This window comes from Mycolicibacterium iranicum (genome assembly GCF_014190915.1).
Taxonomy (GTDB): domain Bacteria; phylum Actinomycetota; class Actinomycetes; order Mycobacteriales; family Mycobacteriaceae; genus Mycobacterium; species Mycobacterium iranicum_B.
Genome location: NZ_JACHVU010000011.1, coordinates 114,964 through 169,167, shown reverse-complemented (window position 1 = coordinate 169,167; position 54,204 = coordinate 114,964). Strand labels below are relative to the sequence as shown.

The following is a 54,204-nucleotide window of genomic DNA, read 5'->3' as shown; positions in this document are numbered from 1 at the left end:
CACAGCTCGTAGCCGACATTCCCCGTCGGGCCGGTAATCAGCAGCATCGCCGCTCCCTTAGCATGCAGACTCCCACACGCGGACGGGACCGCGAGCATCACGGAAGCTGCTGTGGCTCAACATGATCACTGCGTCGGCATCGCGAGGAGGCCTAAAGCAGCCGTTCTGCCCTCTCGCAGGAACTCGATGATGCCCGAGGCGGTGGCGCGCAAACGCTTCTGGTTGGCTCGCTCGGGGCCGAGCAACGCCGTGGTTGCGGCATCGAGCACCGTCAGGTGATGGTCTGCGGCGCTGGAATCCTGGACCAGCGACACCGTGACGCCGGTGACGAGCGCCTGCAGTGCGAACGTCTGATCGGCAATATCCCAGTCTGTGCGCGCCATCCCGTTGGCACGCCACAGCGGAAGCGCCGCATGCAGAACAGCGGCGGGGCCGAGCGCCTCGTCGAGTGCCACGGAGCGGGGGTGGTCGGCCAGGATGCCCAGGAGGTCACCATCGTGGCGCTGCATTGCGGCGATCAGAGGCTGCCCCAGCGCGGCGCGCAGCATTGCCGAGCAGAAGCGCGAAGGGCGTGCAAGGTCCGCATGGTCGGTGAATGCTTCGATGAGGTCGTCGAGGATGCTAAGGAATCCGCGGCCTATCAGGCCGATGAGCAGGTCCTCCTTGGTCGGCCAGTAGAGGTAGACGGTGCCCTTGCCCGTGTGGGCCCGGGTGGCAACGTCGGCGACGGTGAAGCCTTTCACCCCGTGGCCGATCAGAAGGTCATTAGCCGCCGCGAGGATTCGCGCCGCCGTCGCAGAACTGGCCTCCGGCAGCCCGTCGATCGCAGTGGTCACCTGCCGAGGGTATCGGTGCACGAGCCGTGTCGGTACCGACTGACCAGAATCGTCAGTTGGTCAGTATGGCGCTATAGTGGGGGTCTCGCCTCACCGGATCGAAATGGGCAGACATGGATACACAGCCGGCGACTCGCCCCGCTCCCCACACTGTCGATGTGGACCGCCTCGTCAACGAGCCCGCACGGGTCGGGGCGCTTCGCCGGGGCATCTTTGCGATGGCGGACAGACTTGCCCCCGTCGTCGACGCCGGGAAGATCTACGTCGACGGTCTCGAGAACCTGCCCCGCGACGGTCGCTTCCTTCTTGTCGGCAATCACACGGTGTCGGGTTCGGCGGAGATCGTGTTGATCCCCTACTTCGTGCACCGGGAGATCGGTGTACGGGTCCGCGGTCTGGCCAACAAGCAGATCACCGAGACGCGCGGCCTCGCCCGCGACATCCTCGAGGCAGCCGGCGCCGTGCCGGGTCATCCGGACACGTGTGCGGAGCTGATGAGACAAGGCGAGACAGTGCTGGTCTTCCCTGGCGGCGGTCGGGACATGCTCAAGTTCCTCAACGAGGAGTACACGTTGCAGTGGGAACGCCGCAGTGGTTTCGCGCGTCTGGCCGTCGCGCATGAGTACCCGATCGTCCCCGTGGGATTGGTGGGTGGCGACGACGTGTACCAGAGCTGCGTCGCGCGTGGCGGAGCGTGGGAACGGCGAACTCGCACCATAGGCGAACGCGTACACGGCGTTCCGGGAGTGGGCATTCCGCTGGTGCGCGGGATCGGCCCGACCTTGCTGCCCCGCCCCCAGCGGATGTATCTGCGGTTCGCGCCGCCCGTCGACACCGCCAGGCCGCGGCACGTCGCCGACGACCCGTGGATCGCCACGGTCAAGCAACGCGCGCACACGGCACTGTCGCGCACGCTGGACGATCTGCAGCAGGTACGGGAGACGGACCCGTTCCGGCATCTGAACCCCCTCGCCTGGGGCCGCGCCGTCGCGCCGGAATAAACGCGGACCCCGTGCGCTTGGCTCAAGAGTCGCCCGTTCCCCGACTCAGGAGCATCATGACCCGTCCCGTTCGCGTTGCCGTACAGATTCAGCCCGGCGGAACCCCGGACTACCGCACCTGGCGCGAGGCCGTCCTGGCCGCCGACGACCTCGGCGTCGACGTGATCTTCGGCTACGACCACTTCCACCGCCCGGCCATGGAGGCCATCGTCGACGGCAAGCCCGTGCTGACCGACGAGCAGCCCGACGTGTCCAACTTCGAGGGCTGGACCGCCCTGGCGTCCTGGGGTGAGATCACGTCCCACGCCGAGATCGGCCTCCTCGTCACCGGGGTCGGCTACCGCAACCCGGACCTGCTCGCCGACATGGCGCGCACCGTGGACCACATCAGCGGCGGTCGGCTCATCCTCGGTCTCGGCGCCGGGTGGTACGAGAAGGACTACACCACTTACGGTTACGAATTCGGGACCTTCGGCTCCCGCTTCGATCTGTTCGACGAGAGCCTGCTCCGCATCGAGAACCGGCTCGCTGCACTGATTCCGCCGCCCGTGCGTAAGCTGCCGATCCTCATCGGCGGCACGGGCCCCAAGCGCTCGCTGCCCGCCATCGCCCGCCACGCCGACATCTGGCACGCGTTCCAGGAACTCGACTCGTTCCGTAAGTCGAGCGACCGGGTCGACGAACTGGCGGCGTCGTTCGGTCGCAACGGCGCCGACATCGAACGCTCCACGCTGTGGCAGAACGCCGAGAGCGCCGATGCGTTCCGGGAGGCGGGCGTCACCTTGTTCCAGACCGAGCTGACCGCCGAGAACGGCTACGACCTCACATCCCTGAAGCAGGTGCTCACGTGGCGGGACAACGGATGACGACTCCGTCGTCGCCGACGTGGTTCAGCACCGAGTAGACGGGGCATTCAGGCGGCTCAGAGAAACATCTGCGACCGGAAGAGAGTGCCCCATGACGATGCCCAGCGACGGTGCGGAAGCGATCGAATCGCAAGGATCCAACGAGGGCCCGCGCGAGGACGGCGGTACCGATACCGATCGCGCCTATGTCGACGAGAACAACGTCCCCCATCCCGGTGACGGCAACGGGGCCGGCTGACTCAAGGCGCGAACGCCGCGAAGCCGAGCGGGCGGCGGAGATTCGGGCGCCCCGATCGCATGCCGGCGATCGGGGCGCACCCGTCCCAACCGTCGGGCTCCGATCCCCGTGTGACCGCAGCCGTTACAGTGCCGACATGACGCGCGTCCTGCCGCTGGCCGCACCCGGGGACACCCCGCGCCGGGTCATGACCATCGCCGGTTCCGATTCCGGCGGCAGTGCCGGCCTGCAAGCCGATATGCGTGCTTTCGCGATGCTCGGTGTGCACGGGTCCGCCGCGGTCACCGCGGTCACCGTTCAGAACTCGTTGGGCGTCAGGGCGTTCTACGAGGTCCCGATCGACATCGTCGCCGGGCAGATCAGCGCGGTCGCGTCCGACATCGGGATCGAGGCGGCGAAGACCGGAATGTTGGCCTCCAAGGACATCATCGAGGCGATCGTGACGACCTGGCGGGGCGAGAAGCTCGACGGCGTGGTCCCGCTGATCGTCGATCCGGTATGTGCATCGAACAACGGCGAACCCCTGCTGCACGTCAGCGCACTCGCCGCCCTCCGCGACGATCTGTTCCCGATGGCCACGTTGGTGACGCCGAACCTCGACGAAGTGCGACTGCTGGTCGGCATCGACGTCGTGGACGACGCGACCCAGCGCGATGCGGCCCGCGCACTGCACGCGCTCGGGCCACGGTGGGCCCTGGTCAAGGGCGGACATCTGCGAACTTCACGCGTCAGTTCTGACCTTCTCTTCGACGGCTCGGAGTTCCACCAGTTCGCCGCCCCTCGGGTGGACACCCGCAACGACCACGGCGCCGGCGACACGCTGGCAGCGGCGATCACTGCTGCACTGGCGCACCAACTCTCGGTACCCGACGCGGTCGCGTTCGGCAAGCTGTGGGTGACCGAGTGCATCCGCACTGCCTATCCGATCGGCCACGGCCTGGGGACGGTCAACGGAATCGCTGGACTGCACAATGAGCCTGATCTCTAGCGTTCGCGGCGCGATGCCGCTGCCGCCGTCCCGGTGTGGAGTCGGTTGACCGCGGTGCGGCAAAGCTCCACCGCGGAATGCAGACGATCACCTCTGCCGGGAGTCGGCGACTTCGATGCGGTCTCCCCCGGCACGTTTCGCCAGGTACATCGCGTGGTCGGCGACGTCGAGGAGACGTTCGGTGAGGCCGATGGTGTCGATCGCGACGCGAGACGGCAGAGCGACAGTGGCGACGCCGAAACTGGCGGTGAACTCCGCGTGCGCGGCGTCGAGCGCCGCACGAAGACGTTCGGCGACGTGCACCGCACCATCGGTGTCGCAGAGATCGACGATCGCGAACTCCTCCCCGCCGATCCGCGCGATCACCGACCGTTCGGAGCTCACCTCGCTCAGCATCTCGGCGAGATCGACCAGCACCTGATCGCCGGCGGCATGGCCGCGGGTGTCGTTGATCGTCTTGAAATCATCGATGTCGATCATGGTGGCGCACACACGGGTCACGTCCTCGCCGGGCGCCGCCCCGACGAGTTGACGAACCGCGCGGACCAGGCCCCGCCGATTGGCCAGTCCCGTCAACGGGTCGATGTCGGACACGACGGCAGCCTCACCCAGTAGGTCCACCAGCGTGCGGATGGTCATGGGAAGGACGGTGACCGACGCCAAACGCAGCAGGCCGTCGGCCAGACCGCCCGCGGGGTCGGCGGCCATCCCGACGGTGACCGTCCCGTACAGGATGATGGAGGAGGCCAGCGTCAGTATGGCGATCAGCTGGGGCAAGGTGTGGACGCAGGCCACGTAGCCCGCTGTCAGCGCAAATGCCAGACTGCCGGCCGCGTACTTGCCCTCGACGGTGTAGGCGGCACAGTTGAGGGCGATGCTGGTATTGAGCGTGAGGACAATGAATTTCGACTGCTGGTGGGTGGGCCAGCGGATGAGCCACCACACGCCGAAGACCAGCGCGAGCACCCCGGACCCAACGGTGATCACCCTGCTGACCGTCCCTGACACGTAGTCGGGGCTGAACACCATCAGCAGGGGCCACGCCCCGATCGCCAGGCATGCCAGTGCGACACCCAGACGTGTGATACGCCCGTAACCGTTCGCCTCGACGAGTTGCACCAGCCAGTCGTACCGACCCGGGTCGCGCCACCACCTCGCCAGAGCGGCAACCAGACCACCACGCCGCACGAGGGTCCCCCTGTCCAACCTCAACCCTGCCTATTCACCGGCAATGCCATTGGACCACGCCTCATCGGCTGCGCTCAGGAAAAAGTCGGTATCGATACTCCTGGTCCCCGCACGACCGGAGCCGGGCGGACAGGCGATTCCCTAGGTGGGTTCGCTCTCCTCGGCAAGTCGCGCGAGGGTGTCGGAGAGCTGATCCTCGGTGACCAGAGGGAACTTGACCTTCTCCAGCAACTTCTTGTCGGTGACCTTGGACCAGTCGTAAGTGTGGCGCACCAGGGTTTCGTGCGGTCCCTGCGCTTCGAGCTCCCACATCCACTCCCAGCCGGGGGGCTCGGTGCCGGCGGGCGCGGTCTTCCAGGCCACCAGCTTGTCCTTGACGTACCCGGACACGTGGTTGTCCGTCTTGTACTCGCCGCCCATGTGATCGCCCTGCATGTTCATGGTGAACACGTCGCCGACCTTCTGGATGCGATCAGCGTGGTCCACGCCGCGGACGAACCCGGACCCGTCGAGCGCGACGTGACGCTGGGGGTTGGTGAGGACGTCGAAGACCGCGTCGACGGGCGCTGCGATGGTTCGTTCGACAGTGACCTTGTTGTTGTCGCTCATACCCCTCACGGTGCCCAAACTCGCCCCACCGGAAACGTCGAGCGGGCCCACCGGAAGCGTGGGTGAAGGCGAACCGGTTCAACGCACCAGTGCCGCGCCGCCGTCGAGGCGGATCTGTTGGCCGGTCATGAACCGGGATTCATCGGCGAGCAGATACACGGCCGCATACGCCGATTCCCATACGGTCCCCCGGCCCATCTTCAGCCTGACGACGTCGGCATATGCCTGTTCCACCTCGACGGGTTCGAACCCGAACAGCTCTTGAGAGTCGTGATTGCCGATGACCGAATCGATGGGTCCGAGCATGAGGGTGTTGGCCCGCACGCCGGCCTCGGCGAACTGCACGGCCGTCAGCTCGGTGATGTAGTTCAGGCCGCACTTTCCCAGGGCGTACGGCATGATGCCGATGTTCAGGCCGACCTCGTTCTTCAGGCTCGCGATCGACGACAGGTTCACGATGCTGCCGGTCGTGTCGCCGCCGTTGCGCTCCATGCACTGCGCAGCGAACAGATTGCAGTGGTAGCAGCCGAGCATGTTCACATTGATGCCGTAGTCGAAGTCCTTCACCGTCATGGTGTTGGTCTCCCTGTCGAACGGTGGGTTCGTCGCGACGCTGTACACCATGCCGTCGACGCGTCCGCTCCTCGCGACGGTCTCATCGAAGATGCGCCGGCAATCCTCCACCTCGGTGACATCCGCTTCGATGGCGTAGCCCCGGCCGCCTTCGGCGGCGATCATCGCGACCGTCTCGTCGGCCGCCGCGATGTTGCGGTCGGCGGCGACCACCTGTGCACCGTGACGTGCCGCCATGATGCAGATGGCCCGGCCGTTGCCCATACCCGGGCCCGGCTGTTGTCCCCCGCCCACGACCACCACGACCTTGTCGGACAGGTCGAGAGCCGTGCGCCCTGGGCGATCGAAGTCGGTCGGCATGGCGATCCCTTCGTGTGCTCATCAAAAGTGTTGCGCAGCAGGAGGATTGGGGGCGACGTCGTTGCCGCCGACGCCCGGGAGCCTGAACGCGTATCCGGTGATAGTTCGCTGTGCTAACTACTGACCGATCGTACAGCACGGAACTGTACGATTGGTCAGTCGGAGTTGGTCGCCGCCACGCGGTCGACCGGAGAGGCGGGGATGTGGACGGCAGCGGGTCCGACCTGCCCACGCGCCGGCGACTCATCGACGTCGCCGTCGAACTGTTCACTCACCGCGGTGTCGCGGGAACATCGCTGCAGATAATCTCCGATGAGCTTGGCTTGACGAAATCCGCCATCTATCACCACTTTCGGACACGCGAAGAACTCTTGAGCGCAGTACTCGAACCGATCATCTCCGAGGTGGCGTCGCTCGTCGACGCCGCATCGCTCCCCCGCAGTGCGCAGGCACGCGCTGAGCGCCTGCTCGTCGGCTATGCGGCGCTCGCGGTGCGCCACCGGCAGGTGTTCCCTCTTCTGACGGGCGATCCGGTCGTCGGTGAGATGCTGCGCGCGCGCCCGCACTGGGGTGCCCTCGTCGATCGTCAGCTCGCGTTGTGCGCCGGCGTCGAGCCGGGGCTGGGCGGACAGGTGAAGGCCGCACTGGTGATGTCGGGGATCGCGGCGGCTGCCGGCGTCGACTACGACGACGCCGACGAGGAGGCACTACGCAGCGAGTTGATCGCCGCAGGGCGACGCACCCTGGGGCTCCGCGGGCCGCGTCGGGACCCGCGGCGGTGAGCGCGCCCGACCCGTCTACCTGTTCCTGACCTCAGCGGCGCACGCGGTAGCGTGGCGCCGATGAGAACCCTCCGCCGCCCGTCCTCTGTCGCATTCGCCGCCGGAGCTGCGGCCTTCGCCATCGCGGCCACGGCCTGCGGGTCGACCTCGGTCCCGTCCTCGGTCGCGCAGACGCCCGCCCCCAGCCTGGGTTGCCCGACCGCGCTGCCCGAAGCCGGTGCCACCGCAGAGTGGACGCAGCCCGGTGCCACCGGGAGTGTGGCGGTGAGCGGTTCCACCGACACCACCGCGCCGATGATCGACGTCACCGCACCGTTCAGCGTGACCGAGACGCAGGTGCACACGCTGCAGGCCGGCGAGGGCCCGGTGGTGTCCCCCACGGCCACCGTGTCCGTCTGCTACATGGGTGTGAACGGCCGTGACGGGTCCGTGTTCGACAGCAGCTACGAACGCGGCGCCCCGGTGGACTTCCCGCTCGACGGCGTGGTGCCCGGGTTCCAGAAGGCCATCGCCGGGCAGACCGTCGGATCCACCGTCGCCGTCGCCATGACCTCGGCGGACGGGTATCCGCAGGGTCAGCCGGGAGCGGGGATCCTGCCCGGGGATTCGTTGATCTTCGCGATCAAGATCCTCGGCGCATCCGGCTGAGCCTCATCCTGACCGCCGGTCGCCGGCGACTTCGCCGCAAGGGAAGACGCGGCGACCTCCGTTCATTTTGAATGCAACGGTGACAGCACACGAAGCGCGCACCGGCGTCCTGATGGCGATCGCTGCCCAGATCTCTCTTCAGCTGGGGATGGCGGTCGCCGTCGGCCTGATCGATGAGATCGGGTCGGACGGCACGGCGTGGCTTCGACTTTCTCTGGCGGGCATCATCCTTCTGGTGGTGGTGCGCCCGCGGCCGTCGGCGTTCACGTGGCGCTCCTTCGGGATGTGTCTGGTCCTCGGGGCCGTCAGCGCCGCCATCACGCTGTTCTTCATGGCCTCGCTGGACCGGCTCGCGCTGGGAACCGCGACAGCGCTGGAGTTCCTGGGGCCGCTGGCCCTGGCCATCATCCACGGGCGTGGGCGCCACCGCTTCCTGTGGCCGGCCCTCGCCGCGGTCGGTGTCGTGCTGCTCAGCCAGCCGTTCGGCGGCGGCATCGACGCCAAGGGCGTGCTGCTCGCGGTGACGGCGGGGATCTGCTGGGCCGTGTACATCCTGCTCACCCAACGCGTCGGCGACGAGGTCTCCGGGGTCAACGGGCTTGCCATCTCCATGCCGGTCGCCGGCCTGGTGGCCACGTTCTTCGTAGACAACAAGGCGTTCTCCCTCATCACGCCCGAACTGCTCCTGATCGGCGTCGGGATGGCGCTGCTGCTGCCGGTCATCCCCTACGTGCTCGAACTCCTCGCGCTGCGCAGGTTGACGACGGCGACGTTCGGCATCTTGATGAGTCTTGAGCCTGCCTTCGCGGTGCTCATCGGCTTCCTCCTCCTCGATCAGAACCCAGGTCTCGCAGGGCTTCTCGGCATCGCCGCCGTCGTCGCCGCCGGTATCGGGGCCTCCCGCGCGGGTGGCCGGGAGATGGCTGTGCCGTTGGAGGTCGGCTGACTCAGCCGCGCCGCACCGAGCCGGGCGGCATGTCCACACCGATCTCATCGCAGATCGGCGGGATGATGATCAACGATCCCCGCGGGCTGCAGAACGGCATCGGCGCCGCCGGAGGGGGCGGTGGCGGTGCGGGAGCCAGGGGTGGCGGCGCGACCGCGGGACGCGGAGTCCCCGACCACGGGAAGAGCGTGTTGGTCGTGACGTCGGTGATGCCGTAGGAATCCCAGTACCAGTCGTGGCAGACGTTCCAGTCCCACGAAAGCACCTGTCCGCCAGGCGGTGCCGGGTCGCCCGGGCACCAGTGGGTGCATGTCATCCCGGCCGGGCAGTTGCCGCCCTGGTAGCTCGGTCCCTGGGCCAGGGCCGCCGGCGCCGCCGCACCGGACAGGCCGAGGCCCGTGGCGACAGCCAGCGCTGCGGTGAAACGCATCGACTTCTTCATTGCAGATCCTCGTTTCCGCGGGCTGCGCGATCTGCGCCGCCCTGCATGTCCTAGTGCACCAGCAGGGCGTGCCTACCGATCCCAACAAGTCGGTGAGCGAGCGGGCGAGGGCCCGGCGTCCACAGGGGACGCGCGAGCCCTCGACCGTCCCTTGTTCAGTTGCCGTCCTGCCCGTCGCTCGTCGACCCTTCTCCGCCCTTGCCCCCGGCGCCGCCACCGTCACCGCCGTGGCCCCCGTTGCCGCCGTTGCCGCCGGATCCGGTGCCGGTCGTCGACGTGCCGTCGCCGCCGTCGCCGCCGTCGCCGCCCGTGCCGGTCGATCCGCCGTCGCCCCCGTCGCCGCCCTGGCCGCCGATTCCCTCACCGTCCGTGGATGTTCCGTCGCCGCCGTCGCCCCCGTCGCCGCCGAGACCGCCGGCACCGGCGTGGCCGCCGTGACCGCCGTACCCCGCTGATGCGGGTGCGATCGAGTCGGTGGTGGCGTCGCCGCCTGCGCCGCCGTGACCGCCGTTGCCCCCGAACGCGCCTCCGTGGCCGCCGTCGCCGCCGCTGTTGCCTGCGGTGGTGTTGGCGCCGACCGCATCGCCGCTGTCACCACCGTTGCCGCCATTGCCGTTGCCCAGGGAGTTCCCGCCCTTGCCGCCGGCCCCGGCGATGGTCACGCCGCCGGTGTCGTTGACACCGTCGCCGGCATTGCCGCCGTTTCCGCCGTCGCCGCCGTTGCCGGTACCCAGAGCCACGCCGCCGTCGCCCCCGCGGCCGCCCCACGTCAGGTTCTTCCCGTGGCCCAAACCGCCGTCGCCGCCTTTGCCGCCGTCGCCGACGATGCCGCCGTTTCCGCCCTTGCCGCCGTCGCCGCCGGTCGCGTCCCCGGACTTGACGCTGCTCCCGCCGTTGCCGCCGGCGCCGCCGTTCCCGTAAAGGCCCGCGTGGCCGCCTGCGCCGCCGGCTCCACCGTCGGTCCCTGCTCCGTCGCCGCCGTCACCGCCCGCGCCGCCGTTGCCGAACACCCAGGCACCGCTGCCGCCCGTGCCCCCCGCCGCTCCGGCCCCGCCGTTCCCGCCGTTGCCGCCGTTGCCGGAGAACACGCCGCCCTTGCCGCCGTTACCGCCCGCGACACCGATCGCGTTGGCATCCCAGCCGTTGCCGCCGTTTCCGAACAGCAGCCCGCCGTGCTGACCGTTGGGGTTCTCCTCGGTGCCGTCGACGCCGTTGCAGATCAGTCCGCAGATGGCCGCGACCTTGGTGGTCTGTGCCGCGGTGAGGTGATTGCCGCCGCCGTTGACGTCCGCCGCGTTGCCGACGAGCCACCACGGGTCGCTGAGCGCGGGGCCCTGCGGTAGGAGCGCGGATTCGCTTGATGTGAGCGCGATGTCGAGTTGGACGGGCGCGGGCGCCGACGTCGGAGTCAGCGCCAGCAGTACGCCCGCACCCACCATGGCCGCACCGCCGGCAGCGGCGGCGAGAAGGTGGCGAGGGGTGATCGCCTGGCGGTTCGCGGTGCGCGAGGGTCGGTTGATCTGACGGTTCTTGGACACGTGATTCCCTATCTTCTGGCCGTGGACTGACGGAGCGCGACCTGTCGAGGGCGTGCTGCACCCGGGCCGCCATGCGATGAGCAGCGCCCACCGCCGAGTGTGCGTGGACGACCTGTGCCGGCGGGTGTTTACCGCATTTTCGCCTCGCCGGCCGCCCTCGCGACGTCTGTGAGTGCACAACCCCGGCGGGGCTACCGATCCCAACTTTTCGATCGGCTGCCCGGCCGTGTCACCGGCGGGCGTGGCGCCGCCGAACCCTACGAGGACGCGCGGTCGCGCGCCCGTTCCAGCTCGGCGATGAGCGCGTCGACCTCGTGGCGTCGTTCGGCCGGGACCTTCAGCGAGAAGAACGTCCCGAGGCTGACGATGACCTGCAGCAGGTGCTCCTTCTCGCCACCGAACAGTTTCTTGCGCCGGCTGAATTCCTCGACCTTGGTGCCCGAGTACTGGTCGGCGGGGTTGCGTCCGCGCGAGGTGCCGGTGCGAAGCTTCTCCACCCAGTTGCCGTCCACCACGATGCTCTCGCCGTCGATGCCGTCGATTCGGAACACGCCGAGATCCTAACCGGCGTGGCCCGCTCGGAATGGCGGTCGGAGAAAACCGGATGGCCTACTCCCCTGCCCTGTACAACGTGCCAATACCATGGCCGCTCAGAACCAGGGCGGCTCAGAATTATGGCGGCTCAGACCACTGACGCAGAGGAGGGATCGCGATGACGGCCGGGCCGCGCCGACGCGCATTCCTCAAGAGCGGGCTTGCCGTCGTGGCGGGGCTGGCCGGCGTCGCCTGCGCCGCACCTCAGCTCGGGGCCCGTCCGCCGCAGCGCGAACCGCACATCGCCGAGCACTACCTGGTGCACACGAACCTCGAGTACGCGGCCGCCGCCGGACGGGGCCACCTGCTCGACCTCTATGTACCCCTCGCTGCGGCAGGCCCGGTTCCCCTGGTCCTCTTCATCATGGGTTCGGCGTTCAGAAACGACGACACCAAAGGCAAGGCGCTCGGCGACGGGGACGGGGTCGAGCCCGACGACCGTCCGACGGCCGGGGGCATGATCGATGCCCCCCGGCTGGCTGCCCAGTGGGTGCCGCGCGGTTATGCCGTCGCCGGCGTGAATGTCCGCAGCAGCAGCCAGGTCACTTTCCCGGGACAGGTCCACGACATCAAAGCCGCGATCAGGTTCCTGCGGGCCCACGCCGGGGAGTACGGTCTCGACCCGGGCCGCTTCGCCACCATGGGAAACAGCAGCGGCGGATGGGTCGCCACCATGGCGGCGACGACCTCCGGAATCGCCGATCTCGAAGGCGATCTGGGTAATCGGGACCAATCCAGTGCCGTGCAGGCCGCCATCGACCTGTTCGGTCCGACCGACTTCCTGGCAATGGACGCTCACCGGCTTCCGGACGGTCAAGTGCACGACGAGCCGGGATCACCGGAATCGCAGTTGATGGGGTTCCCGATTCAGACCAACCGCGCCGCCGTCGAAAAGGCCAATCCGGCAAGCTATGTCAGGGTCGACAGTCCCCCGCTGTTCATCACCCACGGCACCACCGATCCGCTCGTGCCGGCCAATCAGTCCGAGCTGCTCTTCCAGGCCTGTGTGCGGGCCGGCGCGACGGCGACGCTGGCCCTGCTGCCCGGGGTCGGCCACACCGACGCATACCTCTACGCCCCCAACTACTCCCCCGGCCGGATCGTCACACACACCCGAGGCGGGGTGGTGACCACCGGCGTCGACCCCGCCCCGACGTTCGACACGCTGCTCACTTTTCTCGATGAGCACCTGCGCGCATGAGACCGTCGCCCCGTCATGATGGTGCGATGGAGTCCACGCGAGTCGACCGGTGGCTGTGGGCGGTCCGCCTGAGCAAGACCCGCCCCGACGCCGCCGCAGCGTGCCGGGGTGGGCAGGTCAAAGTCAACGGGCGGCAGGCCAAGCCGTCGACCATGGTCGCACCCGGTGACGAGGTGCGCGCACGCGTCGGCGAGACGACCAGGGTCGTCCACGTGGCGAGGGTCATCCAGAAGCGCGTCGGCGCGGCCGACGCCGTGACGTGTTATCTCGACCGGACCCCGCCACCGCCGCCCAGCGCCTCCGTTCCCGTCGCGGTGCGCGACCGCGGGGCCGGCCGGCCGACGAAGCGGGACAGGCGAATGCTCGACAAGTGGCGCGCGGGTCAGGGCTGAACCCCGCCGATGACCCGGATAGCTCACGTGCTGGCGGTGCTCGCCGTCATCGCCGTGCCGGCATTCGGCTGGTTCGCAGCGGGCTGGTCGGGAGCCACGACACTCGTCGTGTACTGGTTCGAGACCTTGGCGGGCTCGTTGTTCATCGCCGGGCGGATCTTCTTCCACCGCCGCTGGTCGCCGCGGCGCGGGCATTTCCGCTACGAGGCATCGAACGCGAACAAGCGCAGCCCGTCGAGTTCGTCGTTCATGTCCGGGTTCTTGATGGTCAGCCTGACCTTCACAGCTGCACACGGGGTGTTCCTGGCCGTTATCGTCTTCCTCCTCGGCCGCAACGGGCAGGCAGAGCTCGCTGAGATCAGCTGGCGCAGTGTGCAGAACGGGGCCCTCGCCGTGCTGGGACTCTTGCTGGTCGATTTCCTCGTCGACCTCGCCACGCTGCGGCACTGGTCGTTCTGGCAGATCGAGCAGACCGCTCAACGTGGGTTCAGCCGTGTCATCGTGGTGCACCTGACATTGATCTTCGGCATGTTCGGTGTCGCGATCACGGGGGCCACCGAGGCGTTGTTCGGCTTTTTCGTCGTCCTGAAGAGTCTGGCGTCGCTGAGTTTCGTGCTATTGCAATGGGAGCCGGCCAGGCCGCCGCAGTGGCTCAGTCGACTCATGAACAAAGTCCCCAACGTGCACCCCGGCGAGCGGTTCGAGGATTTCTGGGTCAAGGACCGCGCCGACGAGCAGGCCCGCCGGGAACGCAATGAACAGCCGTGGGTCGCACGACGGTCGACCGCGGGGCCGGCCCCCCGGGGGTGACGCCGGTCAGCCGCCGAGCTCGGACACCGCGGTGTCCAAGGCTGCGGCCTGAGCTGACAGGTCGGTGTCGGCGAGCTGCGTTTCCCCGCCCGTCCGCTGCAGGAGTTCGTCCCGGGAGATCACCTCGAACGCGCCCCGGTAGTCGTCGCTGGATTTCTGTTCCGCGGTGATCACCTCGGCCCGGCCCTCGATGAGCACCAGGGCGGACTGATCGTCGGCGTCGAGGAGCTTGCGGACGTCGTCGGCTGAAATCGTCATGGCTCGGATATGCCCGGTCTGCCCCGCTTCACACCCGGCGCCTCCGGGCCGGAGACTCCCGTCGGTAACGACGAATCGTCACATGACGAAGTACACCATGCGGCACAACGACTGCGGGGGTGTCGGTCCGCACGCATCCAGGTATGCGCGTCGGCGGACGCGCTCGATCAAGGACGGGCTTTCGAATGAATCTGACGCGAAGAGTGGGGCGCCGGCTTTCGGTGGGGGCCGTGGTGGCGCTGTTGATCTCGGGTCTCATCGCGGTGGCGGGCGGATCGGCCACAGCGGGCGCCTACTCGCGCCCCGGGTTGCCGGTCGAGACGCTGATGGTGCCCTCGGCGGCGATGGGACGCGATATCCCGGTCAAGTTCCAAGGGGGCGGGCCCCGCGCGGTGTACCTGCTGGACGGGTTGCGTGCCCGCGACGACAACAGCGGCTGGGACATCGAGACGGCGGCGTTCGAGAACTTCTTCGAATCCGGGCTCTCGGTGGTCATGCCGGTCGGTGGCATGTCGAGCTTCTACACCAACTGGCAGGGACCCGCAGTGGGCAACGGCACCACCTACAACTACCAGTGGGAGACGTTCCTGACCTCGGAACTCCCCGCATTCCTGGCCGCCAACAAGGGCATCTCCCCTACCGGTAACGCCGTGGTCGGCCTGTCCATGTCGGGGAGCGCGGCGCTCATCATGGCCGCCTATCACCCGGGCCAGTTCAGCTATGCGGCCTCACTGTCGGGCTACCTCAACCTCTCTGAGGGAGTCTGGCCGCTGCTGGTCAGCATCGCGATGCGCGACGCCGGCGGCTTCAGCTCGACGGCGATGTGGGGCCTCGGCGGCGGCCCGGCGTGGCAGCGCAACGACCCGACCGTGAACGTCGGACGACTGGTGGCCAACGGCACCCGCATCTGGGTGTACTGCGGAACCGGCCGACCCGGTGAGCTGGGTGGCGGCGGTGATGTTCCCGGACAGCTGCTGGAGGCCATCACCCTCGACAGCAACAGGAACTTCCAGCGGCAGTACCAGGCGGCCGGTGGAGGAAACGGTGTCTTCAACTTCCCGTCGAACGGCACCCATGGCTGGGGCTACTGGGGATCCCAGCTCGCGGCCATGAAGCCCGACATCCAGCGCGTGCTGGGAGCCTGACACCGCGAAGCGGGGCCGTCACCACCCGGAGTGCCGGGTGCGAAGCGGCCCCGCCTTCGGTGTGGAAAGGCTCCGTGCGGATATGACTCCGTGCGGATATGACTTCGTGCGGATATGACTTCGTGCGGATATGACAAGGCCACCGCGGACCATGGTCCGCGGTGGCCTGTATCAACTGTGTCAGTAGGTCGGCACGAACACGCCGTTCAGCCAGACACCCCAGTGCTGCCAACCCTCATCCCACACCTGGGGCTGGCCGTTGGCCCAGATCGGGTCGACCGGCTTCGGCGGGGCCCCAGCCGGTGCCTGACCGACATTCGGGCCCGCGGGCGGAACGGGCGGCGGTGTCCAGCCCGGCTGGGCGGCCGCGGTGGACGCGACGCCCATCGCACCTGCGGCGAGGCCACCGAACACGGCGGCGCTGGCAAGGACCTGGCTCAACTTCATCGTGAGAACTCCAATCCCGGGTGACAGAACCCGCAGCTGATGAGTACGGCTAAGAATTATCCGGATCCGCACGGCGATAAACCACTGTGGCCTATTGCACACACGGGCCTATCGCACACTGGGGCCTATTGCACACTGGGGGGCGTGGCCTCGACCCCGCACACCGAATTGGTCCGCATCGCCGACGCCGAGGGCCCCGGAGCGACCGCGGCCCGCACCGCCCTCGGTGACAGCCCTCTGCGCGAGCGACTCCGTGCCGCCATCAGCGCCCTCGCCGATCATCGCGGGCCGGCAAGCAGCACCTGCCCTTCTGACGCCGCGCGCGCCATCGGCGGGGCCGAGTGGCGCGATCTGATGGACGATGCCCGCGAGGTCGCCCGCGAGCTCGCTGCCGAGGGCGACGTCGAGATCACCCAGCACGGGAAAACGGTTGACCCGCAGGGGCAATGGCGAGGACCGATCCGGATCCGCACCCGTGGTCGTCAGTGAGATGCGGCGTGCCCGGCACGCGCGCCCGAGGCGCACCTGATGGCCGACGGAGACCGGGTGCGCTGGGATCGGCGCTACGCCGAGCGTCCACCCGCGGCGGGCACCGACATTGCCTTACCCCCGCTCTTCCGGCCGTTCGCCGACCTGTTCCCCACCGTCGGACGGGCGGTCGAGATCGCCTGCGGTACCGGGGAAGCGGCTGTGTGGCTGGCGCAGCGCGGACTGCAGGTGTGGGCGTGCGACGTGTCGCCGGTGGCCATCGCGCGCGCCACCCATCTGGCCCAGGATCACGCACAGACCGAGCGCTGTCATTTCGAGGTCAGGGATCTCGACGCCGGGCTGCCGCCGGGAATGCCGGTAGATGTGTTGCTGTGCAACATGTTCCGTGATCCTCGGCTCGACAACGCACTCGTGGAGCGCCTCGCGGCCGGGGGTCTGCTCGCCGCCAGTGCGCTGAGCGAGGTGGGCGCCTCCCCCGGGCCGTTCCGGGCCGGACCGGGTGAACTTCTCCGGGCGTTCCGGGGTCTCCAGCCGATCGCGGCCGACGAGGCCGACGGGCGGGCGTGGGTGCTGGCACGAAAGGGGTGACGCCGGCTTCCCGCGCAGTCACTACAGGCTCTATGCAGATGTGCGGGGGTGCCTCGGTTTCCGGGGTCTTCTGGTCGTCCCCCACAGGCCAACGCCGATACCGACCACGGCCCCGCCCAGGCCGATGAGCCTCTGGGATCTCCGCATCTGGTCATGCACGCTCCACCCGCCCAGCAGGTCGGACGCATCAGCCCCGCCGGAGGCGAGGAACCAGCCGCGGGTGTCGCGTCCCTGCACGCCGGCGGCGAGCAGCATTCCGCCGATCAGGGCGTCCCGATAGCCCATCGACCGCAGCAGCAGTCGCGCGGTGGGTGGCGGTTCGTCCGGATCGCCCCACAGTCTGTTGGCGCGAAGAGGATCGACGAGAAACTGAACGCCCGACGCCAGTCGGATCCCGCCGACGACGACGGCTGCGCGGTCCACGGCCATGCGCGGACCCTACGCCGATACCCCCACCCGCCGTAGCGATCCGGCGCAAGATCAGACGCCGGTGGCGCCGTCGATGCGCTCTCGGAGAAGATCGGCGTGTCCGTTGTGGCGCGCATACTCACCGACCATGTGCAGATAGATCCAGCGCAGGGACACGTCGGTGCCCCTGAACGGGCGGACGTCGTCGAGCGAGTACCGCGCGCAGTGGGCCCGGGCGGCGCCGACCTCGCGGTGCCAGATGGCCAGCGCGTCGTCGAAACGCACGCCACTGTCGACGTCGAACCCGCCGTCATGGGCGTCGGAAGAGGTGTCCGTGGACGGGCCGAAGATCGGCGGCGCGGATTCGGCAGCCAGGACGCGGCGGAACCAGTTGCGCTCCACCTCCGCCGCATGCTGGACGAGCCCCTGCAATGTCAGCGGCGAGGGCGGTACCGAGGCCGTCCGCAGCTGGACCTCGTCGAGGCCTTCGCACTTCCCCGCGAGCGTCTGCCGCTGGAAGTCCAGCCAGGCCTCCAGCGTGGTGCGTTCGTCGCCGTTCATCGGCGGTATCGAACGCGCATTCATGGTCACCGGCGTCATCCTGCCATCGGAATCCGACACGACAGGCCGCCCATCCGCGAAGATCGCCGGGTGGAGAACCTTCCCCTGACCGTCCCCGCCCTGTTCTCGAGCGCCGTCGGCGCGTTCGGAGACCGCGACTATGTGGTGACGCCCACGGACCGGCTCACCTACGCCGACGCCGAACGCCGCTCGGCCGCCCAGGCTCGTTGGCTGCTCGCACGCGGTGCGGGGAAAGGAAGTCGCGTGGGCCTGTTCTTCCCCAACGGGGTGGAATGGGTGACCTGGTGGCTGGCCGTGACGCGCATCGGTGCGATCGCCGTGCCGCTGAGCACGATGTACCAGGCACCCGAGATCGCCAAGGTGGTCCGGCTGGCCGACCTCGCCCTGCTCGTCGCCCCATCGCATGTCCTGAGCATCGACGTGGCCGAGCGCTTCGAGGCTGCCCTCCCCGGGTTGGCACGTCATACCGCCCCTCGACTCGAAATCCCTGCGGCTCCTTATCTTCGGGCGATCGTCCTGACCGGTGACAGTCCGGCACCGTGGGCGACGCCGGTCGATCTCTCCGACGCGGTGTCCCAGGACGTCCTGGCGGCCGCCGAAGCGGCGGTGTCCCCCGCCGACCTCGCGATCATGGTGCACACGTCGGGATCGACCGCCGATCCGAAGGGCGTCCTGCACACGCACGGGACCCTCGTGCGGCAGACGTCCGGGTGGCCCGCGGCGATCCGGACCGTCACCGGCTCGTCGGCCGATCCGGTGATCCTGTGCGCGATGCCGTTCTTCTGGATCGGCGGAGTGCTCGCCGTGATGGGCGCCGTGCACCAGACCGTCACCCTGTTGGTGTTGCCGCGGCTCGACGCGGGCACCGCGCTCGATCTCGTCGAGAACGAGCGCGCCACAGGGGTTGTCGGCTGGCCGGCCTTCACGCAACGGATGCGCGAACACCCCAGCTTCGCCGACCGCGATCTCACGTCGGCGCCGATGCTTCGCGACGGCCCCCTCGACATCGCCATGACGAATGTGCCCGACGGATTCCCGGTGCACCGCACCATGTCCGAGACCGCGGGCGGGTTCGCCTACACCGAGATGAAGATCGTCGACGAATCCGGCGCCGCGGTCGCCGAGGGTGAGGTCGGGGAGCTCCTCGTCCGCGGGATCGGGGTGATGGCCGGGTACAACAAGCGCGAACGCAGCGAGACCTTCGACGCCGACGGGTGGTATCACACCGGCGACCGTGTCTACCGCCGGTCCGGTGACCCGCGCCTTTTCTACGTGGGCCGCACCAGCGAGCTCATCAAGACTGCCGGAGCGAATGTGTCACCGCTGGAAGTCGAGGCGGTGATCGAGGAATTCGACGACATCGCGCAGTGCGTCGTCGTCGGCGTCGATCACCCGGAGCGCGGCGAGGAGGTTTGCGCGGTGATCGTGCCGGCGCGCGGCGGCCTCGACGTCGAGGCGGTGGCCGGCCAGGCCCGGCAGGCGTTGTCGGGCTACAAGGTGCCGACGCGGTGGATGACCGCGACGAGCGCACAGATCCCGACGCTGCCCAGTGGCAAGCTCGATCGAAAGTCGTTGCGGCAGTGGTTCGTCAGTTCTCCCGAGGCAGGAGTTCGGTGATGAAGGCATCCAGGAAACGGTCGACATCGGCAGACCCTGCCGGCCGGATCACGAACTTTGTCAGCCCGGCGTCGATGTAGGCATCGAGCCGGCGGTGCAGCTGCGCCCAGTCCTGTGCCACCAATTCGGCGGGATCGAGATCGGGCCGTCGCTTGCGGATGGCGTCGACGACCGGCGCTGGAAGGACGCCGTCCCCGACCGCCAGGTTGATGCCGTAGTGGTCGTCGGGGACTTCCCGTCCGGCGGCGTCGGCGGCCGCGCGGATCGCGTGGACGGCACGACCCGCTTCGTCAGGGGTCACGAAACTCCCCAGCCAGCCGTCGCCGTACCGACCGATGCGCCGAAAGCCCGCCGCGCTCGCTCCGCCCAGCCAGATATCAAGGTGCGAAGCGGGTTTCGGCAATACATCCATGTGCCGTACCGCGAAGAACTCGCCTTCGAAGGTCGCGTCCCGTTCGTCGAGCGCCGTCCGCAGCAGACGCAGCGACTCGTCGAAGACCGCCGCGCGTTGTCCGTCGGGCACCACGAAGGCGTCCCGCTCGGCAGGCAGCGCCGAACGCAGCCCGAACACGGGGAGTACGCGTTTGGGGGCCAGCGCCGCCAGCGAGGCCAGCTGTTTGGCGACGAGCACCGGGTGACGTCCGGGCAGCACCGCGACCGACGTGCCCACCTTCAGCCGGGAGGTTCGCGCCAGCGCCCAGCTCATACCGACGAACGGTTCGACCGCCGACGAATACACCAGCTCGGACAGCCACAGGGAGTCGACACCGGACTCCTCCAGCCGATCGACGAGCGAAGGCAGCTGCTGCGGCGCCACCTCGGGGCCCAGACCCACCCCGAACCGGATCTTCATGTGCATCCTCCCCGCCGGCGACGGTCGCCTCGAGGTAGGCAACGCACACCCTCCCGCCTTTGTGCCCGAGACGGTGACAGGATGAGCGCGTGGCAGAACGCGTCACCTTCCCCAGTAGCAGCGGGCCGACTCTGGCCGGGCTGATCGACCTCCCCCAGGGCGAGACCCGTGGGTGGGGTGTGTTCGCCCATGGCTTCACCCTCGGCAAGGACAGCCCCGCGGCGAGCCGTATCTGCAAGCAGCTCGCCAGCGAAGGCATCGGAATGCTGCGGTTCGACAACCTGGGCCTCGGTGACTCCGAGGGAGACTGGGGCGACGGCTCGTTCTCCCACAAAGTGCAGGACACGATTCGCGCGGTGGAGTTCATGGGCGGACTCGGACACGAGGTCCGGCTGCTGGTCGGGCACTCGTTCGGCGGCGCGGCGGCGGTCGCGGCCGCTCACGGCTGCCCGTCGGTGGCCGCCCTGGCCAGTATCGGCGCGCCGTACCAGCCGGCGCACGTGGAGCACAACTACGACGCCCTCGTCACGCGCATCGAATCCGACGGCGAGGCGCCGTTCCTGATCGGGGGTAAGGCGCTGACGTTGCGGCGCCACTTCATCGAGGATGTGCGTTCGACGGATCTGCGCGAGCGCATCAAGACCCTTCGCCGCGCGCTGCTTGTCATGCACTCGCCCACCGACAACACCGTCGGGATCGGCAACGCCAGCGACATCTTCCGCGCGGCGCGGCATCCCCGCAGTTTCGTCTCTCTCGAGGGCGCCGATCACCTGCTCACCGGAAAGAACCAGGCTGCGCGCGCAGCCCGCATCATCAGCGCGTGGGCCGATCCGTACCTCTGACGAATTCTTCGGGACGTGCCGCACCGGAGCAGCCCGCCGAGGATGCGGGACGACTTGCAGTCGTCGGCATCCGCGGCGGGCCCGCTCGGCGGTACGGGTGGGTCTAGGAATCGCCTCCGTCGCCGGAAGCATTCTTGCCTGAGCCGGCGTCCGAATCCGTGCTCGTGGACGTCGACGCCGAGTCCTTCTTGAACCCGTTCGTGATCTTCGAAACGGTGTTGTTGAGCGAATCCCGGACGTTCTTCACCGCGTCGCCGGTCGCCGTGGGCTTGCGGTGCTTGCCGCCGGTCGACTTGGGCGCCTCGGGGAGGATGTCCTGCTCGGCGACGGGCTCGGCAGCGGGTTCGGCGGTGGGCGCCGGTGCCTCGGCAGCCGTCGTGGCGGCCGTCGTGGGAACCGCCGCGGTCGCCGCGGTGCCCGCGGTGGTGTCGGGGTCCTCGAAGACCGGGCCCGGGATCGGCAGGTTGTCCGGGTTGGGGACGAACGGCGCGCAGATCGCACACTGGGTGCCGAGCACGAACGGGTTGAAGGCCGTGTTGATGCCGTTGACGAGGCTGGAGATGTTCCCGACGGCGAACTCCGGTGTCACCGGTTTGATGTCGTCCGCGTCAGGGGTCTTGGTCAGACTGTTGTAGAAGCTGGTGAACGGTGCTGCGGGGTCCAGCTTGACCGTTTCGCCCGACCAAGGCACCTCGGGCCCTTTCTCGTCCTTGACATAGCACTGCCCGTCCTCACTGCACGTGATCGGCGCCCGGGTCTCGGGAAATGTGTATCCCTCAGGCGAAAACAGCGCAGCGATGTGACGAATATCGAACATTTTGCTGAGGATTCCGGCCACATTGTCGCATGCCCCGGGTCCGGTGCCGGAGCAGCCGACATCCATCGGTAGCTGTGATGCGGCGATGGCGGCGAACATGTTGCCCAGCGGCACCGAGAGAGCGGGGAACGGCACCAGGATGTTGGTGATCGCCTGGTACCGCGACGGATCTGCCGGATCGGTGCCCAGGATGTTGGTCTGGCTGTAGAGCCACCAGTTGCCGGTGTAGCGCAGGTTGCGCCCGAGGCCGACGACACTGCCCTCGGGCTGGGTGAGTGTGACACCTTCGAAGGTCGGCTGGAAGCTGAAGTCACCCTCGGGATCGGAGCCCAGCTGGACGTTGCCCTCCCCCATCGCCAGCAGCACGTTGTACGGCACATTCGCCAACGCAATGAACAGGTTTGCGGGAATGTTGAAGACGTTCGTGCTGTCGGCGGTCGGGGTGAACGCAGTGGTATCGGGGAGCGCGGCGGCGCTGTCGCAGAGCGCCCCACCGTCACCGGGACCGCACGCCTGGGTCGCAGCCATGAGGGCCACGTCCATGCTCGCCCGCTGCTGCAACAACTGCGGGCTGGTGATGGGTGTCGCGGAGATGACACCGGCGCCCATCAGGGCGACCCCCGCGGTCACATACGTACGTGCTGCTTTGGGCATGACGAGCCCCTCCATGTTGCTGTAGTGGCCCCGACCGCTGGAAAAATATCCGGAAAGTGACCTCCTGTCTAGCTCAATGAGACAAATTCTCATGATCGAATGATTTGCTAACGGCGGCGTCAGTTAAAGCGGCGACTCGGCTCAGCAAAGAAAATGCTGTTTCGCTGCGGAATCCGTGTGACTTCGCTGTGTGCGCTGGTGCGTTTCGAATCGGCGGCCGTTCCCCGCGGGGCGGTCCTACAGTCAGGACGTGACGAACGCCAGCCCGGCCGGGGACCGGATTCAGCTGTCCTCCGGGCATGTCGGCGACACCGTCACCCACCTGGAACGCCGCATCCACGCCCGGTTCGGTGAACGTGGCCTGACCAAGGCCGCGCGCGACCTCGGTCGCCTGGTGGATTCGGTCGCCACCGAGGCCGAGCAGTCACACGCGCGACTACGCCGGATGACGTTGATCGCCCGGACGGCCGGCATCGTGATCATCGTCGCGACGGTCGTGGCGCTCGTGGTCAGCATGCGCACCGCGGTCACCGACGGGCTCGAGCACAGCTCCGACTGGGTGCCGCTGGTCGAGAGCGTGATCAACGACCTGGTGTTCGCCGCGATCGCGGTCGTGTTCCTGTGGGCCTTCCCCGAACGTCTGGAGCGCCGTTCGCTTCTGCGGCTGTTGCACGGCATGCGCTCTTTCGCCCACGTCATCGACATGCATCAGCTGTCCAAAGATCCCGAGCAGCTCCGACCGGGCTACACGGCCACCTCCGAGAGCGTGATCCACGGGCTCGACGCCGAGCAACTGCACCACTACCTGGACTACTGCTCCGAACTTCTCAGCCTGACCGCCAAGACCGCGGCGTTGTGCGCCCAGTACAGCACCGACGCAGTGGTGCTCGAGACCATCTCCTACATCGAGACCTTGACCACGGAGCTGTCCAGCAAGATCTGGCAGAAGATCTCGCTGCTTCCCCGCCCCCTCGGCCCGAAATAGACTGACGCGCCGTGCACATCGTCGCCATTCACCTCGCGCCCGGCCGCAAGGTGCCGACCCGCTCGGTCACCTGTGTCGAGGCCGAGGCGGGCCGTGGTCTCGTCGGGGATCGCTACCACGGCACCAAGCACCGGCACGTCAGCATCCAGTCCCAGGAGATGCTCGAACACGCGGCCGCGGAGCTGGGTCTCGCCGTGGACCCGGGCGCGACGCGGCGCAACGTGACCGTCGACGGCGGCGTCATTCCCACCCGCCCGGGTTCGCGGTTGCGGATCGGCGAGGTCGAGCTGGAGGTGGTGCGTGTCGCCGCGCCGTGCCGACTCCTCGACGACTGGATCGCGCCGGGTGCGGCGCGGGCCATGAGCCGGCGCGGAGGTTCGATCTGCCGCGTGCTGACATCCGGTCCGATCAGGGTCGGCGACCACGTCGAGGTCCCGCAGGGCTGAGGTCAGCCGCCCTCGTCACCACCGACCTCGGCGGGCAGCGGTGGCGGCAGCGGCGTCGTCGGTGCGGGTTCCTCGGTCGCCGAGGGGCTTTCGGTGGAACCGCCCGTGGAGCTGCCCGAGGACCCTGGGCGGTGGAAGTCGACCATCGGTTCGTCCCGAAGAACCTTCTCCTGCTCGCTGATGACCAGCGCGTCGGCGGTCACCATGTAATCGATGCCGTCGTTGGTCGCGGTGAACGCGCCGTCGGCAGAATTCGTTGCGGGCAGGATCAACCGGGCGCCGTCGCGAACCCGCACGCCGCGGTATTCGAGGTCGCCGTCGGCGTCCTCACAGACGGCGATGCGGGAGCTCGCGGTGCTGCCGAAGACGACCGCGGTGTCCGGCGCCGCGCAGCGGGCGGTCGAATCGAGGTAGCCCCGGCCGTCGTAGGCGGGGGCCGACGACGCGCCGGGCGCGGCGATGAGGATCAGGGGCGCCGCCGCGAGCGCAGCGGACCCGGCGATCGTGATGCGGCGCGGGAGTGGGCTGGTGGAAGACATCATCTTCCACCAGACCACGTGCCGGCGGACTACGCGAATGTCAGGAACCGATGAGCGCGCATCGTTGGCCGTTCGAGACACGACCGTAATGAGTTCGGTCCCCGTGGCGATGAACGGGTTGATGACACTGAGACCTGGTCGGGGACCTGCTCTGAGATCGGCGCGGCGATCGGCGCTGCGACCCGCAGGGGTCCGCCGCGGTCTGACGTCCCGGTGCGCTGCGGTGGTGCTCGCCGCGGTCATGGCTTTCGGTTCGGTCGCCGGCGGCGCGGCGGTCGGCACCGCTCACGCCGCGCCACCCGTGGTGGCCAAGGACTTCAGCAGGCCGGCGATCGTCATCCTGGGCTACGGCCTCAAACCCGACGGCACCATGCGCCTGATCCTGCACACGCGGGTCCTCGCGGGTATGGCTGTGGGACACATGTTTCCGCAATCGCCGATCATCGTCACCGGCGGCAATCCCCGCAACGGCAACACCGAGGCCGGCCAGATGCGCAAGATGTTGCGGCTGTACGGGATTCCCGAGGAACGCATCATCGTCGAGGACCGAGCCAACAGCACTGTGCAGAACGCGGCTTTCTCGGTGCCGCTGGCACAGCAGGCCGACACGTCCGGAATCATCCTGGTGACCTCGTCGTCACACCAGGACCGCGCTGACGGCAACTTCGCCGATGCCGGTGGCAACATTCTGGCGACCGTCAGCTTTCCCGACAACAATCCGTCGGTGAACGTCGCCCAGTTCGTCCGGGACGTCATCAGTCCGTTCATCGCCGTCACCTGACGTGCGCGAGCGTTCGGTGGTGACGGCCCAGCAGAGCGCGCGCCGGCATCGATGGGGCCTCGGCGCGTTCGTCGTCGTCGAGACCGCGTACCTGGCGTCGTCGGTACTCCTCGCGCTCGCCCTGGCCGGCCCCGGGCCGGAATCCGTCTCCACGATCCTGCTGTCCGTGGGCATTCCGAGTGTGCTCGCGGCGGTGCTGGCGATCGTCGTGACGAGGCTGCGAGGCAACGGCCCACGCGTCGACCTCCGGATGCGATTCTCCTGGCACGCGGCAGGAATCGGCTTGCTCTTCGGCATCGCCGGCCTCGCGATCACGATTCCGGCGTCGTTGCTGTGGACCAGCGTGGTCGGGGACGAGGCCACCTCGGCAGCCGGTGAGGTCTTCGGAGGAGCGCGAGGCAGTTGGGCCTGGGCCGTCGCCGTTTTCGTGTTGATCGCCATCGTCGCACCGATCTGTGAAGAGATCGTCTATCGCGGCCTGCTCTGGGGCGCCGTCGATCAGCGGTGGGGGCGGTGGGTCGCGTTCGCGGTCACCACCGTCGTCTTCGCCGTCGCCCATTTCGAGTGGACTCGGATACCTCTGCTTCTGGTGGTGGCCGTTCCGATCGGACTGGCACGCCTGTACACCGACAACCTCACCGCCGGTGTGGTCGCCCACCAGGTGACCAACCTGTTGCCGGGCCTAGTGCTCATGTTCACCGTGGCCGGTGCTCTGCCGGCGGCCTGACCGCTGCGTCGAATGCCCCGGCGAGATACTCGTCCCGGCCACGATCACCACGCTCTCGGCGTCCTCGGCGCGAAGGCCACCACACAGCCACGCCGCACCGGGGGCGACGCCTGCGCGACAGACGCCTCGATGCCCGTCCAGAAAGAATCCCAGATCGCCTATGCGAAGCCATGATCCGATCAGGTCGGCTCCCACGGCGTGAGCGTAACGCCGGGTGCCGGTCCATCAGCTCAGTCCAGGTGCGCTGGACCGTTGCGTAGCAGTGCTTCTGGGTCAGGTCTGCGAATCGCCCGACGACGAGTCGGCGTCGCTGCTTGAAGCAGAGGTGTTTCCGGTGTCGGTGCCGGCGTCGTCCGTGTCGGTGTCGTCGATGTCGGCGTCGTCCGCGGCCGTGTCGTCGGTGTCCTCGGTGTCGTCCGTGGCCGCATCGTCGGTGTCGTCCGCGGCCGCGTCGTCGGTGCCGGTGTCGTCAGTGTCTGCGACGTCCGTGTCCTCAGCGGCCTCGTCCCCGTCGGAGGTCACCGGGGTGGAGTCGGACTCGCCGTCGACCGCTGATCCGGTGTCGACCGTGGCGTCCGGTGCCGAATGCCGGCCCACGCCGCTCACGCCGTCGACCTGCTGGTCGGCGACCAGCGAGAAGCGGGACGCGCGCGGACCGCCCAGCGCATGCTTGCCGGTCGTACCGGACAGCGCGTCCTGCAGGACTTCGTCGTGGTCGGCGGGATCCACCAGGCCCGGATAGTCGCGGTCGTAGGCGGAGTCGATGATCTCCTTGAGCGGGCCGTTCAGCCGGTCGGCGAGTTCGTCGAGCCCGAGCATGCGCAGCGGCTCGAGCAGCGGAAGGTTCTCGCGCCGCAGCAGGACGTAGGTGGTGTTCCCCTCGGTCCACACCAGCTTCTCCGAAGAGTCCAGGTCGATGTCCTGGTAGCCGAAGATGTGCACGTACTGGAAACCGGCGATGGCATTGGCCACCGCGAGGATGTTCAGGGGGTTGTCGGGGAAATCGGCGGCTCCGTCGTACTGGATCGCGATGTCGAGGACGTTGTACTCGCTGCCGGGAGTCGGCTGGTCGATCCCGAGACGGCTGCGGATTCCGCCGTACTTGCGGAGCGGGTTGGCGGCCAGGACGAAGGACAGCTCGTCCGGCGACGGCGCGTCGTCGTCGCCGGCGTTCTCCCTGATCCAGTGCGTCGAAATCGTGGCGCCCTGCGAAAAGCCCACCACAGTGGTCGGCGACGCAGTCGTGTTGATGGCCGCCCGCAGGGCCCGCAGACCGTCTGCCTCGCCGCCGACCGGCAGCCCGGACAGATAACGGACCGCGGAGCAGGTGTTGCCGGACGCCTCCGAGCAGTAGGCGCCCTGGAAGATCTCGGCCATGTCCCATTCGATGGTGCCCCCGAAGGTATAACCCGTCACCGTCAGGACATTTGCTGCCAGGGCGGGGGGCTGGGGGGTGGCCGCGCTCAAGGCAGCAACCGTTGCGGCGCCAGCCGCAGCGAGGATTCCGCGCACGTACGTCCTTCGGGTGGGGCGATCCAGGCGGGCTGGAAGGCGGGTGGTCCGGCGAGATGAGATTAATGGACGCCCGTCAATCTCACAATATTTAACGAGAACTCGACAACGGCGCGTCCATCGACGTCCTCGTCGGTGCGGCACAGCTGGTCAGCAGATAGCACCTCGCCCACCCGCGGGCGCACGGCAGCCGAAATGGAGCACGGGTGTTCAGTTAATCTTCGCGGCGTCCTACGACGCGCTATGGCACGCGCATGCAATCGTTTGCTGCCGAGCCGGTGGCAAGGAGGTGAACGGCAATCGACAGTGCCGTCAAATCCGTTGTTGCGGAATCGCTTTCACCGCCGCCGCGGGTCTAGTCCTGGGCGCCTGCGAGCAGGCCGGTGGAGGCGAACTTCAGCCCGCTGCGCAATTCCTCGAGACTGATCGGATCATCGGCTTCGATGTAGCGCATCGTGGTGGCGACGGCCATGTTGAAGAACAGCCACGCCAGCGCCCGCGGGCTCAGTTCGTGGCGGTAGTGATCGCGGTAATGGCCCATGTGCAGCGTGGCCATGGCGAGCAGGGTCGCGTTCAGCCCCGAGATGTTCTCGAACGTGCGGACGTGATCGGGACGTTCGGCGAGGTATCGGATCAGGCGCCGGTTGGCGATGGTGAAGTCGATCAGGATGTCGATGGACGATTCCATCGCCTTCTCGGGCTGATCGAGGGTGACCGACCGCAGCATGTCCTCGATCGCCGGCGCCTGTTGGGCCGCCAGCCGCTCGATTGCGGCGTTGATGATCTCTTCCTTGTTGGTGAAGTACTGATAGATGGAGCCCTTGCTCACACCGGCCTTGTCGGCGATCAGGTTCGTGGTGAGCTGTTCAGGGTCAGTTTTGAGCAGCAGTTCGGCGGCGGTGCCCACGATTTTTGCGACCATCTCGCGGGACCGTTCCTGCTGTGGCGCCTTTCGGCGCGCTGACGTGCGTCTATCGGCACTCACAAGCACTCCTGATGCGACTTGAATGCGACCTTTCGGTCATATTAGCGTTCGGCATTCCTACCACCGGAGGTTTGACACACCCATGACCGCCATCACGGACGTCGACGTCCTGCCCAGTGACGACGAGCCGGCTGCGCCCGAACTGGTCCCTCTGGACTCCCTCACCGCCGAGCACACCGGCCGGTGGACGTTCCTGATCGTCGACGGGGCCGCGTTCATGATGCAGGCCATGGAACCCGTGATCGCCGAGGTCACCGGCCGCTACTCCGCGGCCTTCCAGGGTGACCCGGGCGGCCGCGCCATCCGCTCCATCGACTCGGTGCTGCGGTGGACCTACGGCGGAACCGAGGCGGTGGCCGAGGGCAACCGGGTGCGCGCGATGCACCAGCCGATCACCATGAGGAGCGCCGCGTCGGGCAAGCAGATCAGCGCGCTGAATCCGCAGTCCTACCAGTGGGTCATCGCGACGGGGTACATCGTCACCGCCCAGGGTGGCAGGCTGCTCATCGGCCGGGATTTCACCGAGGCGGAGAAGGAGGAGCTGCTCCGAGACAACCGCCGGCTGGCGCGCCTGCTGCACGTCCCGATGCGCGGATATCCGGAGACCATCGCCGAGATGGACGACTACTTCGAGTCCTGGGTCGACAAGCTGGAGGGCACACCGCAGGCACTGCAGCTGATCGAAGAGATGAGGACCGGCAGGGTCGACCTGCCCGACTCACTGCCGAGGATCCTGCACCCCGTCGCCCGCGCGCTCGCGCGTCCGGGCATCCGGTTGAACTACCTGTCGGTGGTGGGTCTGCTCGATCCGCGTCTGAGGGTCAAGCTCGGCGTCACCTGGAGCCCGGAGGAACAGCGGCAGCTGATGCGCATCTACCGGATGATCCGCCTCGCCTACCGCGTCCTGCCCGACCGTCTGACCTACTTCCCGCTCGCTTACCACGCCCGCAAGCACCACAGGTGCCTGGAGAAGATGAAGGAACGTCAGAAGAAGTCGTACGCCTACAAAGTTCCCGGGGCCGTCCAGCCTTAGCGTCAGGAGATGATGCGCACGAGGTAGGGCGTCATGTCCTTGGTGCGCACGGGTGACACCGCGACACCGGTGTCCGTGGTCTCGACCATCTGGCCGTTGCCGATGAAGAGCGCCACGCTCTGCGTGCCCTCCGGTCCGTAGAACAGCAGGTCGCCGGGCAGGGCGAGCGCCGGGCTCACCTTCTGGCCGACCTTGTACATCTCACCGGAGGACCGCGGAAGCTTCACTCCCACACCGGCGTACGCGTAGACCATGAGGCCGGATGCATCGAAGCCGACCACCTCGACGCGCGGGGCGGGCGCGGGCGCGGGCAGCGTCGCCCCGGGGGTCACGGTCGGCAGGTTCAGGCCGGGTGTCAGGCCCGAGGACTGGGCGTCGATCGCCGCCTGGTCCGGGAGGCCGGGCTGCTCCGGGGCGGCGACGGTGCCCTTGCTGGGCCCGGATGCGCCGCCGCCGCCGTAGGCGAACGGGACGCCCCGCTGTGACAACGCCCGCGCGATCACGGCGTCGACCGCCTTCTGGTTGGTCGCCGACCGCGCGGGCTGAGCCGTCGCCAGACCCGGTGTCGCCAACAGGAGGGCGAGCCCGATCACCAAGACGAAGACGCGTCGCATTGCAGTTCCACCGCTTTCCCGCCGCCGGCGCCTGACGGCACCGGACATCTCAATTAACAACAGTCACTATGACCACTTCTACACCACGCACAGCGGCGTATTTACGTCGTCGCAGGACCGTGCACGAGACAGTTGCCGGACCGGAATCGAACGGTGACCTATATCGGCGCGTCGCCCTCTAGGGTGTGTCGCGCCTCACGCCTTGAGCGCGGCCAGCGCCGCGTCGTAATCGGGCTCCTGTCCGATCTCCGGGACGAGCTCGGTGTAGGTGACGTTGCCGTCGGCCCCGACCACCACGACCGCGCGGGCCAGCAGGCCGGCCATCGGACCGTCGGTGATGGTGATGCCGAAGTCCTCGCCGAAGCTGTCGCGGAACGCCGACGCGGTCGTCACGTTCTCGATGCCCTCGGCGCCGCAGAAACGCTTCTGCGCGAACGGCAGATCCTTGGAGACACACAGCACCGTCACGCCGTCTTCGGCCGCGCGCTCGTTGAACGCGCGCACGCTGGCCCCGCACACGGGCGTGTCCACCGACGGGAAGATGTTGAGCAGCAGGGGCTTGCCGCGGAACTGATCGTCGCCGACCGTGCCGAGATCCGTGCCGGTGAGCGAGAAGCCCGGTGCCGCAGATCCGACAGCGGGCAGCTCGCCAACGGTGTTGATCGGGTTTCCGCGCAAAGTTATCTGTGCCATGGGGCACAGTCTGCCAAGCGCCGGCCCTTTGGTCGCGCCGGGGTCACCCGCTCCCGTAGAGGCGTGCCACGTCCGGCGAATCGAGCCAGCCCGAGTACGTCGGACTCTTCGGCCAGCCCTGCGGTGAGTCCTGCCATTCCTCCTGCCGGCCCCAGGGCAGGACGTCGACGAGCGGGAAGGTGTGGCTGAGCTGTTCGGTGCCACGGCCATTGGTGTGCCAGGTGCGGTAGACCGTGTCGCCGTCGCGCAGGAAGACGTTCACCCCGAAGCCGGTTCCCGGGGCGGCGTCGACATCGGCGGCGAACGGACTGTCCGACGACGAGTACCACTCCATCCGGTTGCCCACCCTGTCGCGATAGGCCAAGGCTTCGTCGATGGGGCCCGCCGTGACGATCACGAACCGGGCGTCGTAGTTGGCAAGGAAGTCCAGTCTGGTGAATTGCGCTGTGTACCCGGTGCACCCACCGCACTGCCATTCGGCGCCGTCGTTCCACATGTGGTTGTAGACGATGAGTTGCGATCGCCCGTCGAAGATGTCGACGAGACGGATCGGCCCGCCGGGCCCGATGAGCGTGTAGTCCGGCATCTCGACCATCGGCAGGCGCCGACGCTGGGCGGCGATCGCGTCGAGTTCACGAGTCGCGGCCTTCTCGCGCACCCGCAACTCGTCGAGAGCCTGTCGCCACGCGCCGGCGTCGACCACAGGCGGCAGGGACTTCGGTTCGGTCATTACAGTCACCCTCCGGAAGCTCGGTTCGGTCGTGCTCGTCGATGTTGAGACCATCGCGCGCCCGGAAACTCATCGTCGAAAGGACACCGGCATGCCCAGCGACACCACCACCGCCCCGCGCATCGGCCCCAACGTCGCAGGTTCGTGGTCGTCGTCGCTGTGGAACGAGATCGCCCCGACCTTCGAGGCGATCATCGCTCATCCGTTCGTCACCGGCCTCACCGACGGGACGCTGCCCGCCGACGCCTTCGCCGGTTACGTGGCGCAGGATGTCCACTACCTGCGGACCTACGCCCGGGCGCTGGCCGTGGTGGCCGCGAAGGCGCCGACCCTGGCCGACACCGCGATGTTCGCCCGCCACGCCGCCGAGGTCTTCGACGTCGAACTGTCCCTGCACGGCGAGCTGCTGCCCGCACTCGGCCTGTCGACCGAGGCCGTCGACGCCGTGCCGGTGGCTCCGACGACGCTGGCCTACAACAGTTATCTGCTCGCCACCGCGTATGGCGGCAGCTTCGCCGACGGCCTGGCGGCCGTGCTGCCCTGCTATTGGATCTATGCCGAGGTGGGAGCCGAACTGCTGCAGCGGGGGTCCTCGGACGCGCGGTATCAGCGGTGGATCGACAGCTACGGCGGTGACGAGTTCGCCGCCACCGTCACCGAGGTGCTGGCGCTGGCCGACCGCATCGGACCGGAGCTGACTCCGGCTGACGACGCGACCGCCCGAGAGCATTTCGTGGTGACGTCGCGGTATGAGTGGATGTTCTTCGACGCCGCATACCGCCGGGAGGTGTGGCCCGTCTGATCGGACCGGCGCCGGCGCGGATCCCGGACTATGCTGGCGGCTTCCTTCTGAGCGAGGAGTGAGATGTCCGGCGGACACATCAGGTTGACGTCGCACAGCGGAGGCAGCGACGCACCGGCGCTGTGCTGGGGGGCGCCCACCGCGGCCGAGCGCGGGCCGGTCGTCGGGACCACCACCGAGCGGGGGCATCGCAACGTCGTCGGCACGCACAGCGGGGCCTACGGCGTGTACCGGGCGCTGGCCGTCGCGGCGGGCACGCTGTCGCGGGAACACCGCGCCGACCTGACCAACACCTCGCCGACCGACGTCATCGGTCCGCATCCGCAGTGGGGTGACCCGGAGGCCATCGTGAGCCTGGATCCCTGGGGAGCCATGGTCGCCGAGGTCTTCGACCGAGAGATCGCCGGCGGCATCGACATCCGCCCGACGATCGCCGTGACCAAGGCGCAGGTCATCCTCCCCGAGGTGCACGACGCGCTGGCCCGGGGCCGGCTCGTCCCCGACGGCCGGGTGCTGCTGCCCACCGGCGCGGCACTGGTCACCAAGGCCGCCGTCGAACCGGTCTGGCACCTGCCCGGCGTCGCCCGCCGGTTCGGTTGCAGCGAATCCGATTTGCGCCGTGTGCTTTTCGAAGAGACCGGCGGTATGTACCCCGAACTGGTCACGCGTTCGGACCTGGAGGTGTTCCTTCCCCCCATCGGAGGTCAGACGCTCTACATCTTCGGCGACCCGCGCGCGCTGGCGGATCCCTCGGTCGAGCTGACCGCCCGGGTGCACGACGAGTGCAACGGCTCGGACGTGTTCGGCTCCGACATCTGCACCTGCCGGCCGTACCTGACGCATGCGATCGAGGAGTGCATCCAGGGCGCCCAGCGCGGCGGCGTCGGCCTGGTCGCCTATTCCCGCAAGGAGGGCCGCGCGCTGGGCGAGGTGACCAAGTTCCTCGTCTACAACGCCCGCAAGCGTCAGACCGGCGGTGACACGGCTGACCAGTACTTCGCGCGCACCGAATGCGTGGCGGGCGTGCAGGACATGCGTTTTCAGGAGCTGATGCCCGATGTGCTCCACTGGCTGGGCATCCGCAGGATCCATCGGCTGGTGTCGATGAGCAACATGAAGTACGACGCCATCACCGGGTCGGGTATCGCAGTGGGCGAACGAGTTTCGATCCCCGACGAGCTGATACCGGCCGACGCGCAGGTGGAGATCGACGCCAAGACCGCCGCCGGGTACTACACGGCGGGCGAGGTCCCCGACACGGTCGAGCTGAAGAAGGCCAAGGGCAGGGGCCTGAACGCATGACGGTCGAGACAGGCGTCGGAGCGGGCACCGCGGCGCAGGCCGCCGCGCTGCTGCGCACGGCCGACGCGGTGCGGCATCGTTCAGGGCAGTTGCTGGAGCGGGCGCGCCGCGGCGACTCGCGGTGGTTCGGTGTCGACGACGGCGCCCTGGCCGTCGCGGCCGACGAGGTCGCGGCGCTCACGAAGGCGCGGTTCCCGGATCTGGACATCCCCTACCACAGCCGGTGGCGGCACTTCGGCGCCGGCGAAATCGACCGGCGCGCAGATCTCGACAGTCTGCTCGGTACCGCAGACGGCAGCGAACGCGCCCGCGCGATGGTCGACCTGACGGTCGTCAGCGTCCTGCTCGACGCCGGGGCCGGTCCGGACTGGGGGTACGACGAGATCCGCGACGGCCGGCAGATCCGGTACGCCCGTTCCGAGGGACTCGGCATCGCCAGCTTCCATGCGTTTCTCGCCGGCACGTTCTCGGCGGACCGCGAACGACCGCTGCAGGTCGATGCCGACGGGCTGCGCGGGCTGACCGAGGACACGCTGGCCACCGCGTTCCAGGTGTCGCAGGACAACCCGCTGGTCGGCCTCGCCGGACGGGTCACCTTGATGCGCCGCCTCGGCGAGGTGCTCGCGTCGCAGCCGGCCATGTTCGGCGAACGCGGGAGACCCGGTGGGCTGTTCGACGTCCTGGCCGGCTCCGGCACCGTCGCCGCGCACGACATCCTCACGCTGCTGCTCACCGCGCTGTCACCGATCTGGCCGTCGCGCACGATGATCGGCGACATCGCCCTCGGCGACTGCTGGCGACACGAGGCCGTTGCGGGGCCGGGCCTGACGGCGGGCTGGGTCCCGCTGCACAAGCTCTCCCAGTGGATGACGTATTCGCTGATCGAGCCGTTCGAGTGGGCCGGGGTCGACGTGGTCGGCGTGGACGCGCTGACCGGCCTGCCCGAGTACCGCAACGGCGGTTTCCTCCTGGATTCCGGAGTGCTGACCCTGCGCGACCCTCAGCTGGCGGCCCGGACGTGGAGCCCGTCGGACGAGATGGTGATCGAGTGGCGGGCGCTGACGGTCGCGCTGCTCGACGAACTGGCCCCGCTCGTCCGGGGCCGGCTCGGGGTGGACGAGCAGGCGATGCCGCTGGCCCGAATCCTGGAAGGCGGCACGTGGGCGGCGGGCCGGGCCACGGCGCAACGGCTGCGTGCCGGCCTGCCGCCGCTGTCGGTGACCAGCGACGGGACGGTGTTCTGATGACCGTACAGGGCGGCGGGGTCCATGTGGTCGACCATCCGCTGGTCGCGCACAAGATCACGCTGATGCGGCGGAAGGATGCGTCCACGAACAGCTTTCGGCGCCTGGTCCGTGAGGTGTCGGCCATGATGGCCTACGAGGTGCTGCGCGACGTCGCCGTCCAGGACATCGAGGTGCAGACGCCGATGGAGACGACCACCGGCTCGGTGATGGACGGTAAGAAGCTGGTGTTCGTGTCGATCCTGCGGGCCGGGACGGGGATCCTCGACGGGATGCTCGACGTGGTGCCCTCGGCCCGCGTCGGGCACATCGGTCTGTACCGCGACCCGAAAATCCGCGTGGCCGTGGAGTATTACTTCAAGATGCCGGGCGACCTGCGTGAGCGCGACGTCGTCGTGGTGGACCCGCTGCTGGCCACCGGCAGCTCGGCGGTGGCGGCCGTCGACCGGTTGCGCGAATGCCACCCGAAGTCGATCAAGTTCGTCTGCCTGCTCACCTGTCCCGAGGGCATCGCCGCGATGACGCGGGCCCACCCCGACGTGCCGATCTACACCGCGGCGATCGACCGGGAACTCGACGAGCGGGGCTACATCCTGCCCGGGCTCGGCGACGTCGGCGATCGCATCTTCGGCACGAAGTGACCACCGGGGACGCCGTCACCGCCGTAGGGTGAGTCATGGCCATCATCGAAGCTGAACTTCAGCCCCAGACGCCGTTCGAGCGCGATGTCGCCGAGACGCAGAGCTACTTCGACAGCCCGCGATTCGACGGGATCATCCGCCTCTACACGGCCCGGCAGGTCGCCGAACAACGCGGCACCATCCCCGCCGACTATCCGGTCGCGCGCGAGGCCGCGACCGCCTTCCATCCGCACCTGCGCGAGCTGTTCGCCAAGGGCAGGAGCATCACCACCTTCGGCCCCTACTCCCCCGGCCAGGCCGTGGTGATGAAGCGGATGGGCATCGAAGGCATCTACCTGGGCGGCTGGGCCACCTCGGCCAAGGGTTCCATCTCCGAGGATCCCGGACCCGACCTGGCCAGCTACCCACTCAGCCAGGTGCCGGAGGAGGCCGCGGGCATCGTGCGGGCCCTGCTCACCGCGGACCGCAACCAGCAGTACCTGCGCCTGCAGATGACCGACGACCAACGGGCCGCGCAACCGCCCGTGGACTACCGGCCGTTCATCATCGCCGATGCGGACACCGGCCACGGCGGAGATCCGCACGTACGCAACCTGATCCGGCGCTTCGTCGAGGCGGGTGTGCCCGGTTACCACATCGAGGACCAACGGCCCGGCACCAAGAAGTGCGGACACCAGGGTGGCAAGGTGCTGGTGCCGTCCGATGAGCAGATCAAGCGCCTCAACACCGCGCGGTTCCAGCTGGACATCATGCGCGTGCCCGGCATCATCGTCGCCCGCACCGATGCCGAGGCGGCCAGCCTGATCGACAGCCGGGCCGACGAACGCGACCAGCCGTTCCTGCTCGGTGCCACGAATCTGAAGATCCCGTCGTACAAGTCGTGCTTCCTGGCGATGGTGCGCCGCTTCTACGACAAGGGAGTGACCGAACTCAACGGGCATCTGCTCTACGCCCTCCCCGACGGGGAGTACGCCTCGGCAGAGGCGTGGCTGCAGCGGCAGGGGCTCATCGCGCTGATCGACGAGACGTCGACCGCCTGGCAGGACGGAACCGAAGCCTCGATCGACGCCGCCTTCGACAAGGTCGAATCGCGGTTCGTCGATGCCTGGCAGGACGACGCGGGCCTGAACACCTATGGCGAGGCCGTCGCCGAGCTCCTGGAGTTCCGTGAGCGCGAGGGGGAACCGCCGTCGATGAGCGCGGCCGAATGGCGGGCGTTCGCCGAGCGGGCGCCGCTCTACAACGCCCGCGAGAAAGCCAAGGAACTCGGTGCCGACGTGGCCTGGGACTGCGAGAGGGTCAAGACCCCCGAGGGTTACTACCAGGTCCGCGGCGGAATCCCGTACGCGATCGCGAAGTCGCTGGCCGCCGCGCCGTTCGCCGACATCCTGTGGATGGAGACCAAGACGGCCGATCTGGCCGACGCCAAGCAGTTCGCCGACGCGATCCACGACGTCTACCCGGACAAGATGCTCGCCTACAACCTCTCGCCGTCGTTCAACTGGGACACCACGGGGATGTCCGACGAGGAGATGCGGGCGTTCCCGGAGGAGATCGGCAAGATGGGGTTCGTCTTCAACTTCATCACCTACGGCGGGCACCAGGTCGACGGTGTGGCCTCCGAGGAGTTCGCCACCTCGCTGCGGCAGGAGGGCATGCTCGCGCTGGCGCGGCTGCAGCGCAAGATGCGCCTCGTCGAATCCCCGTACCGCACACCGCAGACCCTGGTCGGCGGGCCGCGCAGCGATGCCGCGCTGGCGGCGTCGTCGGGACGGACGGCGACGACGAAGTCGATGGGCAAGGGTTCCACCCAGCACCAGCACCTCGTCCAGACCGAGGTGCCGAAGAAGCTGCTGGAGGAATGGCTGGCGCTGTGGAGCGAGCACTATGAGCTGCCCGAGCGGTTGCGGGTGCAACTGCGTCCCCGCCGCGCCGGTTCGGACGTCCTCGACCTCCAGATACTCGGCGCCGGCGCCGAAGAGGGTGCGGCGCCGCTGGCCAACGTCGTGGTCGACCCCATCAAGGACCGGCACGGCCGCAGCATCCTGACCGTCCGCGACCAGAACACCTTTGCCGAGCACCTGCGGCAGAAGCGCCTGATGGACGTCATCCACCTGTGGCTGATCCACCGGTTCAAGGCCGAGATCGTCTACTACGTGACGCCCACCGAGGACAACATCTACCAAACCGACAAGATGAAGTCCCACGGCATCTTCAGCGACGTCTACCAGGAGGTCGGGGAGATCATCGTCGCCGACGTGAACCAGCCGCGCATCGACGAACTCCTCGCTCCCGACCGGGAGGCGTTGACCCGGTTGATCAGCAAGCAGGATTGAGCCCGCGCGGCCGCGACATCACGGTCGCGGCCGAACGCACCACCGATTGCGTTGTACTGCAATCGATCCCACGATGCGCCTGACGGGTTCACGAGCCCAGTCAACGCCACCGTGGATTCGTGGTGCAACCGATTTTCGGGCGGCTCAGAGCAGGGCGGCCGCGCGATGCAGCCACGCGCGCCACCGGGCGACGGCCTGCGGGTCCGACACCGCGAACTGTGCGAGCTTCACCGGGTCAGGTGCGGCGGGCATCGGCGCGGCGGGCAGGTAGCCCTGCGCCGGCACCAGCGTGCGCGCCGCCGACACCACATCGCCCTCGGGCAACCACTCCGGCGCCGGCCCGCACGCGAACGGCAGGTCCGGGAGCGCTGCGGCGAGTGCGACGTCGGCGGCAAGCCCGATGCTCGTCGTCCCGGTGAAGTGCACCACCGCGGGCATACCGAGCCTCTCGAACCGGCGCAGCGCGCGACGCACGCCCCCAAGGGCCCCGCACCGCAGAACCGCGACATCGGCGCAGTGCGGATCGGATTCCAGCAGCTCGACATCCACCCCCACCGGCACGTCGACGCGTCGCCGGACCGCGGCCACGTCCCCGGCGTCGGCACACACCAACTCGACCAGATCGACCGCGGTACCCAGGCCGTCGATCCGCGTCACCGCCGCGTCCACGTCCACGACCGAGACGACGGCGCGGGCGGCCGGGTCGGCGACCGCCACCCTGCCCCGCACCGCATCGGGCCAACCGACGGTGCTCGGCTCCATCGCCGCGGTCAGCCATCGCGCCGCCAGCGCGTCGTCGGCGTCGGCGGGCGGGCTGAACTCCCCCCACCCCTGCGGGCCGTCGAGCAGGACGCCCTCCCGGACGCCATGGCGGGTCGGGACGGCGAAGACGGGGGCACTGTCGAAATCGATGAGCGTTCTCACTGACCGATAAAGCTAGCCCGTCGCTAGGGTTCAACCGTGGCCGACGCCCCATTTCTGTTGTTGTCGATCCGCGGCGAGGACGAAGCCGCCGACGACGAGTACCGCGCGATGATGCGCTTCGCCGGTCTCGACGAGACGAGCATGCCGCGGATCCGGCTCACCCACCGCGAACTCGGACGCCTCGACCTCGCGGACTGGTCCGGCATCGTTCTGGGCGGCGGCCCGTACAACGTCAGCGACGACCCGGCCTCGAAATCGCCCACCCAGATCAGGGTCGAGGCCGAGCTGGCCGACCTGCTCGCCGACATCCTCGCCCGCGATTTCCCGTTCCTGGGCTGTTGCTACGGCATCGGCACCCTGGGGACCGCCGTCGGCGCGGTGATCGACCGCTCCCACAGCGAGCCGGTCGCCGGACTCACCGTCGAACTGACCGAGGAAGGGCGCAGTGATCCGCTCTTCGCCGGGCTGCCGGACACCTTCGACGCATTCGGCGGCCACAAGGAGTCGGCGGCGTCGCTGCCCTCGGGTGCTGCCCGGCTGGCCACCTCGGCGCACTGCCCGGTGCAGGCGTTCCGCGTGGGAGCCAATGTCTATGCGACGCAGTTCCATCCCGAGCTCGACCTCGACGGCATCTGCACCAGGATCGATGTGTACAAGGGCCACGGGTACTTCGCGCCGGAGACCGCCGAGCAGCTCAAGGATGCCGCACGCCGATACCGGGTGAGCCACCCGATGAAGATTCTGCGGACCTTCGTGCGCCGCTACTCGCGCCCGCTCTGACGCCTCAGCCCGCGCGCGCGGCCCGCCCGGCCACGACCTCGGCCTTCAGCGGAGCCAGACGGGCGCCGACCCGGTCCAGGACTGACCCGCGGACCCCGAGGTCGCTGAGCGTCTCCACGAGATGGTCGACGGCCCGGTCGAAATGACGCGGGGCGATGTCGAGATGGGAGTGGGCTTCTCGCATGTCCTGGACGAGTGCGGGTTCGTGTCCCCCGAGGGCGGCCGCCAGGAATGAGCGTTGACGCGCCTTCAGACGTTTCATGTCGACGCCGTCGAAGTAGTGACTGAGCCCGGGATCGGCGATCACTCTGCGGTAGAGGTCGTCCACCGCCGCGGTGACGGCCGCGGAGCCGCCGATCTGGTCGTAGATGCCCACGCTCGACAGAGTGGCCGTCCTCGGTAACACCCGGCATCGCGCCGTTTTGAGAACGCGTAAACGTGTCCTCACCGCAGGGTTGTACGGGCGGTGAGGACCAGCCGCGCCGAATCAGGCGATGCCGATTCAGGCGATGCCGAATCAGGGAATGTCGAACTGGGCACGTGCGATCTGGTCGACGAAGGGCGCCAACCGTGCCCGCAGTTCGTTGTGTGCGGCATCCTCGTCGTATCCGCGGTAGGCGGCGACGTCCTCGAAGTCGGCGACGATGACGAAATCCCAGTTCCCGTCGCGCAGTCCCGCATCCGTGCCCACGGTGTAGCGGACCGTACCCGGGCAATCGAGATTCCGCAGGCCCTCCTGGATCGCCGCCACCTCGGCGGCGTCGTAGCCCGTCGTCAGCTTGGCCAGAACCACGTTGCGGATCACCGGAAAACCATAACAGGGCTGGTGAACGCACTGGGGCGTCAGAACGGGTGCAGACGGGCGCTGATCAACGGGGCGATCTTCTCCGCCATGTAGGTGTGCCCGGCGTCGGTGGGATGGACGCCGTCCTTGCCGATCAGGTCGGGCCGACCCGCGAACCAGCGCGCGGCGAGAGGGTCGACGAACGTCGCCCCCGCCAGGTCGGCCTGGTAGCTCAGCACGTCGCGGATCCGCAGGATCTCCGGTGGCGGATCGGCGTCCGTCCAAGGCGGGCCGATGACGAGCAAGTCGGCCGAGCGTGCGATCTGGCGTGCCAGTCGCAGGGTGCCGTACATCGCGATCGACAACCGGGTCGGATCGACCTTCATGTCGTTGCGCGACCCGAAGAAGACCACAAGCACGTCGTCGGGTTTCACCGCGCGCACGGTCAGGTCCTCGAAGACTCCGCCGCGGTTGCCGCGGGTGCAGTAGCCGGCCCCACCCTCGGCCGCCACCGTCGGGGTCACGGCGATGCCGCCTTGGGCCAGTGCCCTCCAGACCTGGGGTGTCCAGCCCTGCGGGCCGTTACCGCCCTGATCGCTGCCGGTGGTGTACGAATCGCCGATCACGGCGATGCGGTTGCGCTCGAAATCGGCGAATCGCACGTCATGGTGCGCAACCTGGGGAACGGGCGCCGACGCGGAGCCCAGAAGCACCACGAGGGAAAGCACCACTGTCAGAACGCGACTCACTGGACCAGCCTAGGGTCGGCCGACTTCATTGCCCCGTCGACTCGCCGCTCGCGACGGTCAGCCGGCCCTCGCGGCGACCGACTGCAGCCTGCTCGCGGGCGCTTCCAGAGGCTGGGGCACCCGGGTGGGCGCCGGCTCGACCATGCGCCTCATCCACCGCCGGGCCGGCTCCTCCACCCCGTGGTAGAGCGCGGCCGCTGCGCCGCCGGCCAGCACGATCAATCCCAGGACGACGAGCTTGGCCCACCAGCTCGGGGTGAGCAGGATGTCGAACTGCAGCACCGCCCAGTTCCACGCCGTGTGCACGATCTCGTGGACCATGTAGAGGCCGAACGAGATGTGGCCGAGGTAGACCATGACCCGCGTCGACAGCAATGCGGGCAGGGTGCCCGCCCCGACCGACACCGTGACGACGAACGGCACGAAGAGGACGTCGACGAGACCGCCGGCGTCGAGCATGTCCCCGGGTGGGTAGGCGTCGAGGAGGTACAGCCCACCCACGATGACGGCGCAGATCGCCAGCGAGGTGAGGCCCGCGGTCTTCCTGGCCCGCTCGGAGAGCACCAGTTTGCGCACTGCCGCGCAGGCCAGGGCGCCCGCGGTGAACTGCATGATGATGCGCGGTAGCCAGCTCCACGGCGTGTAGAACACCCCGTGAGCCAGCAGCAGCAGCGTCGGAGCCAGCGCGGCCGCGACGGCCAGCCAGATCAGACCGCGCGCCCGGGTGGCCGACGCGATCCGGAAGATGATCAGCACCAGCCCGCCGAACAGCAGGTAGGCCAGCCATTCCGCGCTGATCGACCACGCCGGGCCGTTCCAGCTCGACCCGTCGAAATAGGGCTGGAACCACAGCTGGACGAGCAACACCTGCTTGAGCCAGCTCAACGCGTTCAGCGACTCGATGACCGGAGGTGGCAGGGGGAAGCCGCCCACATACAGCGTGAAGACGGCGAATGCGGCCGCCAGGTGCATCGTCACCAGGTACACCGGCCACACCCGGGCCAGCCGCAGCCACAGGAAGCGCAGGGTGTCCCGGGTCTTCCACGATTCGCCCATGCGGTCGAGATAGTTCCACGTCAGGACGAACCCGCTGAGAATGAAGAACAGGTCGACACCCTGGGCGCCGGCGTTCAGGATCGGGGCGAACGCACTGCTGAAACCCGGGGCGGCTTCGGCCAGCAGCGGCCGGAAGTGGAACAGGACGACCCAGAGAGCGGCGACGATGCGCAAGCCGGACAAGGCTTTGATCTCTCCGCTGCGCACACAACTCATTTCGTCAAAATTGTTCGATCGTCTTTTTCGGGCGGCAGTCATCGGGTTGGCTCGTCAGCGACGCTCGGCAGACCGGCCTCCGTGGAGGCATCGGCTACGGCAGGACCACCTCCCCGTCGTGGCCGGCGACCGGTCGGAGATTACCAGCGCCGGTTCGGCAACGGCGGCACGCAACGCCGCGGATGTGTTGTCCACACGGTAAGGGGCCCAGGTATTCTCCTGAGAATTGTCAATCGAACATATAGGCCCGCGCACTGCGCGCGCGCCGGCAAGGGTGCCGGGAATCATGCTTGCCCCCAGTAACAGCGCGGCGCTGTCGCTGCTCCTGGTCGAAGACGATCGGGCAGACGCCATCCTGGTCGAGGAACTGATCGCCGATGCCGGCGTCCCGATGGACGTGGTGTGGGCCGAATCGATGGCCAAGGCCGAACAGGAGATCGCCCTCGCCCGGCCCGACTGCATCCTGCTCGATCTCCATCTGCACGACACCGACGGGATCAACGGCCTCAACCGCATCGCCACACAGGACAACACCATCCCGGTCGTCGTCCTGACCGGGTTGAACGACGAGCACGTCGGGGTGTCCGCGGTATCGGCCGGAGCGCAGGACTACCTGATCAAGGACCGGGTAGACCCCGAGGTGCTGAGGCGCGCCGTGCTGTACGCCATCGAACGCAAGCGTGCCGAGCTCACCTCCGTCGACCTGCAGGCCAGCCAGCTGCGGGCCCGCGAGAACGCCCGGCTGGAACGGGGTCTGCTCCCCTCGCCGCTCCTGCTCGACAACCCGGGCGTCGAGATCGTCAGCCAGTACCGGCCCAGTCGCGAGAACGCGCTGCTCGGCGGCGACTTCTACGACTTCGTCCAGACCCCCGACCGCACCGTGCACGTGATGATCGGCGACGTGTCGGGCCACGGACCCGACGAAGCGGCCCTCGGGGTGGCGCTGCGCATCGCCTGGCGGGCGCTGACCTTCGCGGGTCTGCACGGCTCTGACCGGATGAACCAGCTCGAACGCATCCTGCGCGCCGAGCGTGCGGGCCGGGGGATCTTCGCCACGGTGCTCAGCCTGAGGATCCCGCCGGAGGGGTCCGTGATCACCGCTGTGCGTGCCGGGCACCCGGGGATGCTGCTGCACGGCGGCGGCACGGTCGAATGGGTGGAGCCCGCCGGCGGCCCGGCGCTCGGGCTGCACGGCCGCGATTGGACACCGCAGCAGGTCGAGCTGCCCGAAGGCAAAGGTCTGGTCTTGCTCACCGACGGACTGTTCGAAGGTCACATCGGCCGCGGCAACGAGCGTCTGGGCGAGGCCGGGCTGCTCGAGCTCGCCCGCACCCTCGCGCACCTGCCGGGCCGGGCGTTCGTGGACGCGTTGATCGACGCCGTGGAGGAGCGCGCGGCGTCCGACGGCGGCATCAGCGACGACATCGCGGTGGTGCGGGTCGAACGGGTGACGCACTCGTGAGCGAGGATCACCAGCGGCGCCGCCGGGTCGCCGCGGGCCTGACCGTGCAGGGCTGGCAGTACGTGGTGCTGTCGGTGATGGGGCTGGTCGTGCTGATCGGCGGTATCACCGTCGCCGTGCTGCTGAACCGCACCGACCAGGTCACCGCGCAGCTCATCGACCACCTCGGGCCGGCGCGCGTTGCGGCCTATCAACTTCAGGCTGCCCTGCGGGACCAGGAGACGGCCGTGCGTGGGTACGCGATCGCCGCGGACCGTCAGTTCCTCCAGCCCTACGACGACGGCAGGGTCACCGAGCAGCAGGTGTCGGCCGATCTGCGGGTGCACGAGCAGGACCGCCCGGACCTGCTGGACGATCTCGATGCGTTGGAGCAGGCCTCCGGATCCTGGCGCACGAACTACGCCGAGCCGGTCATCGCGTCGGTGACGCCGGGGCGCCCCGCGGTCGTGCCCCCCGAGCTGACGGCCATCGGCAAGACCGAGTTCGACCGGCTGCGCTCGCTGTTCCAGACCCAGAACGCCCACCTCGTCGAAGCGCGCAACGAAGCCGTGGCGGAGCTCGACTCGATCCGCACCGTGCGCAACGCCGTGCTGACCGCGATGCTGCTCGCGTTCGCGCTGACGATCGTCGGGCTGGCCGTGCTGACCCGCCGCGCCCTCGTGCGTCCCCTGTCGGCCCTGGCCGCAGCGTGCCGGCGGATCGCCGGCGGGAGCTTCTCCGAACGCATCGAGCCCCAGGGCCCGAAGGACATCCGCGGTATCGCCGCCGACGTGGAGTACATGCGGCTGCGCATCGTCGAAGAGCTGGACGCCTCGAGGGCGGCGGCCGAAGCGCTCGACATCCACGCCGAGGAGCTGCGCCGTTCCAACGCCGAACTCGAGCAGTTCGCCTACGTCGCCTCTCATGACCTGCAGGAACCCCTGCGCAAGGTCGCGTCGTTCTGTCAGCTCCTGGAGAAGAGATACGGCGACAAGCTCGACGACCGCGGGATCGAGTACATCGGTTTCGCGGTCGACGGCGCCAAGCGGATGCAGGTGCTGATCAACGACCTGTTGACGTTCTCCCGGGTCGGCAGGCTCAACGCCACCGAGGACCACGTCGACCTCGGCGCCGCGGTGGACGCCGCGCTGTCGAACCTGGCCACCGCCGTCGGCGAGTCGGGTGCGGTCATCGACCTGCCGGCCGACGGCCTGCCGACCATCAAGGGCGACCCGACGCTGCTGACGATGCTGTGGCAGAACCTGATCGGCAACGCGGTCAAGTTCCGTCGCGAGGGCGTGCCGCCGCACATCACGGTCGACTGTGTTCCCAGCGAGGATCCCGACGAGCAGAGTTGGTCGTTCACCGTGACCGACAACGGCATCGGCATCGCCCCCGAGTTCAGCGACAAGGTATTCGTGATCTTCCAGCGGTTGCACGGGCGCGACGCCTACAGCGGAACGGGTATCGGGCTCGCGCTGTGCAAGAAGATCGTCGAACACCACGGCGGCACCATCTGGATCGACACGGCCTACACCGAAGGCACCCGGTTCCGGTTCACCCTTCCGGTCGCGGTGAATGACACGACCGACACCGTCCTGGAAGGATCGGCTTCATGACACCGGCTGAACGCGCCATCGACGTCCTGCTCATCGAGGATGACCCCGGTGATGAGCTCATCACCCGCGAAGCGTTCGAGCACAACAAGATCAAGAACACCCTGCATGTGGCCCACGATGGCGAGGAAGGCCTCGACTTCCTGTACAAGCGGGGTCCCTACGAGGGTGCACCGCGACCGGACCTCATCCTGCTCGACCTGAACCTGCCGAAGTACGACGGCCGCCAGCTGCTGGAGCAGATCAAGTCCGATCCCGACCTCAGTGCCATCCCGGTCGTCGTGCTCACCACGTCCTCGGCGGAAGAGGACATCCTGCGAAGCTACAAGCTGCACGCCAACGCCTATGTCACCAAGCCCGTCGATCTCGATCAGTTCATGAACGCGGTGCGCCAGATCGACGAGTTCTTCGTCCAGGTGGTCCGTCTCCCCCAGTTCTGACGTGGACCTCCCCCGCCCGGATCCGGGTGTTGCGCACCTGGCCGACGTCGCCCCGTCGGTGCTGGCCGCGATGGGGACAGCGGGATTCACGCCGCGGATCCCCCTCCCGTACGACGTGGCGGGAGCGTGCGTGCTGCTCGTCGACGGGCTGGGCGCCGACCTCCTCGACACCTATGCCGCCGATGCCCCCGTGCTGGCCTCCCTGCGGGGGATCTCCCTGCAGGTCGGTTTCCCGGCGACCACGGCTGCCGGCCTGGCGGCCATCGGCACGGGGTGCCGATCGGGTGAACACGGCATGGTCGGGATGACGTTCCGCCTGCCGGACGTCGGGGTGGTGAACGCGCTGAGGTGGTCTCCCCATCCGGGTGCGGTGGACCTGCGCGAACGGGCCAAACCGGAGGAGGTCCAGCCCCGGGCGACGGTGTTCGAGACGGCGGCGGCCGCCGGGGTCGCCGTGAGCGTCATCTCCGGCGCCCACTTCGCGGGGTCCGGGTTGACGCGGGCGGTGCTGCGCGGCGGCACCTATGTGGGCGTCCACACGATGGGAGACCTGGCCTCGACGGTCCGCTCCGTGCTGGCCGACCGTGGCTTCTGCTATGGCTATCACGGAGATCTCGACCTCGTGGGCCACCTGCACGGCCCGGGGTCGCAGGCCTGGCGGCTGCAGCTACGGCAGGTCGACAAGCTGGTGGAATCGATCGTCGAGGGGCTGCCGAGCGGAGGTCTGCTCGCCGTCGTCGCCGACCACGGAATGGTGGCCCTCGACGAGAACGTCGTGGATCTCGACGTCACCGAGGCGCTGCACGACGGCACCGAGGCCATCGGAGGCGAGGTGCGAGCCCGCCACATCTACACCCGGGACGGCGCGCTGGAGGATGTGCTGGCGACCTGGCAGACCGTCCTGGGCGAGCGGGCCTGGGTGGTCACCCGCGACGAGGCGATCGACGCCGGCTGGTTCGGCGAACGCGTCAGCGACGCCGTCCGCCCGAGGATCGGTGACGTCATCGCGGCCGCGAGGGGACGCGCCGGCATGCTCCGACGCGGCACCGAGCCCGTCGAGTCTTCGCTGGTAGGCCAGCATGGCTCGCTCACCTCGGCCGAGCAGCGGATCCCTCTGCTGATCGCCCACCGCGCGCCCGCGGCGGCCTGACATACGGCCGCGTGTCGGCAAACTCCTGGCAGATACTGGCGGAACGTCGCCAATTCAGGTGTGTTGTGGTCCGAATGCTTTGCGGCTCAGGCGGTTCGGATCGTAGTGACGGGAATCGGGTGCGACGGTCGAATCAGTCTCATGGACGGCTCTTTTCGTGACGTCACCGCGGCTGACATGCGAATTGTGCCCGCAGTCACAGATTTTGACCGTATTAGAGACCCTCTGTTAACGTCCGGCCGCATGTTTGCTCTCGCAACTCTCTTGACGCTTGTCAACCAGGTTTCGGGAACTCCGTACGTGTCCGGCGGGGACTCCCCGTCGGGAACGGATTGTTCTGGCCTGGTGTCGTGGGTGACCAACGCCGCCACCGGAAGGCCGGTCTACGGCGACAGGTTCCACACCGGGAACATCGAGAGCGCACTGCTGGCGCGCGGATTCCAGTACGGCACCCAACCGGGTGCTCTCGTGGTTGGCTGGAACGGTGGGCACACCGCGGTGACCCTGCCGGACGGCACCCCGGTGTCCTCGGGCGAAGGGGGCGGTGTCAAGGTCGGCGGCGGCGGCGCCTATCAGGACCAGTTCACCAACCACATGTTCCTGCCCATGCCCGCCAACGCCGCGCCTGCGCTCGACCCGCTGCTGGCCCCGCCGATCAACCAGCTGCCTCCCCTGGGGGCGCCGCTTCCCCCGCCTCCGCCGCCGGGGGCACCGCTTCCGCCGCCCCCGCCGCCGGGTGCTCCGGTCGTCCAGATGGGCCAGGACGCCGTCCTGCCCCCGGGCGGTCCGCTGCCCCCGCCCCCGATCGGCGCGCCGATCCCACCCCCGCCCCCCGGGATGCCGGTCCCGCCGCCCCCGCCGGGCGCGCCGCTGCCGCCTCCGCCGCCGGGAGCGCCGGCCTGACTCCGACCTCCGGGCGATAGCGTTGCGCCGTGATCGTGCTGCTCCCCCCGTCGGAGACCAAGCGCCCCGGCGGTGACGGCCCGCCGCTGGCGCTGGACATCCTGAGCTCCCCGGCCCTGACCGCGACCCGCGCAGAACTCGTCGACGACCTCGTCCGGCTCGCCGCCGATCGTCCTGCCAGCCGCAAGGCCCTCGGCATCTCCGCCTCGCAGGACGGGGAGATCGACCGCAACGCGGCGCTGCGCGCGGCGCCGACGCTCCCCGCGATCCACCGCTACACGGGCGTGCTCTACGACGCGCTCGACGTCGGGTCGCTGAAGGGTGCGGCCGTTGCCCGGGCCGCGGCCCGCCTGGCCGTCGTGTCGGCGCTGTTCGGTCTGGTCCGCGCCGACGACCAGATCCCCGCCTACCGGCTGTCCGCCGGATCGAAGCTTCCGGGCCGACCGACGCTGGCCGCCCGCTGGAAGCCGAGCCTGGAGCCCGTCCTGGCCGAACTGGCGGGCCGTGAACTGGTCGTGGATCTGCGGTCGGGGTCCTACGCCGCCCTCGGCAAGGTGCCCGGAGCCGTCACCGTCGACGTGACGGCCGAGCATCCCGACGGGCGACGCAGCACCGTCAGCCACTTCAACAAAGCCCACAAGGGTCGCCTCGCGCGTGCCCTGGCCTCCACCCGCGCCGAACCGGGTGATGCGGCCGCGGTGGCCACGGTGGCGCGGCGGGCCGACATGCGCGTCGAACGACGCGGCGATCACCTGACCGTCGTGGTGCCCGCCTGAACTAGATGGGGACCACGAAGTTCGTGGTGTAGAACTCCTCGGGAAGCTGAGAGAACTGGCCGGGCCGGGTCAGCGACACCCAGGCCCCCGTCGCGCCGGGCGCTTTCGGGGCACGCACCGTCGCCGACCCCGCCCCGGCGGCATCGGTGAACAGCGTCGTGCCCGCCACCCCCGGGTCCCCGGGGTTGCACGGCTGCGCCGACGGTCGATCCACCTGGATCAGCTTGAGGTCGTAGCGGGTGTTGGCCGCCCCGGTGGCGAACAGGATGTCGGCCACCACCTCGCCGCCCTCGACCCGCAGACTTCCGGACGGGCGGCCGTAGAACGCCGGTCCGAAGTACTGGAACTCGGTGAAATCGCAGCGCCGCAACGTCTGCTGGAACGGAAGGGGCGTGGGCCCCGCGCCCGGGGCGGCCGCCGCCGGCCCCACACCCGCAGTCGCGGCCAGGGCCCCCGAGACGGCGACGAAGGCTGCGGCGGCCAGAGCGGTTGTGCGCATGTCGTGGTTCCCCTGTCCTGTGTGGTGCGGCCAGCACCGGATGCCGACGCTCAAGCACAGGTTAGATGCCCGATCAGGCTGCGCGTAACCCTTCGGCCCCGTGCCGTTGACGCCGTGGTTCCGACACGGGAGACTTCGCCCCGATGTCGACACTGTGGGTGTATGTGCGAATCCAGTTGATGATGTTCGTGTTCGGCATCGTCGGCCCGATCTTCCTGATCGGCTACTTCGCCTCGGCGCCGGATCCTGCGCTGCGGTGGATGTATTGGTGGGGCCTGTTCATCACCGCCGCCGACATCCTCATCGCGCTGCAGATGACCGAATGGGTGGTGGCCAAGGACCAGGAGGTCGCCGAGAAGGCCCTGCAGAAAGCGGCCGAGAAGCGCCGGGCTCAGGAGGCCTGACCCGTGTCGTATCCGGGCTTCGCACAGCCTCCCGCACCACGCGGGCGTTCCGGCGTGGACATCGCGATCTCCGTCGCCGCGCTCGTGTTGACGGTGCTCCTCGGGGCCGCGGCGTCGTTCCTGGGGCTGTTCTCGCTGGCATTCCTCGATCACTGCCCGCCTGCCAGCTGCAGCGTCTACGGCGCGGTCGAGGCGGTGTTCACCTCGTTGTTCGCCGCAGCCGGCATCGGCGTGATCGGGCTGATCGTGACGGTGGTCCAGTTGATCCGGCGCAAGACCGCCTGGCCCTTCGCCGTCGGCACCTTCGCGCTCTGCGCCGCGGCGATCCTGGTGGGTGTCGTGGCGTATTCGGCCGCCGTCGGCTGACGGCCTCGGCGTGCGCCCGGGTTGCCTGTGCCCGCACCCGGGCAGCATGATCCGCGTCATGGACACCTCTGCGGCCCTGGAACTGGCAGACATCGATGCGCTCGGACAGGGCGCCCTGCTCGCCGCCGGTGACCTGAGCGCGGTCGAACTGCTGGAGGCGGCCATTCTGCGGCTCGAGGCGGGTCGCGCGCTGAACGCCGTCATCACCGACCTGTTCGACAGGGGTCGGGAGCAGGCCGCCGCGCTGGACGAATCGGGCCGGTTGCGCTCCGGGCAGGCGGGACCACTGGCGGGAGTTCCCTTTCTGCTCAAGGACCTCGGCGCCTCGCTCGGCGGAGCGCCCGAGGCGATGGGCTCGCGGGCGCTGCGCGGCCACGTCGCCACCGAGAACGCCTGGATCGTCGACCGCTACCTGGAGGCGGGACTGGTGGTCTTCGGCAAGACCAACACCCCCGAGTGGGGAAACCACTGCACGACCGAGCCGTCGTTGTTCGGGCCGACCGTCAACCCGTGGTCGCCGACGGTCACCCCGGGCGGGTCCAGCGGTGGTTCGGCGGCCGCGGTGGCCGCCGGGATCGTGCCCGCGGCGTCCGGCGGGGACGGCACCGGATCCATCCGCGTGCCCGCGGCGTGCTGCGGCCTCGTGGGCCTCAAGCCGCGACGGGGCCGCACCTCGTTCGGCCCCGCCGCCGGCCACGGACTGGAAGGTCTGGTCAACGAGCACGCGCTGACCCGGACCGTGCGCGACAGCGCTGCGCTGCTCGACGCCGTCACCGGCGTCGGCGTGGGCGACCCCTACTCGGCTCCGATGCCCTCCGGGCCGTTTCTGAATGCACTTGCCGAAGTGCCTGCGGCGCAACGGATCACGCTTGCCACCGGGTCGCCGTTCCCGGGCCCGGCCACCGATGCCGCGGTGGTGGCCGCGGTCGAACGGGTCGGTGCCGTGCTCGGCGACCTCGGCCACCGTGTCGAGCCGGGCACTCCCACCGTCGACGCGGATGCGGTGGCCGAGGCCATCGCCGTGCTCCATACGGTCAGCAACGCCCAGCTCTACGAGCTCGCCTGCGAGGTCCTGGGCAGGGAGCCGCGCGAGGACGAGTTCGAGCCGAGCACCTGGGAGATGATGCGCGAAGGGTTCACGACGACGGGCACGGAGTATGCGGGCGCGATCGCGACCGTGCACGCACAGACGCGCCGGTTCGCCGCGCAGATGGCCGGGGCCGACGTGCTGCTGGTGCCCACGCTGCTGACGGGGCCGCCGCCCTACGGCCTGCTGGACCAGCCGCGCGGAAGCACCCGGGCGTTCTTCGACGTCGAGTTCGCGACCACCGGCTGGACGTCGCTGGCCAATGTCACCGGCTGGGCCGCGATGTCGCTGCCGCTCGGGGTCAGCGACGCCGGACTGCCCCTCGGGGTGCAGCTGATGGCTCCCGACGAGGCGATCCTGCTGACGCTGGCTGCGCAACTCGAAACGGCGCTACCGTGGGCCGACCGTCGCCCTCCGGGATGGGTCGGCGGCCCGTGACCGACACGGGCTGCGCACGGTCTCCGACATCCGTGAGCTGACGCCGGCCCGCTCGCACCATCGTCACGCTGTGCATCGGTGCCCCGCATCTTCGCCCGAGCCGATCGAGCGCCCCACCGAGGCGTGCGACACTTTCGCGCATGGCACTGGAGATCGCGCGCCCCAAACTCGAGGGCAACGTCCTGGTCGGGTCCGACCGTCGGCTCGGTTTCGCCGAGTTCGGCGACCCGCAGGGGCGGGCGGTCTTCTGGCTGCACGGCACCCCGGGTGCCCGGCGTCAGATCCCGGTGGAGGCCCGCGTGTTCGCCGAGCAGAACCGCATCCGGCTCATCGGCGTGGACCGTCCCGGCATCGGCTCGTCGTCGCCGCACGAGTACGAGAAGGTCATCGACTTCGCCGACGATCTGCGGGTCATCGCCGACACCCTGGGCATCGACAAGATGGAGATCATCGGACTGTCCGGCGGCGGTCCCTACACGCTGGGCTGCGCGGCGGCGATGCCAGACCGTGTCGTCGCCGTCGGCATCCTCGGCGGGGTCGCCCCGACCCGCGGCCCCGACGGCATCGGCGGGGGCGTCATGGGCAAGGTCGGACTCCCGGTGGCGCCGCTCCTCGAGCATGTGGGGACGTCGCTGAGCTTCGTGGCCACCGGTCTGATCCGCCTCATCAAGCCGGTCGCCGAGCCCGCCCTGTACCTGTACGCGAGCATCTCCCCGGAAGGGGATCGCCGGCTGCTGGTGCGCCCCGAGTTCAAGGCGATGTTCCTCGACGATCTGCTCAACGGCAGCCGCAAACAGCTGGCCGCCCCGTTCGCCGACGTCGTGGTGTTCGCCCGGGACTGGGGCTTCCGGCTCGACGAGGTCAAGGTGCCGGTCCGGTGGTGGCACGGCGACTGCGACCACATCGTGCCGTTCGAACACGGTGAGCACGTCGTGGCACTGCTGCCCGATGCCGAGTTCTACCCCCTGCCCGGCGAGAGCCACCTGGGCGGCCTGGGCGAGGCCGAGGCCATCATGCAGGCCATGAGCGACCTCTGGGACGCCAAAGACCAGCGTTAGCGCTTCAGCCAGCCCCGCACCGTCGAGAGATCCCTGCTGTAGGTCTGCATGAAATCGTCGTGGTAGAGCGTGCCGCCACTGATGGTCGTCTCGCCCTGCCACACCACGTGGATGCGGACGATGCCTTTGTCGAAGTAGTCGCTGCGGTCGGCGACGCGGTGATTCCAACCGGCCGCTTCGGCAAGCGCCGAGACCGCCTGTCGTTCGTCGGTGTCAACCATCGGTGTGCTTCTCCATAGATCTCTGGCTGGTGGTGGACCCACCCTAGCTGTCGCCGGTGAGTGCCCGGCGCAGCAGATGCAGTGCCACGGTGGTCGACCGCTCGCGGACATCGGATCGGTCGCCGGGCAGCCGCATCGTGCGGGTGAGGGTGGCGCCCTCGGTCAGGGCCACCGAGAAGCACACGGTGCCGACCGGCTTGGCCTCCGACCCGCCGCCGGGCCCGGCGATGCCGGTGATCGCCACCGCGGTGTCGGCGCCGAACCGCTGCAGCACTCCTGCGGCCATCGCCTCGGCCACCGGTTCGGAGACGGCGCCGTGCTCGTCGATCAGTGCGGCGTCCACACCGAGCAGGTCGGTCTTGGCGGCGTTCGAATACACGACCACGCCGCCGGCGACGTACGCGGACGACCCGGCGCGCTCGGTGAGTCTGGCCGCCAGCAGCCCCGCCGTGCAGGATTCGGCGGTCGCGATGCGGCGCCCGGCGAGCAGGCCGGCGATCTGATCGTCGACGAGCGCTCCGTCTTCGGAGAACAGCGCGCGACCGTGCCTTTCGCGCAAGACGTCGAGCAGACCCGCGTAGGCCGCCGCAGCCTCCTCGGATTCGGGCTCGTACCGCGTGACGATCTCGAGCTCACCGCGCCGCAGGCACGTCGTGATCTCCAGGCGGTCGAAGCCGGCGACGCTGCGCTCGGCGTCCCGCAGCGTCTCGGCGAGTCCGGATTCGGGTAGGCCGAACATCCGGATCGTCTGTTGCCGGTAGTGGGTGCGGCCGGCGATCGCGGCCTGCACCTCCGGGGTCGCCACGGCCGTCTGCCACATGGGCTGCAGCTCGCGCGGCGGGCCGGGCAGCACCACGACGGTCGGGGTGCCGGGCACCACCACACCCGGCGCGGTTCCGACCGGGTCGAGGATGACAGCGCCCGCCGGCACCAGCGCCTGCTTGCGGTTCGCCGCGATCACCGCCTCGGCGTCCACATCCGGGAACCGGGCCATCAGGCGCGTGACGATGTCGCCGATCGTGGCTTCCAGACCTGCGTCGAGCACCAGTTCGCGGCCGCAGAACCGGGACACGATCTCGACGGTCATGTCGTCGGCGGTCGGGCCAAGGCCGCCGCTGGTGATGATCAGGTCGACGCCCTGCTCGGCGAGGAAGCGGAGCTGGGCCTCGATGTCGGCGGGCCGGTCACCGCACAGGGTGATGTGGCCCAGCTCG

The 54,204-nt window shown here is 68.8% G+C and carries 64 protein-coding genes (2 of these 64 cut by a window edge); 36 read left to right on the top strand and 28 right to left on the bottom strand.

Annotation, left to right across the window (positions count from 1 at the left end):
- Nucleotides 1–47, bottom strand: the beginning of a protein-coding gene (locus tag FHR72_RS21210; RefSeq protein ID WP_183471825.1) for an NAD(P)H-binding protein. It extends 829 nt beyond the left edge of the window; 47 of the gene's 876 nt are visible here — the first part of the coding sequence; the start codon lies at nt 45–47; the stop codon falls past the left edge of the window.
- A 78-nt stretch (nt 48–125) separates the two neighbouring features.
- Nucleotides 126–836 (bottom strand): TetR/AcrR family transcriptional regulator, encoded by a 711-nt coding sequence (locus FHR72_RS21205; protein ID WP_311736219.1) that lies wholly within the window; start codon nt 834–836, stop codon nt 126–128.
- A gap of 113 nt (nt 837–949) precedes the next feature.
- Between FHR72_RS21205 and FHR72_RS21200 the strand changes: the two genes are divergently transcribed.
- The 4 genes from FHR72_RS21200 (at nt 950) to thiD (ending at nt 3,929) form a co-directional block, all read left to right on the top strand.
- A complete protein-coding gene (locus FHR72_RS21200; RefSeq protein ID WP_183471823.1) occupies nt 950–1,837 on the top strand; it encodes a lysophospholipid acyltransferase family protein in 888 nt (295 codons plus the stop codon).
- A 56-nt stretch (nt 1,838–1,893) separates the two neighbouring features.
- Nucleotides 1,894–2,703 (top strand): LLM class F420-dependent oxidoreductase, encoded by an 810-nt coding sequence (locus FHR72_RS21195; RefSeq protein ID WP_183471821.1) that lies wholly within the window; start codon nt 1,894–1,896, stop codon nt 2,701–2,703.
- Between the two features lie 91 nt (nt 2,704–2,794).
- Complete coding sequence (locus tag FHR72_RS21190; protein ID WP_183471819.1) at nt 2,795–2,941, top strand: hypothetical protein; 147 nt, start codon at nt 2,795–2,797, stop codon at nt 2,939–2,941.
- A 136-nt stretch (nt 2,942–3,077) separates the two neighbouring features.
- Complete coding sequence (thiD, locus tag FHR72_RS21185) at nt 3,078–3,929, top strand: bifunctional hydroxymethylpyrimidine kinase/phosphomethylpyrimidine kinase (protein ID WP_183471817.1); 852 nt, start codon at nt 3,078–3,080, stop codon at nt 3,927–3,929.
- Nucleotides 3,930–4,016: 87 nt separating this feature from the next.
- Here the strand turns inward: thiD and FHR72_RS21180 are convergent, their stop codons facing one another.
- The 3 genes from FHR72_RS21180 to FHR72_RS21170 all read right to left on the bottom strand — a co-directional run bounded on the left by FHR72_RS21180 (nt 4,017) and on the right by FHR72_RS21170 (nt 6,659).
- A complete protein-coding gene (locus tag FHR72_RS21180) occupies nt 4,017–5,135 on the bottom strand; it encodes a GGDEF domain-containing protein (protein WP_183471815.1) in 1,119 nt (372 codons plus the stop codon).
- Nucleotides 5,136–5,258: 123 nt separating this feature from the next.
- On the bottom strand, nt 5,259–5,726 hold the full coding sequence (locus FHR72_RS21175; protein ID WP_183471813.1) for an SRPBCC family protein: 468 nt from the start codon (nt 5,724–5,726) through the stop codon (nt 5,259–5,261).
- A gap of 78 nt (nt 5,727–5,804) precedes the next feature.
- Complete coding sequence (locus FHR72_RS21170; protein WP_183471811.1) at nt 5,805–6,659, bottom strand: SDR family NAD(P)-dependent oxidoreductase; 855 nt, start codon at nt 6,657–6,659, stop codon at nt 5,805–5,807.
- A 224-nt stretch (nt 6,660–6,883) separates the two neighbouring features.
- Here FHR72_RS21170 and FHR72_RS21165 point away from each other — a divergent pair, with 224 nt between their 5' ends.
- From FHR72_RS21165 to FHR72_RS21155, 3 genes are all read left to right on the top strand, one after another.
- Entirely contained in the window at nt 6,884–7,441 is a 558-nt protein-coding gene (locus FHR72_RS21165) for a TetR/AcrR family transcriptional regulator (protein WP_221194186.1), read from the top strand.
- Nucleotides 7,442–7,501: 60 nt separating this feature from the next.
- Nucleotides 7,502–8,089: an FKBP-type peptidyl-prolyl cis-trans isomerase gene (locus FHR72_RS21160; protein ID WP_183471807.1), complete on the top strand. Its 588-nt coding sequence runs from the start codon at nt 7,502–7,504 to the stop codon at nt 8,087–8,089.
- A 79-nt stretch (nt 8,090–8,168) separates the two neighbouring features.
- Nucleotides 8,169–9,035, top strand: coding sequence for an EamA family transporter (locus FHR72_RS21155; RefSeq protein WP_183471804.1), 867 nt, complete (start codon nt 8,169–8,171; stop codon nt 9,033–9,035).
- 1 nt (nt 9,036) lies between these two features.
- Here FHR72_RS21155 and FHR72_RS21150 read toward each other — a convergent pair whose 3' ends face one another.
- From FHR72_RS21150 to FHR72_RS21140, 3 genes are all read right to left on the bottom strand, one after another.
- Nucleotides 9,037–9,477 carry a hypothetical protein gene (locus FHR72_RS21150; protein WP_260156151.1) on the bottom strand — a complete coding sequence of 147 codons (441 nt, stop codon included), beginning with the start codon at nt 9,475–9,477 and terminating at the stop codon, nt 9,037–9,039.
- Nucleotides 9,478–9,632: 155 nt separating this feature from the next.
- The gene (locus FHR72_RS26790; protein ID WP_183471802.1) at nt 9,633–11,015 is read right to left on the bottom strand and encodes a PGRS repeat-containing protein; all 1,383 of its coding nucleotides are present in this window, start codon (nt 11,013–11,015) and stop codon (nt 9,633–9,635) included.
- 257 nt (nt 11,016–11,272) lie between these two features.
- A complete protein-coding gene (locus FHR72_RS21140) occupies nt 11,273–11,566 on the bottom strand; it encodes a hypothetical protein (RefSeq protein WP_183471800.1) in 294 nt (97 codons plus the stop codon).
- 161 nt (nt 11,567–11,727) lie between these two features.
- Here FHR72_RS21140 and FHR72_RS21135 point away from each other — a divergent pair, with 161 nt between their 5' ends.
- The 3 genes from FHR72_RS21135 to FHR72_RS21125 are packed head-to-tail and all read left to right on the top strand — an operon-like array spanning nt 11,728 to nt 14,012.
- Nucleotides 11,728–12,810 (top strand): alpha/beta hydrolase, encoded by a 1,083-nt coding sequence (locus tag FHR72_RS21135; protein WP_183471798.1) that lies wholly within the window; start codon nt 11,728–11,730, stop codon nt 12,808–12,810.
- 26 nt (nt 12,811–12,836) lie between these two features.
- Nucleotides 12,837–13,202, top strand: coding sequence for an Hsp15 family ribosome-associated heat shock protein (locus FHR72_RS21130; protein WP_183471796.1), 366 nt, complete (start codon nt 12,837–12,839; stop codon nt 13,200–13,202).
- Between the two features lie 9 nt (nt 13,203–13,211).
- Entirely contained in the window at nt 13,212–14,012 is an 801-nt protein-coding gene (locus FHR72_RS21125) for a DUF6498-containing protein (protein ID WP_183471794.1), read from the top strand.
- 6 nt (nt 14,013–14,018) lie between these two features.
- On the opposite strand, the gene FHR72_RS21120 is transcribed toward FHR72_RS21125, so the two are convergent.
- Nucleotides 14,019–14,270: a hypothetical protein gene (locus FHR72_RS21120; RefSeq protein WP_183471792.1), complete on the bottom strand. Its 252-nt coding sequence runs from the start codon at nt 14,268–14,270 to the stop codon at nt 14,019–14,021.
- 185 nt (nt 14,271–14,455) lie between these two features.
- Here FHR72_RS21120 and FHR72_RS21115 point away from each other — a divergent pair, with 185 nt between their 5' ends.
- Entirely contained in the window at nt 14,456–15,415 is a 960-nt protein-coding gene (locus tag FHR72_RS21115; RefSeq protein ID WP_183471790.1) for an alpha/beta hydrolase, read from the top strand.
- Between the two features lie 180 nt (nt 15,416–15,595).
- On the opposite strand, the gene FHR72_RS21110 is transcribed toward FHR72_RS21115, so the two are convergent.
- Nucleotides 15,596–15,862, bottom strand: a complete 267-nt coding sequence (locus FHR72_RS21110) for a hypothetical protein (RefSeq protein ID WP_183471788.1) — start codon at nt 15,860–15,862, stop codon at nt 15,596–15,598.
- A gap of 144 nt (nt 15,863–16,006) precedes the next feature.
- Here FHR72_RS21110 and FHR72_RS21105 point away from each other — a divergent pair, with 144 nt between their 5' ends.
- The gene (locus tag FHR72_RS21105) at nt 16,007–16,351 is read left to right on the top strand and encodes a DUF3253 domain-containing protein (RefSeq protein ID WP_311736218.1); all 345 of its coding nucleotides are present in this window, start codon (nt 16,007–16,009) and stop codon (nt 16,349–16,351) included.
- A 39-nt stretch (nt 16,352–16,390) separates the two neighbouring features.
- The gene (locus FHR72_RS21100; RefSeq protein WP_183471784.1) at nt 16,391–16,939 is read left to right on the top strand and encodes a class I SAM-dependent methyltransferase; all 549 of its coding nucleotides are present in this window, start codon (nt 16,391–16,393) and stop codon (nt 16,937–16,939) included.
- 30 nt (nt 16,940–16,969) lie between these two features.
- Here the strand turns inward: FHR72_RS21100 and FHR72_RS21095 are convergent, their stop codons facing one another.
- Both FHR72_RS21095 and FHR72_RS21090 read right to left on the bottom strand, forming a co-directional pair.
- Complete coding sequence (locus FHR72_RS21095) at nt 16,970–17,368, bottom strand: DUF4267 domain-containing protein (RefSeq protein ID WP_183471782.1); 399 nt, start codon at nt 17,366–17,368, stop codon at nt 16,970–16,972.
- Between the two features lie 51 nt (nt 17,369–17,419).
- Nucleotides 17,420–17,932, bottom strand: a complete 513-nt coding sequence (locus FHR72_RS21090; RefSeq protein ID WP_396888490.1) for a DinB family protein — start codon at nt 17,930–17,932, stop codon at nt 17,420–17,422.
- A 66-nt stretch (nt 17,933–17,998) separates the two neighbouring features.
- Between FHR72_RS21090 and FHR72_RS21085 the strand changes: the two genes are divergently transcribed.
- Entirely contained in the window at nt 17,999–19,546 is a 1,548-nt protein-coding gene (locus FHR72_RS21085; RefSeq protein ID WP_183471780.1) for a class I adenylate-forming enzyme family protein, read from the top strand.
- Here the strand turns inward: FHR72_RS21085 and FHR72_RS21080 are convergent.
- A complete protein-coding gene (locus tag FHR72_RS21080) occupies nt 19,518–20,399 on the bottom strand; it encodes a TIGR03854 family LLM class F420-dependent oxidoreductase (RefSeq protein ID WP_183471778.1) in 882 nt (293 codons plus the stop codon). The genes FHR72_RS21085 and FHR72_RS21080 overlap by 29 nt on opposite strands.
- A gap of 89 nt (nt 20,400–20,488) precedes the next feature.
- Between FHR72_RS21080 and FHR72_RS21075 the strand changes: the two genes are divergently transcribed.
- Nucleotides 20,489–21,241: an alpha/beta hydrolase family protein gene (locus FHR72_RS21075; RefSeq protein WP_183471776.1), complete on the top strand. Its 753-nt coding sequence runs from the start codon at nt 20,489–20,491 to the stop codon at nt 21,239–21,241.
- Nucleotides 21,242–21,344: 103 nt separating this feature from the next.
- Here FHR72_RS21075 and FHR72_RS21070 read toward each other — a convergent pair whose 3' ends face one another.
- Complete coding sequence (locus FHR72_RS21070) at nt 21,345–22,712, bottom strand: hypothetical protein (protein WP_183471774.1); 1,368 nt, start codon at nt 22,710–22,712, stop codon at nt 21,345–21,347.
- Nucleotides 22,713–22,962: 250 nt separating this feature from the next.
- Here FHR72_RS21070 and FHR72_RS21065 point away from each other — a divergent pair, with 250 nt between their 5' ends.
- Both FHR72_RS21065 and FHR72_RS21060 read left to right on the top strand, forming a co-directional pair.
- Nucleotides 22,963–23,697: a hypothetical protein gene (locus FHR72_RS21065; protein ID WP_221194118.1), complete on the top strand. Its 735-nt coding sequence runs from the start codon at nt 22,963–22,965 to the stop codon at nt 23,695–23,697.
- An 11-nt stretch (nt 23,698–23,708) separates the two neighbouring features.
- A complete protein-coding gene (locus FHR72_RS21060) occupies nt 23,709–24,143 on the top strand; it encodes an MOSC domain-containing protein (RefSeq protein WP_183471772.1) in 435 nt (144 codons plus the stop codon).
- A 2-nt stretch (nt 24,144–24,145) separates the two neighbouring features.
- Here FHR72_RS21060 and FHR72_RS21055 read toward each other — a convergent pair whose 3' ends face one another.
- A complete protein-coding gene (locus FHR72_RS21055) occupies nt 24,146–24,682 on the bottom strand; it encodes a hypothetical protein (RefSeq protein WP_183471770.1) in 537 nt (178 codons plus the stop codon).
- Between the two features lie 241 nt (nt 24,683–24,923).
- On the opposite strand from FHR72_RS21055, the gene FHR72_RS21050 reads away from it, so the two are divergent.
- Nucleotides 24,924–25,463, top strand: coding sequence for a YdcF family protein (locus FHR72_RS21050; protein WP_260156149.1), 540 nt, complete (start codon nt 24,924–24,926; stop codon nt 25,461–25,463).
- Nucleotides 25,464–25,482: 19 nt separating this feature from the next.
- Nucleotides 25,483–26,190: a CPBP family intramembrane glutamic endopeptidase gene (locus FHR72_RS21045; protein ID WP_396888488.1), complete on the top strand. Its 708-nt coding sequence runs from the start codon at nt 25,483–25,485 to the stop codon at nt 26,188–26,190.
- A 273-nt stretch (nt 26,191–26,463) separates the two neighbouring features.
- Here the strand turns inward: FHR72_RS21045 and FHR72_RS21040 are convergent, their stop codons facing one another.
- Both FHR72_RS21040 and FHR72_RS21035 read right to left on the bottom strand, forming a co-directional pair.
- Nucleotides 26,464–27,657, bottom strand: coding sequence for a PE-PPE domain-containing protein (locus tag FHR72_RS21040; protein ID WP_260156148.1), 1,194 nt, complete (start codon nt 27,655–27,657; stop codon nt 26,464–26,466).
- A 400-nt stretch (nt 27,658–28,057) separates the two neighbouring features.
- Nucleotides 28,058–28,624: a TetR/AcrR family transcriptional regulator gene (locus tag FHR72_RS21035; protein WP_183471764.1), complete on the bottom strand. Its 567-nt coding sequence runs from the start codon at nt 28,622–28,624 to the stop codon at nt 28,058–28,060.
- Between the two features lie 145 nt (nt 28,625–28,769).
- Here FHR72_RS21035 and FHR72_RS21030 point away from each other — a divergent pair, with 145 nt between their 5' ends.
- Nucleotides 28,770–29,720 (top strand): oxygenase MpaB family protein, encoded by a 951-nt coding sequence (locus FHR72_RS21030; RefSeq protein WP_183471762.1) that lies wholly within the window; start codon nt 28,770–28,772, stop codon nt 29,718–29,720.
- A gap of 2 nt (nt 29,721–29,722) precedes the next feature.
- Here FHR72_RS21030 and ripD read toward each other — a convergent pair whose 3' ends face one another.
- From ripD to FHR72_RS21015, 3 genes are all read right to left on the bottom strand, one after another.
- Complete coding sequence (ripD, locus tag FHR72_RS21025) at nt 29,723–30,334, bottom strand: NlpC/P60 family peptidoglycan-binding protein RipD (protein ID WP_183471760.1); 612 nt, start codon at nt 30,332–30,334, stop codon at nt 29,723–29,725.
- 195 nt (nt 30,335–30,529) lie between these two features.
- Nucleotides 30,530–31,027 carry a thiol peroxidase gene (tpx, locus tag FHR72_RS21020; RefSeq protein WP_183471758.1) on the bottom strand — a complete coding sequence of 166 codons (498 nt, stop codon included), beginning with the start codon at nt 31,025–31,027 and terminating at the stop codon, nt 30,530–30,532.
- A 43-nt stretch (nt 31,028–31,070) separates the two neighbouring features.
- Complete coding sequence (locus tag FHR72_RS21015) at nt 31,071–31,757, bottom strand: DUF899 domain-containing protein (protein WP_183471756.1); 687 nt, start codon at nt 31,755–31,757, stop codon at nt 31,071–31,073.
- 91 nt (nt 31,758–31,848) lie between these two features.
- On the opposite strand from FHR72_RS21015, the gene tenA reads away from it, so the two are divergent.
- The 5 genes from tenA to aceA all read left to right on the top strand — a co-directional run bounded on the left by tenA (nt 31,849) and on the right by aceA (nt 38,082).
- Entirely contained in the window at nt 31,849–32,559 is a 711-nt protein-coding gene (gene tenA / locus FHR72_RS21010; RefSeq protein WP_183471754.1) for a thiaminase II, read from the top strand.
- A gap of 63 nt (nt 32,560–32,622) precedes the next feature.
- On the top strand, nt 32,623–33,861 hold the full coding sequence (locus FHR72_RS21005) for a GTP cyclohydrolase II (protein ID WP_183471752.1): 1,239 nt from the start codon (nt 32,623–32,625) through the stop codon (nt 33,859–33,861).
- On the top strand, nt 33,858–35,105 hold the full coding sequence (locus FHR72_RS21000) for a URC4/urg3 family protein (protein WP_183471750.1): 1,248 nt from the start codon (nt 33,858–33,860) through the stop codon (nt 35,103–35,105). Before FHR72_RS21005 ends, FHR72_RS21000 begins: the two co-directional genes overlap by 4 nt.
- Nucleotides 35,105–35,746, top strand: a complete 642-nt coding sequence (upp, locus tag FHR72_RS20995) for a uracil phosphoribosyltransferase (RefSeq protein WP_183471748.1) — start codon at nt 35,105–35,107, stop codon at nt 35,744–35,746. Before FHR72_RS21000 ends, upp begins: the two co-directional genes overlap by 1 nt.
- A 35-nt stretch (nt 35,747–35,781) precedes the next feature.
- Complete coding sequence (gene aceA, locus FHR72_RS20990; RefSeq protein ID WP_183471745.1) at nt 35,782–38,082, top strand: isocitrate lyase ICL2; 2,301 nt, start codon at nt 35,782–35,784, stop codon at nt 38,080–38,082.
- A gap of 144 nt (nt 38,083–38,226) precedes the next feature.
- Here the strand turns inward: aceA and FHR72_RS20985 are convergent, their stop codons facing one another.
- Nucleotides 38,227–39,006: an O-succinylbenzoate-CoA synthase gene (locus FHR72_RS20985; protein WP_183471743.1), complete on the bottom strand. Its 780-nt coding sequence runs from the start codon at nt 39,004–39,006 to the stop codon at nt 38,227–38,229.
- A 36-nt stretch (nt 39,007–39,042) separates the two neighbouring features.
- Between FHR72_RS20985 and FHR72_RS20980 the strand changes: the two genes are divergently transcribed.
- A complete protein-coding gene (locus FHR72_RS20980; protein ID WP_183471741.1) occupies nt 39,043–39,786 on the top strand; it encodes a glutamine amidotransferase in 744 nt (247 codons plus the stop codon).
- Between the two features lie 4 nt (nt 39,787–39,790).
- On the opposite strand, the gene FHR72_RS20975 is transcribed toward FHR72_RS20980, so the two are convergent.
- The 4 genes from FHR72_RS20975 to FHR72_RS20960 all read right to left on the bottom strand — a co-directional run bounded on the left by FHR72_RS20975 (nt 39,791) and on the right by FHR72_RS20960 (nt 42,591).
- Nucleotides 39,791–40,162, bottom strand: a complete 372-nt coding sequence (locus FHR72_RS20975) for a group I truncated hemoglobin (RefSeq protein ID WP_183471739.1) — start codon at nt 40,160–40,162, stop codon at nt 39,791–39,793.
- Between the two features lie 141 nt (nt 40,163–40,303).
- Complete coding sequence (locus FHR72_RS20970; RefSeq protein ID WP_183471737.1) at nt 40,304–40,591, bottom strand: Dabb family protein; 288 nt, start codon at nt 40,589–40,591, stop codon at nt 40,304–40,306.
- A 38-nt stretch (nt 40,592–40,629) separates the two neighbouring features.
- Nucleotides 40,630–41,319, bottom strand: coding sequence for an Rv0518 family GDSL lipase (locus FHR72_RS20965; RefSeq protein WP_183471736.1), 690 nt, complete (start codon nt 41,317–41,319; stop codon nt 40,630–40,632).
- 57 nt (nt 41,320–41,376) lie between these two features.
- On the bottom strand, nt 41,377–42,591 hold the full coding sequence (locus FHR72_RS20960; RefSeq protein WP_183471734.1) for an acyltransferase family protein: 1,215 nt from the start codon (nt 42,589–42,591) through the stop codon (nt 41,377–41,379).
- Nucleotides 42,592–42,877: 286 nt separating this feature from the next.
- Here FHR72_RS20960 and FHR72_RS20955 point away from each other — a divergent pair, with 286 nt between their 5' ends.
- From FHR72_RS20955 to yaaA, 6 genes are all read left to right on the top strand, one after another.
- Nucleotides 42,878–44,053 (top strand): PP2C family protein-serine/threonine phosphatase, encoded by a 1,176-nt coding sequence (locus FHR72_RS20955; RefSeq protein WP_183471732.1) that lies wholly within the window; start codon nt 42,878–42,880, stop codon nt 44,051–44,053.
- A gap of 77 nt (nt 44,054–44,130) precedes the next feature.
- Nucleotides 44,131–45,651, top strand: a complete 1,521-nt coding sequence (locus FHR72_RS20950) for a sensor histidine kinase (protein WP_183471863.1) — start codon at nt 44,131–44,133, stop codon at nt 45,649–45,651.
- A complete protein-coding gene (locus FHR72_RS20945) occupies nt 45,648–46,088 on the top strand; it encodes a response regulator (RefSeq protein ID WP_183471730.1) in 441 nt (146 codons plus the stop codon). Before FHR72_RS20950 ends, FHR72_RS20945 begins: the two co-directional genes overlap by 4 nt.
- Before the next feature lies 1 nt (nt 46,089).
- A complete protein-coding gene (locus FHR72_RS20940; RefSeq protein ID WP_183471728.1) occupies nt 46,090–47,238 on the top strand; it encodes an alkaline phosphatase family protein in 1,149 nt (382 codons plus the stop codon).
- 243 nt (nt 47,239–47,481) lie between these two features.
- A complete protein-coding gene (locus FHR72_RS20935; protein WP_183471726.1) occupies nt 47,482–48,141 on the top strand; it encodes an NlpC/P60 family protein in 660 nt (219 codons plus the stop codon).
- 29 nt (nt 48,142–48,170) lie between these two features.
- Nucleotides 48,171–48,917, top strand: coding sequence for a peroxide stress protein YaaA (gene yaaA / locus FHR72_RS20930; RefSeq protein ID WP_183471724.1), 747 nt, complete (start codon nt 48,171–48,173; stop codon nt 48,915–48,917).
- A gap of 1 nt (nt 48,918) precedes the next feature.
- Here the strand turns inward: yaaA and FHR72_RS20925 are convergent, their stop codons facing one another.
- Nucleotides 48,919–49,416, bottom strand: coding sequence for a hypothetical protein (locus FHR72_RS20925; protein ID WP_183471722.1), 498 nt, complete (start codon nt 49,414–49,416; stop codon nt 48,919–48,921).
- 143 nt (nt 49,417–49,559) lie between these two features.
- On the opposite strand from FHR72_RS20925, the gene FHR72_RS20920 reads away from it, so the two are divergent.
- The 4 genes from FHR72_RS20920 to FHR72_RS20905 all read left to right on the top strand — a co-directional run bounded on the left by FHR72_RS20920 (nt 49,560) and on the right by FHR72_RS20905 (nt 52,769).
- Nucleotides 49,560–49,820: a hypothetical protein gene (locus tag FHR72_RS20920; protein ID WP_183471720.1), complete on the top strand. Its 261-nt coding sequence runs from the start codon at nt 49,560–49,562 to the stop codon at nt 49,818–49,820.
- Between the two features lie 54 nt (nt 49,821–49,874).
- On the top strand, nt 49,875–50,186 hold the full coding sequence (locus tag FHR72_RS20915) for a hypothetical protein (protein WP_311736216.1): 312 nt from the start codon (nt 49,875–49,877) through the stop codon (nt 50,184–50,186).
- Nucleotides 50,187–50,244: 58 nt separating this feature from the next.
- Complete coding sequence (locus FHR72_RS20910) at nt 50,245–51,711, top strand: amidase (protein ID WP_183471716.1); 1,467 nt, start codon at nt 50,245–50,247, stop codon at nt 51,709–51,711.
- 140 nt (nt 51,712–51,851) lie between these two features.
- Entirely contained in the window at nt 51,852–52,769 is a 918-nt protein-coding gene (locus FHR72_RS20905) for an alpha/beta fold hydrolase (RefSeq protein ID WP_183471714.1), read from the top strand.
- Here the strand turns inward: FHR72_RS20905 and FHR72_RS20900 are convergent.
- Complete coding sequence (locus FHR72_RS20900; RefSeq protein ID WP_183471712.1) at nt 52,766–52,990, bottom strand: hypothetical protein; 225 nt, start codon at nt 52,988–52,990, stop codon at nt 52,766–52,768. The genes FHR72_RS20905 and FHR72_RS20900 overlap by 4 nt on opposite strands.
- 43 nt (nt 52,991–53,033) lie before the next feature.
- Nucleotides 53,034–54,204 carry the 3' portion of a competence/damage-inducible protein A gene (locus tag FHR72_RS20895; RefSeq protein ID WP_183471710.1) on the bottom strand. It continues 107 nt past the right edge of the window, so the window shows 1,171 of its 1,278 coding nt (coding positions 108–1,278); its start codon lies off the right edge, out of view; its stop codon occupies nt 53,034–53,036.

Coding starts and splice junctions, on each gene's coding strand:
- FHR72_RS21200 (WP_183471823.1), top strand. CDS start 950: ATGGATACACAGCCGGCGACTCGCCCCGCTCCCCACACTGTCGATGTG.
- FHR72_RS21195 (WP_183471821.1), top strand. CDS start 1,894: ATGACCCGTCCCGTTCGCGTTGCCGTACAGATTCAGCCCGGCGGAACC.
- FHR72_RS21190 (WP_183471819.1), top strand. CDS start 2,795: ATGACGATGCCCAGCGACGGTGCGGAAGCGATCGAATCGCAAGGATCC.
- thiD (WP_183471817.1), top strand. CDS start 3,078: ATGACGCGCGTCCTGCCGCTGGCCGCACCCGGGGACACCCCGCGCCGG.
- FHR72_RS21175 (WP_183471813.1), bottom strand. CDS start 5,726: ATGAGCGACAACAACAAGGTCACTGTCGAACGAACCATCGCAGCGCCC.
- FHR72_RS21170 (WP_183471811.1), bottom strand. CDS start 6,659: ATGCCGACCGACTTCGATCGCCCAGGGCGCACGGCTCTCGACCTGTCC.
- FHR72_RS21160 (WP_183471807.1), top strand. CDS start 7,502: ATGAGAACCCTCCGCCGCCCGTCCTCTGTCGCATTCGCCGCCGGAGCT.
- FHR72_RS21150 (WP_260156151.1), bottom strand. CDS start 9,477: ATGAAGAAGTCGATGCGTTTCACCGCAGCGCTGGCTGTCGCCACGGGC.
- FHR72_RS21135 (WP_183471798.1), top strand. CDS start 11,728: ATGACGGCCGGGCCGCGCCGACGCGCATTCCTCAAGAGCGGGCTTGCC.
- FHR72_RS21130 (WP_183471796.1), top strand. CDS start 12,837: ATGGAGTCCACGCGAGTCGACCGGTGGCTGTGGGCGGTCCGCCTGAGC.
- FHR72_RS21125 (WP_183471794.1), top strand. CDS start 13,212: ATGACCCGGATAGCTCACGTGCTGGCGGTGCTCGCCGTCATCGCCGTG.
- FHR72_RS21120 (WP_183471792.1), bottom strand. CDS start 14,270: ATGACGATTTCAGCCGACGACGTCCGCAAGCTCCTCGACGCCGACGAT.
- FHR72_RS21115 (WP_183471790.1), top strand. CDS start 14,456: ATGAATCTGACGCGAAGAGTGGGGCGCCGGCTTTCGGTGGGGGCCGTG.
- FHR72_RS21110 (WP_183471788.1), bottom strand. CDS start 15,862: ATGAAGTTGAGCCAGGTCCTTGCCAGCGCCGCCGTGTTCGGTGGCCTC.
- FHR72_RS21100 (WP_183471784.1), top strand. CDS start 16,391: ATGGCCGACGGAGACCGGGTGCGCTGGGATCGGCGCTACGCCGAGCGT.
- FHR72_RS21095 (WP_183471782.1), bottom strand. CDS start 17,368: ATGGCCGTGGACCGCGCAGCCGTCGTCGTCGGCGGGATCCGACTGGCG.
- FHR72_RS21090 (WP_396888490.1), bottom strand. CDS start 17,932: ATGAATGCGCGTTCGATACCGCCGATGAACGGCGACGAACGCACCACG.
- FHR72_RS21080 (WP_183471778.1), bottom strand. CDS start 20,399: ATGAAGATCCGGTTCGGGGTGGGTCTGGGCCCCGAGGTGGCGCCGCAG.
- FHR72_RS21070 (WP_183471774.1), bottom strand. CDS start 22,712: ATGCCCAAAGCAGCACGTACGTATGTGACCGCGGGGGTCGCCCTGATG.
- FHR72_RS21055 (WP_183471770.1), bottom strand. CDS start 24,682: ATGTCTTCCACCAGCCCACTCCCGCGCCGCATCACGATCGCCGGGTCC.
- FHR72_RS21050 (WP_260156149.1), top strand. CDS start 24,924: ATGGCTTTCGGTTCGGTCGCCGGCGGCGCGGCGGTCGGCACCGCTCAC.
- FHR72_RS21035 (WP_183471764.1), bottom strand. CDS start 28,624: ATGGTCGCAAAAATCGTGGGCACCGCCGCCGAACTGCTGCTCAAAACT.
- FHR72_RS21030 (WP_183471762.1), top strand. CDS start 28,770: ATGACCGCCATCACGGACGTCGACGTCCTGCCCAGTGACGACGAGCCG.
- ripD (WP_183471760.1), bottom strand. CDS start 30,334: ATGCGACGCGTCTTCGTCTTGGTGATCGGGCTCGCCCTCCTGTTGGCG.
- tpx (WP_183471758.1), bottom strand. CDS start 31,027: ATGGCACAGATAACTTTGCGCGGAAACCCGATCAACACCGTTGGCGAG.
- FHR72_RS21015 (WP_183471756.1), bottom strand. CDS start 31,757: ATGACCGAACCGAAGTCCCTGCCGCCTGTGGTCGACGCCGGCGCGTGG.
- tenA (WP_183471754.1), top strand. CDS start 31,849: ATGCCCAGCGACACCACCACCGCCCCGCGCATCGGCCCCAACGTCGCA.
- FHR72_RS21005 (WP_183471752.1), top strand. CDS start 32,623: ATGTCCGGCGGACACATCAGGTTGACGTCGCACAGCGGAGGCAGCGAC.
- FHR72_RS21000 (WP_183471750.1), top strand. CDS start 33,858: ATGACGGTCGAGACAGGCGTCGGAGCGGGCACCGCGGCGCAGGCCGCC.
- upp (WP_183471748.1), top strand. CDS start 35,105: ATGACCGTACAGGGCGGCGGGGTCCATGTGGTCGACCATCCGCTGGTC.
- aceA (WP_183471745.1), top strand. CDS start 35,782: ATGGCCATCATCGAAGCTGAACTTCAGCCCCAGACGCCGTTCGAGCGC.
- FHR72_RS20960 (WP_183471734.1), bottom strand. CDS start 42,591: ATGAGTTGTGTGCGCAGCGGAGAGATCAAAGCCTTGTCCGGCTTGCGC.
- FHR72_RS20955 (WP_183471732.1), top strand. CDS start 42,878: ATGCTTGCCCCCAGTAACAGCGCGGCGCTGTCGCTGCTCCTGGTCGAA.
- FHR72_RS20950 (WP_183471863.1), top strand. CDS start 44,131: ATGGGGCTGGTCGTGCTGATCGGCGGTATCACCGTCGCCGTGCTGCTG.
- FHR72_RS20945 (WP_183471730.1), top strand. CDS start 45,648: ATGACACCGGCTGAACGCGCCATCGACGTCCTGCTCATCGAGGATGAC.
- FHR72_RS20935 (WP_183471726.1), top strand. CDS start 47,482: ATGTTTGCTCTCGCAACTCTCTTGACGCTTGTCAACCAGGTTTCGGGA.
- FHR72_RS20925 (WP_183471722.1), bottom strand. CDS start 49,416: ATGCGCACAACCGCTCTGGCCGCCGCAGCCTTCGTCGCCGTCTCGGGG.
- FHR72_RS20920 (WP_183471720.1), top strand. CDS start 49,560: ATGTCGACACTGTGGGTGTATGTGCGAATCCAGTTGATGATGTTCGTG.
- FHR72_RS20910 (WP_183471716.1), top strand. CDS start 50,245: ATGGACACCTCTGCGGCCCTGGAACTGGCAGACATCGATGCGCTCGGA.
- FHR72_RS20905 (WP_183471714.1), top strand. CDS start 51,852: ATGGCACTGGAGATCGCGCGCCCCAAACTCGAGGGCAACGTCCTGGTC.
- FHR72_RS20900 (WP_183471712.1), bottom strand. CDS start 52,990: ATGGTTGACACCGACGAACGACAGGCGGTCTCGGCGCTTGCCGAAGCG.